Source organism: Phycisphaerae bacterium (assembly GCA_035384605.1).
Lineage (GTDB): Bacteria > Planctomycetota > Phycisphaerae > UBA1845 > PWPN01 > JAUCQB01.
In genome coordinates this window covers 57672-115342 of record DAOOIV010000005.1, presented here as the reverse complement: position 1 = coordinate 115342, position 57671 = coordinate 57672, and the positions used below count along the sequence as shown (strand labels likewise).

The window sequence follows — 57671 nt, the reverse complement described above, 5'->3', positions numbered from 1 at the left end:
CGGGCTTTTTCCAGCTCGGCCGGTTCAATACCCTGCTCAAGCAGACGCCGGATCTCTTCCAGCAGAGCCTGTTCGCCCTCCTCGATCGAGACCTCCGGCTTCAGTATCGCCGATAGAGCAAACAAGCCCGCCTGCTCTAGCGTGTACGCCGATCCAAACACGCTCACGGCGATCTGCCTCTCCTGGACGAGCTGCCGGAACAGGCGGCTGCTCTGACCGGAGGAGAGGATTTTCGACAGAACCTCAAGGGCCAAGCTGTCCGGGTCGCGGGCGCCCGGCGTATGATAAGCAATGACGACGCGCGGCGACGGTGCCCGATCCGCGATTTCCACCCGACGCGGTTCGGTGACCGGAGGCTCGACGACGCCGACCCGCACCGGGTCCGGCCGCCTTGAGATGGTTCCGAAGAACCGGGTCGCCTTGGCCATGACGTCGTCATGCTGAACGTCGCCGACCACGACCAGGGTCGCATTGTTAGGTACGTAGAACTTCTCGAAGAACGCCTGGAGCTCCTCCGCCGTCGCGGCGTTGAGATGCGGGATGTTGCCGATCGGCGTCCAGCGGTAGGGATGCACCTTGAAAGCCGCGTCGAACAGCGTCTCATACAATCGGCCATACGGCCGGTTGAGGTAACGCATCCGCCGCTCTTCCTTCACGACGTTTCGCTCGGCCGCGAAGTATTCTTCGTTGATCTTCAGCCGGCCCATGCGCTCGGCCTCCAGCCAGAGGGCAAGATCCAACTGCGACGCCGGCAGGACCTCCCAGTACACCGTCTCGTCGAAGCTGGTGTATCCGTTCACGCGGGCCCCGAAGCGATTTAGATACCGAAAATGGTCCTGCGGGCCGATGCGGTCCGTGCCCCGGAACATCATGTGCTCGAACATGTGGGCGAACCCCTGCCGCTGCGGGTCTTCATCCTTGCTGCCCACGTGAAACCAAACCTGGACGCAAACCAGCGGCGAACGATGGTCCTCGAGCGTCAGGACGCGCAAACCATTATCTAACCGGCCTTCTCGGTAGGCCCAGCGGCCCGGTGATGCTCCCATTGTCAGACTTCCTGCCAAGAGAAGAAACGTTGCCGTCGTACAAGGGATTCGGTTGTTGCTCATGTCGGGACTTTCCGGATCACGGCGTGTTCGCGTTGCGCCCCGCAATAGGGCCCCGTGTCCTAGATATCCAGGTTCTTCACGTGTGCGGCGTTTGCTTCGATGTACTGGCGTCGGAGCTCGACGTTGTCCCCCATCAGGATTGAAAACATGCGGTCGGCCTCACGGGCGTCCAGGGCCAACTGCTCCGGGTCGTCCGGCTCGTCGGAGATCACCACCTTGAGCATGCTTCGCCGCTCCGGGTCCATCGTCGTTTCCCAGAGTTCCTCACCGTTCATTTCGCCAAGACCCTTGAACCGTTTCACCTCCACTCCCGTGCTACCCACTTGGCGGATGGCTTCAACAAGGTGTCGCAGCCCGTCTACCTCCCGGACAACCTGGCCGCCGTGCTTGAGCACGAATCTCGCGGGATCCACCGTGCCGTCGACGTGCTCCACCCGCTCGGCGTAGTAATCATCCATGCTCAGGCCGAATGCCCCGAGCTTGCGCATCGCCTCCTCGAGAACCGCACACTCGCTCAGATCGGAGCGAATAATCCGGTGAGCCATGTTGCCGTTGTTCTTCGGCGGAATCATACCCGCGCCGGCCTCCACCACCTCAACCTCGCCGAGCCGCTGTCGCTCCTGTTCACAGAATGCCTGGAACTCCTCGTCGCTGTAACCGAAGTAAGTGGCGGGCTCCGGATCGCCCGGCCTGTAGACCACCGCTCGATAGGCCGGCAAGCGCCCCTGTTCATCGACGTGTCGCGTAAGCAACTCTCGCTGATCGATTCCCCGGCGCTCGAGGATGCGCCGTTGCGCATCGATTCGCTCAAGCAGCGTATAGAGCTCCGCCAGCTCCGGCCCGGCGATCTCCCGCTCCGTGCCGTCGGCGGCCCGCACCACCAGCGTTGTGTCCTCAGTCCCCCATTCCTTAAGCTTTCGGCTGAGCACGGCATCGTTCAGGACGTACTCGCTCTTCTTGCCCTTCTTCAGCAGGAACAACGGCGGTTGGGCGACGTAGACGTATCCACCTTCGATCAGCGGCCGCATGTGGCGAAACAGGAAGGTCAACAGCAGAGTACGAATATGGCTCCCGTCGACGTCGGCATCGCACATCAGGACAACCTTGCCGTATCGCCGTTTGCTGATATCGAACTCGTCTTCCCCGATGCCGCAACCCAGGGCGAGGATCAGCGTCTTGATCTCCTCGTGACTGAGCATCTTGTCAATTCGGGCTTTCTCCACGTTGAGTATTTTGCCTTTCAGCGGTAAAATCGCCTGGAACTCGCTGTCACGGCCGGTCTTGGCGCTGCCTCCGGCACTTTGGCCCTCAACGATGAACAACTCGGCCGTATCAGCGTCCTTCACCCGGCAGTCCCAGAGCTTGCTCGGCAGCCCGCCGCTGGAGAGGGCGCTCTTGCGAGTCAGCTCCCGGGCTTTCCGAGCCGCCTCCCGGGCTTGAGCAGCCTGGATGCCCTTCAGCACAATCCGCCTTGCGTCGGCAGGGTTCTCCTCCAGGAACGTCGAGAGTTGCGAGTTGACCACCTGGGTCACAAAGGTCTCGACCTCCGGATTCATCAGCCGGACCTTCGTCTGGGCCTCAAACTGCGGTTCGGGCACCTTCACCGCCACGATCGCGGTTAACCCTTCCCGAAAGTCCTCTCCGGTCGTTACGAGGTCGCCTTTCACGAGGTTCTCTTTTTTTGCGTAATAGTTCAAAGTTCGCGTCAGCGCCGCACGGAAGCCCGACAGGTGCGTTCCGCCGTCGATGTTGCGGATGTTATTCGCGAAACACGAGACGTTCTCGTTGTAGCCGTCGTTCCACTGCATGGCGATCTCGACGACGAGGCGCTGCTCTTGGTCCTGGGCGCGCATCAGGATGATGTCTTTGTGGATCGGCTCCTTTCCTTCGTTGAGGTGCGCCACAAACTCGCGCAGACCATCAGCAAAATGATACACTTCCGATTTCCCGGTCCGCTCGTCGGTAAGGGTGATCCTCACTCCCTCGTTAAGGTACGCGAGTTCTCGCAGTCGCGATCGAAGTGTTTCATAACGGAAATCGTGGTCAGGAAAGATCTGTGCATCAGGCTTGAACTTCACGACCGTGCCGGTGTCGACCGCATGGCCGATGATCTTGAGGGGCGACGTCGTTACTCCTCGCTCAAACCCCATCTCATAGACGTTCCCACCTTGCCGCACCTGGACGCGAAGCCACTCAGACAGCGCATTGACCACACTGATGCCTACGCCGTGGAGCCCTCCCGAGACCTTGTAGCTTCGCCGGTCGAACTTCCCGCCGGCATGGAGTACGGTCATGCACACCTCGACTGCGGGCTTGCCGTTGATCTTCGGGTCGGGGTGGGTCATCGGGCCGACCGGGATGCCGCGCCCGTTGTCGCGCACCGCGCAACTGCCGTCCGCTCCCAGCGTCACGGCGATCTCTGTGCAGTAGCCGGCCATCGCTTCGTCAATCGCGTTGTCTACTGCCTCATAGATCAGATGGTGCAAGCCCGTGATGCCCGTGTCGCCGATGTACATCGCCGGGCGCTTGCGCACCGCCTCAAGTCCCTCCATCACACGGATGCTTGACTCGTCGTATCTGCTCTCCGTCGGCGTTGCCGATTGCTCAGCCGGCTCCCCCGTTGGAACTCCCTGTGCCTCACTGGCGGCCTCGGTCATGGTTTCCGTCTATCCTATTCTTGCGAGTCGCTCTGACTACTGCGCCCTGCCAAACTGAACCGGACCGCACGAATGCCCGCCTCCGGTAAGCGGCTCTGGACTGCCTCTAACAAGCGCCTCTGCCAGCGCATGCGGAGATCGCAGAGTGTCACCGGATCGGCTGTCTCGATCCGCAGAATTCCCTGATAGAGTCCCAGGCCGGTAACCTGCGCCGCCAAGTCGATTCCACCCTCTTCGTCCAAGATAGCCAGCAACTTCTGCTGAAGTGCCGTCAGGCCGGACCTCTTCTCGACCATTGCCCGGACCAGCTTACCGATCTGGGTTACCGCCCCTCGTCGTGCTGCTTCCCGCTCCTCCCGCTGGCGCGTCCGCTCAGTCTCTACCGGCGGCCGCGCGCGCGCCCCGGTTTCCCCGTGATTGTACTGAACCCATCTCAACTGCTCGTCGTTCACGCTCGCTCCCCTGGCCCATCCCCAGCTACAAGCTGACGGGCATAATCACGTAGAGGAACTCGGCCCCTGCCCTCAAGATGCCCGGCCGATTTCCCTCCTTCAGCTCCATCTGTACTGTCGGCGAGGAGACCACGCGAAGTGCCTCCGCTAGATAGGCAGGATTGAAGCCAATCTGAAGCGGTTGACCCTGATAGTCGGTGCGCATCGACACGGTTGCTTCCCCTTGTTCCGGGGTCCGGCTTGACAGTACCAGCATCCCCGCGTCAAACGCCAAACGAATACCTTTCGACTCATCACTGGCCAAGAGAGCTGCCCGGCGGACCGCGCTGTGAAAGTCTGGCGTTGATAACGTAATCTTCTTGTCGCTGTCCTTCGGAATGACGTCTTCGTACTTTGGAAACTGCCCTTCCACCAGTGGCGAGCTGACCACAAACAATCCCGCTCGGACCACCACCTGATTACTCGAGAAGCGGACCCCAACCGGCGTGTCCTCCGGGACATGCGGCAGCACCCGCTGCAGGACCTGCATCGTCTTGGCAGGCACAATCATACGCTGGTCACCACCGGTGCTCCGCGCCACCGGCCCGTTTGCCTCTGCCAACCGACGACCATCCGTCGCCACGAGCGAGAGCCGTTTCCCCTTTGTCTCCCACAAGACACCGCTGATGGCGTACCGCGTGTTCTCCTTAGCAACCGCGAAGAGCGTTCGCTCAATCAGCGACGTCAACACCGAGCCCTCGACTTCAACATCAGGCGTACCCTCAAGATCAGGCACCGGCGGGAAATCCTTCGGATCCTGCCCGTAGATTTCAAAGTGACTGTCCGCACCGCGAATGCGACACACCAACTCCTCGCTCTCGATGTTCAACGTCTCGTCCGGACATTCGCGTGCAATCTGCATCAGCTTATCGGCCGGTACCAGCGCAGCCCCAGGTACCTTGACTTCAACCTGCCGCACCTCGCCGCGCAAGGCCACTTCCAGATCCGTCGCGCCTACCAGCAGCGAGCCGTCGACAGTCGTCAGTCTGACACACTTCAGCAATTCCCGCGGCGTGCGGCTTGCTGCAACCGGGGCAGCCATGTTTAACACTTCGACCAACGCGTTGCGGTTGACGGTCACTTGCATGGTCAACTCGCTCCTTCCGTACTAGGTTGATGGAGTCACAACTAACTGCTGACTAATAACTATTGTCTATCTAATCAGATCATCTTCGTGTGTCCTGTGAATTGCGCGTCCATCGCGAACGCCGGTCCGCGATGTGGAGCCTCCACAAGGGCTTACCGCTCCGGCCTGGGGTCTGCTGGTCGTGGATAAGCTGTCAGCGCAGCCTGTCCAAGTGCCAGGCCATGCCGGGGGCCTTGGCTCCCCAGACGCCGGGCAGGAGCAAGCCGTCGATAGGATACTGGAAACGGCACAGTTTATCCACAGGACTGGCGGCGGGATCACGATCCTGCTGATACCGGCGGTGACTAGAATCATCCGGCCAGGCGGGCTGGGGGCTTGCGTTATCGAGTGATGACGCGCTGGGGTTGTAGCTGGCAAAAAGCTGACTCGCCTACGGTTCGGCGACTCAGGAGGCGTGAATCGTGGTAGGATGGCTCGGTAGGGCATGGCCGCGCCGGCGCAGGTTAGGCTTTTTGCTTGCTTAGCAGGGCCGTTATCTGGCGGATGTTTGCTTCCAGCTCCTGATCAACGCTGCGCTGCTCGCTTATTGTCCGAATTGCGTGCAGGACGGTAGTATGGTCGCGCCCGCCAAAATGGCCGCCAATTTCTTCCAGGCTCAGAGGAGTCAGTTCGCGAGCCAAGTACATGCATATCTGTCGTGGAAAGGCTAGCGAACGATGGCGGCGCTTGCCCTGCAGGTCGCTGAGGCGGACGTTGTACCGTTCCGTTACCATCTGGAGGATGTCAGAGATCGTAATTCGTCGATTGCCGGCAGCCGGGCTCTGTGCCAGGGCCTCACGGGCTACTCCTAGGTCTACCGTCCCGCCATACTGCTGAGCCACGGCCAAGACGCGCGTCAGGGCCCCCTCTAGTTCACGAATACTTGAATCAACCGAGGCGGCAATGAAGTGAACAACATCTTCGGGGACATCGGCACAGCGAAGCTTCGCTTTGTGAGAGACGATAGCCATTCGAGTCTCCAGGCAGGGAGCCTCAAGTCGGGTTACCAGACCGGAGTTGAAGCGGCTCACGAGTCGATCTTCCAGGCTCGGAATGTCCCGCGGTGATTCGTCGGCGGATAAGATGATCTGCTTCTGCAACTGAAAGAGGGTGTTAAATGTGTGGAAGAACTCCTCTCGGCTTCGCTCTCGGGCAGCAAGGAATTGGACGTCGTCGATCACGAGAGCGTCAACGTGGCGGTAGCGATACCGGAACTGGTGCAGGGCACCCCGCTCGATCGCCTCGACGAAGTGGTTGGTAAATGTCTCGCAGGACAGGTAGAGAATCTTACTCTCCGGCTGCTGCGACCGGATGTGGTGGCAGACGGCCTGCAGCAGGTGGGTCTTGCCCAAGCCGACAGCGCCATGAAGAAACAGGGGGTTGTAAACACTGCCCGGGTTCTCCGCCACGGCAACACAGGCGGCGTGGGCCAAGCGGTTGCAGGGGCCGGTTACGAAGTTGTCGAACGTGTAGTTGCCGTTGAGGACAATGCTCTCGGTCTCGCGTTCGAAAGCCAGTGGCTCGATCCTCGGAGCCGGTGTCGGGGGTGACACGAAGTGTACCGTTACCAAGCGGCCGGTGATTGATTGGGCGGCGGAGTTGAAGGCCTGCTGACAGTCATGCGTGAGATAGTGGTGCTGCTCTGGCGTTGTGGTGTTCACCCGGATCACGCCGTGCCGCATGTCGAGCGGTTGCAGAGCGGCAAACCACGGGCGGGCCAACTCCGGGTTGGAGGCCTTCACAGAGGCAAGAATATCGTTCCAGGCACGTTCGCTGATGCTGGTCATCGGCGGTGAGATACTTGCGATGGTGTCGCCGGATCGGCTGCTGCGCCGCGCGCGACCCAGGATACGTTAGTTGTTACGTCACAAATACTTACGGGACGCAATCACATCGCCCAACGAGGCAGAGATTATACCGAGCCAAAGCCAAAAAACCAGCCACAAAATGTAGGGTCCACAGCCAGTCAGAGCGCCATATGCAGCCACTCGCGAGGCCCGGACCGAACCGTTATGATTCTCACCATCATGGCCAAGCAGAAAAGCGAGACCGATGAGACACAAAAGAACAAGAAGTCGCAAGCCGCGTTTACGGCGGCCCTCAGGGTTCTTGCCGGCGGGGTGAACTCACCAGTCAGAGCCTTTGGGGCGATCGGCGGTGTCCCCCGGTTCATTGCCAAGGCGAAGGGAGCGACACTGACGGATCTCGATGGCAACGACTACATAGATTACGTTTGCTCCTGGGGGCCCCTGATCCTCGGGCACACGGACGAGCGCGTCGCTGCCGCCGCCAGCAAGGCTTTGGACAAGGGCTGGTCATACGGCGCCCCCACGGAAGCCGAGACGCGCTTGGCTGAGCGAATCGTTGAGGATTTTCCGTCCATCGAACGGATACGTTTCGTCAATTCCGGTACCGAAGCCGTGATGAGTGCGGTGCGGTTGGCGCGAGGCTTCACGGGCCGCGACCTTGTGGTCAAATGCGAAGGCTGCTACCACGGGCATGTGGACTACCTCTTGGTCAAGGCGGGTTCGGGATTGGCGACATTTGGCACCCCATCCTCGGCGGGGGTGCCGACGGCAATGACGGCGAACACGCTTGTGGTGCCATACAACGACCTTGGGGCTGCCCGTGAGGTGTTTGAGCGACACGGGTCGCGTATCGCCGCTTTTCTGGTCGAGCCGGTGGCGGGAAACATGGGTTGCGTGCCGCCAGTGGACGGATACTTGGCGGGCCTTCGGCAACTGTGCGACGAGGCGGGAGCCCTCCTGATTTTCGATGAGATCGTCACCGGCTACCGCGTGTCCGTAGGCGGAGCCCAGGAGGCTTTCGGGGTTCGGCCGGATCTGACCTGCCTCGGCAAGATCATCGGCGGCGGGATGCCCGTAGGAGCGTATGGTGGCCGTGCGGACGTCATGGAGAAGCTGAGCCCTGTGGGGCCGGTGTACCAAGCCGGTACGCTTTCGGGGAACCCATTGGCCATGGCCGCAGGACTAGCCACCCTCGAGGCGCTTCACGAGCCCGGAACATATGAAAGGCTGGATACCTTGGCCACTCGCTTGGAGGACGGTTTGAAAGCTGCTGCGGCCACGGCCGGCGTTCCGGCTTTCGTCACACGCGTGGCCAGCATGTGTACGTTGTTCTTCCAGGTCGGACCGGTCACAGACTATGCCAGCGCCGCCCGTAGTGATACGCGGGCCTATGCCCAGTTTGTGCATGCCATGCTGGAACGCGGCGTTTACCTGCCGCCCTCGCAGTTCGAGACGTTCTTTGTCTCTGCGGCCCATACAGAGGAGCAGATTGACCAGACGCTGGCTGCGGCCGCCGAGGCATTTCAGGTGCTCAAACCAGAGTGACGCCTTTCCGCCCGCGCGGATGCCCGCCTTGGCCTGTGACCCGAGGCTCAACTGCTCTCGCGAGATCCCCGTCAAGCCGGAACCGCAGCTTGGTCGCGCTTCTCGCGGAAGCCGATCAGGAACGCGACGCAGCAGACCGCGCACAGGATCGCCGGCACCAGGAAGATCTTGCTCCACTGGTTGTCGCAGGCGGTCGAGATCGGCCCGGCCAGCAGCGAACCGATGAGCATGCCACACCCGATCGTCACCGAGGCCAGAAAGCCTTGGGCGCTGGATTTGATATCCTTGGGAGCGATCGCATCAGCGAACATGAAGATCGTCGTGAAGAAGAACGCGTAACCCACGCCGTGTAGGCCGACTGCTCCCACCACCAGAGAGGTTGGTTGGCCGACCGCAAAGACCAGATCTCGCAGACACCACGCGGCGATACCGATCGCCATGGTTGCGCGGAAGCCCCACTTCAGCAGAGCCAGCGGCAAGAGCACCATCATCACCATCTCGCACACCTGCCCTGCCGTCAGTACGGTACTCACCCAGCCCTCGGGAATCCCGACCCCCGATTTCAGAAAACTCTGTGCCCAGATGAAATAGAGTTGGAGTTCGATGGCCACGAAGAACGAGACCACAGCCATGACCGCAAACGCGGGGTTCCTCAGCATCTTCACGGCGTCGAGGAAAGCCAGCGGGTTGCCCGCCTGCTTGGAGGGAGGCGTGTGGGGAAGGAAAAGAGCGTACCCCGCGTAGGCGATAGACAGGATTGCAGCGCCGTAAAGGCAATCGCCCATCGCGGGCGTCCGGAAGGCATGGCCGAGCTTGGCCATCCAAACGGTGAAGATCCAGCCGATGACGATCCAGCCGATCGAGCCGGCGACGCGGATTTTGCTGAATTGCTGGTTCGGCCAGTGCTGGAAGGTGATAGAGTTGGTCAAGGCGATAGTTGGGGCATATAGAAGATTATATACCAGCATGCCGATGAAGACTCCGGCGAAGGTCGTGAGCTGACTGACGACCAGCAGGACAACTCCACCCAGTAGCTGGCTGAAGGCTAGAAACCGCTCCGCCGAGAAATAGCGATCCGCGATCTGGCCGCCAATAAACGGGGCGATGATGGAGGCGATTGGCATGGTCATATAGATCAGGCCAATGCGTCCGAAGTCCGCCGCTCCCTCAGGGGTCTGGAAGCCGGGCAAAGCCCCCAGGTGCAACCCGAGAATCGGGGCCCAGATTCCCCAGATCGCGTACTGGAGGAACATCATCGCGGAAAGGCGGACGCCCATACCCAGACCCGGTGGGGTCTTGGTCGAAACCGCTGCGTAATCAACGGGCTTGGTCTGGCTCATGCGTGAGCCTCCTGAAGAATGAACCACAAGGATGCCGGCTCGCCGACGACGAATTCGACAAGCAGCAAGAGTCTAAGCCGGGGTCTCGATCCGTGCAATCTTACCCGGCGCGGGCCGGCTGATGACCGCAGGAGAAGTTGCCAACCTTACTTGGCCTTCACGTTGGTGCTTTCACCGGTCTCTTGCGCCGGGGTTGTCTTTAGCCAGAGAGCATACACCCGCTCGATTTCGTCGGGCTGTACCTTGCCGTCCCACACGGCCACGCCGTAGGTGAGGCGGAAAGGCCCGGCACCGGCTTGTTGATCGGCCGGCTGCGAGGCCGCGCGGCCCAGGGCCAGTTTCTCGTGCTGCAGGCCGAGCGTCGCGCAGAGATACGAGAACGGCTCGAGCATCGTGAACCAGTTAGCCGGGTGGCGTGCGTTGGTTGGATGGTCGAACATCGCCACGGTGACGGGTTTGCCGTCGGCCTCGGCGGTGTAGGCACACCAGCGTGACCGCTTGTCGTTGGTCCCGTCGACGCCATTGGCACCGTCGGCGTTGAAGAACTGGCCGGTTCCGTCCATCGAGGTGATGAACCGCATGCCCAGGCCGTAGTATCGCTCGCCACCTAAGGTCACGGCCGGCTGGCCGGCCCCGGCCGTTCGCCCGTCAGGGTTCAGTTCGCGGAACTCGGCGGTCCATGACACCACCGAGGCCTTGCCCGCCGGATCGGCCAGCACGCGGACCGCCCGCGTCTCGTGCAGCAGTCCCTTGCCGCCCGCTCGCCAGGCCACTTCCTCTTTGAATGACGCGCAGGGTAACCCGCCGGCATGCCCCGCGAACACGTCGCGAATTGCCAGATGCTCCTGTTTCCCGAAACCGTCCTTTTCCTCCCAGAAGTTCACCCCCTCGACTGCCACGGCAAACATCAGGCTGTGATGGTGGAGGTGGTCGAAGGGTGCGTCGCGAAGGATGTTGATGCCCGATGGCGTGCGAAGCTCCTGCAGGTAGGGCTTGAACGGCACCTCCGCGTACCGGTAGCGCCCGACCGGGCGGCCGCCGAGGTGAAGCGTAACGGCCGTGCTATCTATCGTGACCTGGGGCAAGTCGGCCGCCATGGCGGCCCCCGCGAGGATGCAAGGCAGACATAGCATCGCTGCCCCGAGACCCGCCATCCGGCGGTTGCATGCAGCTCGAAAAATCGGTCTATACATGTTGAACCTCCTCAAACAGTATGGGACTCTGGAGTGCATATGGTACCCGCCAATAGGGCTGACGGGCACGGGCCAGGGCCGGTCGGCGGCTCGTCCCGATTGGTTCTGCGGGAGACATGTCCCCGTCCAGGACCGGTTCTCACGACCCTGCCGGGTTGCCGCGGGCACCTGGGGTCGTTAAAGTGATGGTGGGTTTGGACGCCCGGGTCGGTCGGCGGGGGCAGATCCCCGAGCTGCCGGGCGGCTTCCTGCCGAGGACAGCTGGAAACCTGCAACTGGAAAGGCGGTCTGACAACGTGTTTGCCCGCAAGTGTTTAGTCCCTTCCGTCGCAACTGGTGCGCATTTTGCGCGCATGTTTCTGGATCGCAGAGCACTTGGGTTGCGGCCCGCAAAAAGGCGGTCCGCCTTGGGTCTACTGGTGCCTTTGTTGGGCATGGGAATCGGCGCCGGTCTGCCCCTCCTGAGCAGCGGCTGCGCGGGTCGTTACGACGTGAATGAGGTTCTGCGGTACCTTGTGGAGCGACGCGGTCTCGATACCGGGGAAAACACGGTTACCGTCCGCCTCTCCAACCAGACTGCCGGCTATGACGAGCGGGTGACCCTGCGCATCGATGGGCTTACGTCGGTCTTCGAGTGCCCGGCCGACGAGATGGTCTGCGACTACATTCTCGTGGAGATCCCCGACCTGATCGAGGTGATCGAGGAGCAGCGATACGATGAAGATGGGGGCTTCGCCGGCGGACGGATTCTGGAAGGTCAACCGGGTTTCACCCTCGACAAAACTCAATACCGTCCCGGCTCCATCATCGTGCTGCAAATGGGAGTTGAGTCCGCCAGGGTTCGTGTTTTGTAGAACCGGCGGTGAGAGTCAGCGGCTTCCACGAGGGCCTGCCCTCGGGGGTGCCGCTTTTTTTCGGCTTTCAAGGATGATGGCCTCATCCTCGGCGGGCTCGGACTTGCCTTTCCTGTTTCCGGTCTCGACAATGCCCTGGCATGTGCGGCATCGCCGGGATCATCGACTTTGCCGGCCGGCTCATGGATCCGGATTTGCTTCGGAATCTCTGCGGTTGCCTCGCGCACCGCGGGCCCGATGACACCGGCATCTGGGCGGCCCAGACACCCGGCTTTTCAGTGGGGTTGGCCCACACCCGGCTGGCGGTGATCGATCCGACGCCCGATGGTCATCAGCCGATGACCGATCCCAGTCATCGCCGCGCGATCGTTTACAACGGCGAACTCTATAACTACCGCGAGCTTCGCGAGCAGCTTCCCGGGCCTTTTGAAACCGCTTGTGATACCGAGGTGGCGCTCGCCGCGTGCATGCATTGGGGCCCGGAGGCCCTGCGGCGTTTTGATGCTATGTGGGCAATGGCGTATGTCGACCTCGAGCGGCGGTCAGGTCATCTGTCGCGCGACCCGATGGGGATCAAGCCGCTCTACTGGACGTTCCACAACCACCGACTGGTCTTCGCCAGTGAATTGTCCACGCTTTGCCGCATACCGGAGGTGCGGCGGGAGATCGATCCGCAGGCCGTTGCGCTGTACCTCACGCTGGGCTGGATTCCGCATCCCCGCACGATCTTCGCCGGGGTGCAAAAGCTGTCGCCGGGGCATTGCTTGTTCTTCGATGCACGCGGGCCGATGAACCCGGAACCGTTCTTCCGCCTGAATCCTCTGCCCGCCCCACCCCCAGCCTATGCCGACGCGGTTTGTGAACTCCGGCGGCGTGTCGAAGAAGCCGTCCTCGCTCAGCGCATCGCCGATGTCCCGCTCGGCGCGTTCCTCTCGGGCGGCCTCGATTCCTCCATCGTGACCGCCTGTCTGGCCCGCGCCGGCCCGACGCCGGTCGAGACTTTCAGCATCGGCTATGCCGATCATCCACGATACGACGAGACCGAGTATGCGGAACTGGTCGCCCGTCACTTGGGCACGCGGCATCACACATTTCGCCTCGCCTTCAAGGACGTTCTCGACGCCGTCGAGCCCGTGCTGAACCATCTCGGTGAGCCCTTCGCCGACAGCTCGCTGCTGCCCGCTGCTCTGGTCAGCCGTTATACGCGGCGACACGTCACCGTGGCCCTCAGCGGCGATGGCGGCGATGAGCTATTCGCCGGGTACTGGCGCTATGCCGGCCATCACTACCTGGCCCGCTACCGCCGCCTGCCGCGCGTGCTTCGCAGGGGTGTCATCGAGCCGATGCTCAAGCTGGCGCCGCAGGCCCGCTCCAACCGCCTATTGGATCGCCTGCGGCAGGCGCGCAAGCTGCTCCGCGGCGATTTGGCCGATCCTCTTGGCACCCATCTGGCTTGGGCTCGGATCATCGATCAGCGGCAGGCGACCGAATTGCTGGGACCCGAGCGCGCTGCCGGCGCCGGCGAGTACCTCGTCAACCTCTATCGTGACGCTCCCGCGCGGCTGCGAGCGGACGCGGCTGAGCTGACTCCGCTGGACCGTATTCTCCTGGCCGACCTGGCCATCGGTCTCCCGGCCGACATGCTTCACAAGGTCGATACCGCCAGCATGCTGCACAGCTTGGAGGTTCGCGTGCCGCTGCTGTCCGTTGACGTCGTCAACTTCGCGGCATCGCTGCCGATCGAGTACAAGCTCCAGGGCTCGATCGGCAAGCGCATCCTCCGCGACGCATTCCGCGACGTACTGCCGGAGCCGATTCTGAATCGCAAGAAGATGGGATTCGAGGTACCCGTCGGCGAGTTCCTGCGCAACGAGCTTGCCCCAATGTACAAGGATCTGGTCACGAAAAAGGCCTTGCAGGATTTCGGCGTCCGCCACGAAGCCGCTCAGCGGCTATACGAAGCCCACTGCCGCCGCCGCGCCGACCACACCGAGATCCTCTGGGCACTCCTGGTGCTCTGTCACTGGAAGAGTCGGAAAAACCAAGACGGGCGATAAACAACCATCAGCGATCCAGAAGCATCGCACTTCACGGATGCCATCACTGCCGCGGGTTGGTCCTTGTGGTCGCTGGTCGCCGCGGCGAACCCTGAATCACACGCTTTCCCGCGTGCGTCTCAACCTGCCGGTAATGCTCCACCAGCTTGTCCCAGTCACCTTCGCAGTCCGCCTCCGTCTTGCGACGGGCTTCTCGGATATCTTCAACGATCGGGTCTCTAATCATCTCGAAACTCCAGCAACTCCTCCGGTGTGCAAATACCGGGGGATGCAATTCCCCAGAACGACCAAGAAAGAGGGCACCCGCTTTCGGTGAAGTCGGATGCCCTCGGGGTTTCACGATCCGACCGGCTTGCCGGTCAGGGACCGCAGTTGATCCAGCAGGTTGGTGTTGCCGAACACGAACGTGGGCTTCGAGTCGGCGAGGATCTCCTGAAGCAGCTCCAACTCCTTCAGCCGCGCCAGGATCGGGTTCTCGGCCAGCAACCGGGCGGTGTTCGCCTGGTTCCGAGCCGCGGCCGTCTCCTCACGCCGCTTGATCAGGTTGGCTTGAGCCCGCTTTTCTGCGGCCAGAACCTCGTTGAGCAACTGCTTCATGTCGCCGGGCAGGATGATGTCCCGGATACCGACGTTGCGGACGGCCAGACCCATCTCGGCCGCCCGCTTGCTCAACGCCTCGATGATTTCCTGGCCAACCGCCTGCTTGTCGGTCAGCAGGGCATCGAGCGTCCGAGCGCCCACCGCCGCCCGCAGGGCCAGTTGAGCCTCCCGGTAGAAGGCCTGAGCATAGTCGTCAACCGTGCTCACCGCCTTGACCGGGTCAACCACCTGGTAACCCACGCTCAGGTTCAGCCGCAGCGTCACCTTGTCCTGGGTCATGATCTCCTGACCCGCGATGTCGGCGACCAGCTCCTTGAGACTCACCTTCCTGCATGCGAAGCTCGTGCTCTTCCAGTACAGGTACGTTCCGGCACGCAGCCGGTCGATCAGCGTCCCGTTCTGGAAAACCAAAGCCTCTTCCTCCGGACCCACCTGGATCACGTTGACCCACAGGGCGATGTCCGGCCGGCCGGCCAAGGCCTCCAACTCGGGCTTGTGCAGCCGAACCTGGGCGATGTCGAAGATCTCGATCCGCAGCCGGTACGGTTCCTTCCAGAAGGCGTACCGCCCCGGCCCCAAAACGTAGGTCAGGCGCTCATCCAGCCAGACCAGCGCCCGCTGCGCGTCCGTCAGGTTGATCACCTCAACCGCTGCTCGCAGTCGCTCATCCGCCAGCAGGATCTCCAGTAGCGGGTGCGCCAGCCGCGTTTCCAGGATGCCGGCCACTTCGATCCGCGTCCGGCGCAGCGGCGAGTACCAGTAGACGCCCGGATTGAGCAGCCCGCGGAAGTCGCCGTCCTTGAACAGCAGACCCCGCTGGTACTTGGTGACTCGCACTCGCTTCAACATGATCGCATACCTCCCTTCACAATGCGCTCGGCTGCCACTGGCGGCCTTCATCCTGAGCTGCCGTCGAGGGGCTTGCCCGCCAGTGCATGGGCGGCACGGACACACGAGCCGCCCGTGGCACCCAACCGGCATAGGTTCCTAATCTCTCATCCTCACGACCGCGGCCATTGTCCGAGCCGGAGGTGGATTCGCGGTTTCGTCCCGTGGCTACGGCGGAACCCGGCTTGAGTCGGGCCTCCCGTCGCCTCGATGCGGTGTCTCGCTGCACACACAAGCTCGATGCCGCCTTCGACGACGATTGGCCCGGCGGTATCCGCCGGATTGCAGGGCTTTCGACACGGTGTCGACAGTGGGCGTTGGCTTTGGGATAACCCGCCGCGCAACCGCCGCGACCATCGACCGACGTCACCTCGAATCTCACCTCCAGACTCGACCTTCTGGTGGTCCAAGCAGGAATCGAACCTGCTACCTACGGGTTAAAGGCCCGTTGCTCTACCAAATGAGCTATTGGCAGCTTGCACCGCAGGTACCGCGGTCGACGCCGTTCACGGAACACACGCCTGCAACGCCTTCCTCGGTGGCCGCGTGCGCCGCCGGCCGACACCTCCAGCGCAACCATCGTTGACTCTGCCACGCGGGCGCACCCTTTCCCCGGCACGAAGCCCTCTCGTTCGTGCTGATACGGGGACCGGAGTTCGCCGGGCGCGCACCATCGCCGTGCCGCCCGAGGCGGATGTTGTCATCTCCTCTTCAGACTGTTCCCTTCAGGAATCTCGGCCTCATCGGCCGTCATCGAGCCAAGCGCCCACGGGACAGGAAAACAAAAACCCCGAGGCCGCAAAGCTTCGGGGTGAATCTGCACGATCGACCTGATCGAACAAACCTACCCGGAGCCCTCCTTTGAGGAACGGCCCTCTTTCACATTCATTGATATCGCGCAATACATCATCGCATTCTCCTGTGCGGACATATATATACACGCGCTTTTTCAAAATGCAAGCGAAAACTGCGGAAATGTGCAAGTTTTCTTGAGATCGCCCCAAGGACAGGCGGATCTCGTCCGTCAGTCCGCGCAGTCGGCGTCCGCTGCCGCGTCGCGCCCGCTGATGCAGCGGAGGAACAGGGCGGCATCATCCCGGTCCACGTCGCCATCCGCGTCGAGCCTGGCGGCGGCACACGCCGGGTCCTCCTGCGGAATCGTCACACCGCTCAGACATCGCTGGAACATACCGTAGTCTTCCTGATCCACGTCGCCGTCGCCATCAAAGTCACCCGGGATCTGAGCGGGGACAATCGACAGTTGAACCTGGCGGGAAACGGCGATGCCGTTGGAGGTGCTGACCACGCACCGGTAGCCGGCCGCATCGGCGTTGTCCACGTTCGAGATCGTCAGTGTTGTCGTGGTGCAGCCCGAATAGTGCCCGCCGTCGCCGAGGTCCGAGCCGTTCTTCTGCCATCGGTAGCTGAGTGTGCCCACGCCCGAGGCCGCCACGGTAAAAGAGACGGTCGAACCGGCCGTCGCGACTTGCCCTATCGGCTGCTGCGTGATGACCGGCAGACACGCGTCGGGCGCGAAGGCACAGAGCTTGGGGTGAACCTCCTGGGCGTAGCGTTGCTCAATGCTGTCTCGCAGCAGCGGGTTGGAGGTGACCACGATCATCCGCGTCACGTCCACCGTGCCGAGATTCACCTGCAACTGGTTGCCTGCGACCTGCGTTGTGGTATCCCGGATGCCGCTTGCCACGATCTCGAACGCCTCAGGAGACTGCAGCCACGCCGGCAGGCTCACTGTCAGACTCGCGCCGGCCACCGGGGTGTAGTGGCAGCCCTGTTCGTCGTTGTAGTACTGGTCGTTGACCACAAACAGCAGAAGGGCGTCGGTGCCGGCGACCAGCGACCTGACCCACAGTCCCGAACTGGTTTGCAGGCTCAGCTCGGCCGGGCAGCCCAGGACCAGCAGTGGCGCCGCGGTTCGGATTTCGGCGCCGAGAAGCCCGATTTCCCGCCAAAGTGCCAGCGCGGCCGGGGTGCCGGCCCCGAGGCCGTTCGACGGTTTGCCCGGGAGGTACCACCAGTAGGACAGCCCCGTGGCACCGGCAGCGAGGGCATAGTAGACCTCAATGCGCTTGCACGCGGGCGGCGCAAACGGGAAGCGTTGGCCTGTCGTGGTGTCCACGTACTCGCACGAGTACAGCACGACATGCAGCGGATTGGGCTCGCAGCTTGACCGGGCAACGCGCGAGACCGCATAGATGTAGGCGGCCTTGCTGTAAAGCGGGATTCTTGTTGGGTAGAACCACAGCGCTTCGCGCAGGCGGTTCTGGTAATACGGATCGGTCATCAGCACATCCGGTACCTGCCCGTAGTTGTACCAGTTGAAAGGGGTGTAGGTGCTGTCGATGTTGAGCGTGGTCGGCGCCGTTGGGTCGGCGGCCCGGAGTTCCTCGCCGCGCTCGACGGCCATATCGGCGAGGGAACCGACCATTCTGTCCCCAGGCAGGCCGGTGACCCGCGAATCGGCGGCGTCGGGCTCATCCCGTATGAACCACAACTGCGGATTCTGACAAGACCATTTGCCGATCTCATCAATGACAAATCCATAGCCGTGGTCGGCGGCGTATTGCCTGCCCTCGGCCGTTTTCAGATAGCTCTTCAGGGCCTCCGACCCGCCTTGTACCACGAGCGAGTTGACGCAGTGATTGGTCGCGTCGTCAATCCACGCACGAGCGGCGGCGTAGTCGCCATCGGGAGCGTCTTTGGCGCCCCAGGTCCCGTAAATGAAAGGATTGGCCCACGTGCGAACACCGGCGGAGGCAACGCGGCCGTCGGCGTAGATGCCCTGGTACACATGGAACGAGGCGGGCGAAAGCGGTTGGGCCGATCGCAGGACGGATGCGGCAGTCTCGACACTCGGATCATTGACCGTAGTCGTGCTCGCGGTGACGTCGCTGCCATCGAACAGAATGGTTGTGGGAGCAGTACCGTTACTGCGCCGCCAGTACAGATACACCTTGGTCAAGTCTGACGAGAAGCTCACCCCGGCCGCGTGGGGTTGGTCGGCATCGACCGGTACGGTTGCGACGGTCGAACCGCCGGTGTGGATGACCGCAATACCGACCGTCGGAGTGGTGGGTACCTGCCGCAGTCGCACCACGATCTGCGCCGTGCCTCCGGCCGGGATCGTCTTCGGATCGGCTTTGTACCAGACCGGTTCGCCCGCGCTGATCAGGGTGTTGAACTGCTGCTGGGTAATGGCCCCGTGGGCCAGCGCGAAATAGATGCTGACCGGGTGACGCTTGACCACCTGCTCCTCCTCGTACAAGGCCAGTTCGAGGCTGATGCCGGCCAGCGTGACGTCTTGGACCGTCACCGAGGAAGGGCCGCTGTTCAGCAGGAACACGTGGACGGACGCGCCCATCGGCGCGCTGGGACCGCACGGCTCGGGCAACTGGTCGGGATGCCAGAAGCATTCGTATTCGGGTAATGCCCGGTCCGGCTTGTACTGGACGCCGATCAGAGTGATTGCCGCGTTTGCCGCCGAGCCGGCAACGGCGATGGTTAGCATAAACAGCGGAACGCGCCAAGTGCGGCAATCACCGTTGGGCATCACCTTCCTCCTCTCTGCCGGGCCGGTCGCGGTCCTGAACCATCTTAGCAAATGCAACGCGTCCCGGCCACGACATGCGTGCCGCTGCGGCATTGGAAGGAGAGAAGGTGTTCTCGATCGTTGTTCTGCCCCTTTGTGTGGGCCGACGTTCTTCGAGAGATTTCTTCTCAGCCCGAACCAAGGGTTCCGCGGAGCACCGTTTCTTCTTCGGAGGCCATCGGGATTCCCAGCACGTCATGAGCCCAGCGGGCGGGCACGCGCATACGCAGTTCGTTGACCGCCCGGTCGAGGACTTCGCTGAGTTCACGCCGATCGCGGGGCAATTCCAGTTGCCGCCGGAAGTAGGGCACCGGAACCCGATCGCCGAATCGCAGCCGTGCGACCGGCCCGAGAACGTCGCGACGGATTGTGCGGCCTTCAGAGGCGATGTCATCCTGCCGCAGATCGAGCCGCACTTCGTTGTGAACGCTCGGTCCGCCCGAGGATCGCTCCAGCCCCGCACCGGTGGTCTCGACCGTCAGCGTGCCGCCCAGCCACGCTTTGCTCAGCTCGCGGTTGAAGAACTCGCAGATGTGCTCGTAGGGCGGCGGGGACTTGCCTTGGCCCGCCTCCAGCAGTTGCAGCTCCACCGCCTTGCTGAAGATGCCGGCCGCGTCGGCGCGCAGCGATTCGAGCATTTTCAGCAGCTCGCGCTTCTCTTCCGGCGTCGCCGACGGCTCATATCGCGCGACCCGCACCGGCATCCCGAACAGCTCCGCATAGACCAGCCAGTCCTTCATCGCCAGGTGTTTGCCCAGGTAGGCGAGGGCGCTGGCTCGCAGCAGGCCGCCGCGCATCGGGTGTCCACTGGCGGCGTGCGGCACGTGAACGATGAACTTGTTCGGCGGCAGTTCGATTCCCTCGTACGGTGCCTCCTCGGTGAGCACGCGAAGCTTCCCGGCTTCGTCGAAGGTCAGCCGCTCAAAGGCCACCGGCACGATGTCCACCAGGCGCAACTCGCCATCAGCAAAGTCCCAGACGTTCTCGGCCACCGCAATGTTGCGGCCCAGAGCCAGGGACAAGTGTTCGAGCGCGTCGTCGAACCGCTCGATTCCCGACAGCACCTCGCCGCAATAGTCGGCCGCCTCGTCGGCTGCCGCTCGATCCGGGACGTCATGCAGGTCGGCCGCCGAGATCACCTGCCATGACAGCCCGGTCAGCGCCTGCCGCCGTGTGCGGGCCACGGCGTAAAGATGAGCGTCTTTCTCCTCCATCTGCTGGTACAGAGCCATGGCCCGGTCGATAGCTCCGTCGTCGGCTTCGCGGAGAATCTGCACCAAGCGCGCCGGCGTCAGCCCGTCGGCCGGGTAATCGCGCCAACGGTCCGCCGCCATGGGTTGTACCATTTGCCCCACGGACGGCCGCATCGCCTTGGTCGCTCGTCCGAACGCGTGTGCAATCAAGCGCTTCAATCCCATCTGTTGGTCCTCCATTTGCGATTACGTGATCGATGGTCTTCGATTCCAACTGCCAATCCGCAATCTCTGATTTCACATTTGAAACCTCAGATCTCCAATCCGGGACCTCCGATCGCCGATCTGGAATCTCAAATCTCAAATGTGAGATCTCATTCCCGGTCCTCGTGCCGTTTTGCTCTCTGTCGTCCGCCGTCTGCAAGGAGCAAGCTGTTGCCGGACTACCAGGTGCCCTCTCTACCGAATCGCAGACCCGGTCCGTGCAGGTACTCGATCGGGCCGGCCGGCTGTCCGGCCGCGCGAATGGCCAGGCATGCTGCCCAGAAGCGGTCGGCATGACCGCCGCCGGAGCGGGCGGCGTCGTATCGCGCCGGCCCGGCCGTCGTCACGCTCCGTCGAACCGAGTGCCAGTCGTTGCGAATCGCCTCGTCGGCCGGAATCCGGATCTTCTGTTCTTCGACCCGCAACCGCAGGCGGTTGGCTAGTTCATCCTTGACCGCGGCGGTGAAGGTGACGGGCTCAACTCGCGATCCACCGAACTCGTCCACTGCCGCCTCCGCCAGTGCCATGCCGATGCCGCCCGCGTCGATGCAGCAACGGGTCACCTGTCGCAGCGACAGCAGTCTCCGCAATGCCTGATACTGCTCGCGGAATGGTTCGCCCATCGACTCCCGCACACCCCGCGTGACCAGGATGTCACCTTCCGCCTCCAGCACCCATATCACCGTCAGGTCCCTGCATCGGCCGATGTCCACGCCGACGTAGAGCGGTCTCTTGCAGCGTTGCAGCCGCGTCTCATCCAGCGCCTTGTCCAACGAGGCATCCTCGACGCCCGCGATCAGCTCATGGCTCAGAAGGACTGATGACTCGTCCAGAAACTCGCAGAGAAACTCCTGCCGAAAGAGCTCGTCGTCCGACATCGAGCAGCGGATCTCCTCCGGATCGACCTCCAGTCCCGCGGCCACGGCGTCGTGCAGGGTCACAACCGACCGAGCGAACCGCTCGTTGGTCCGCAGTTCGGCGAAGAGGTTGTCGCGACCCTTCGGCGTCGAGGCCACGTCCAACTCGCCCCCGCCTCGTAGAATGGTCGGAAAGATCGACGCCCAGATCGCCCGGTCGTCGCGGTGCATGGCAAACTCGTCCAGCAAGACGTCCCCGGTGAAACCTCGGGCGGTCATGGGATTGGCCGGAAGTCCGATAATCCGCACGCCGTTGGACAACTCGATCGTCAGTTGACGGAAACGGGTTCCCTCGAAGAAGCGGTCACCGTGGAAACTGCACGCGATGTTCAGGGCCCGGCAATGCTGCCGCACCTTGAGCATCAACTCGGCGCTTTGCCGCTCGCCGGCCGAGAGGAGAATCTGGTTTCGCCGGCGGGCCAGCCCTCGCAGAAGCCGCTTGAGCGACTTGGTGAAGCTCTTTCCTGTCTGGCGAGACCAGCAGCACCAACTGAACCGCGCCGGTGATTCGATGTCGGCCTGCTGATACCTGAGCAGAGGGATGATGGGCCGACACTCCACCCGGACGGATGCTCTGGCAGTATCCAAAGAGCGGCTGATACCCGAGGTATCGCTCCCGGTGTCCCGATGGTTTACCTCTTGACCCGCGTCGATCTGACCTGCCTTCATGCCCAGCCTTCACCTCCGGCGCGTGTTGTCCACACGTGGCCATAACGCGCTGGGCTGCTCCGGAACCGGCCTTCTGAGCGGAACGGGTTAAGCCGCGCTCGCTCTTGGCAGCCGGGTATGCCCGGCCGTTTTCGAGGTCGCCACTCAGCCCATGGATGCGCATAGGCCGTTTTCAGTAAAGGACTTATTGCATGAGCGAGATGTTCGACTCGCTGCGGCCGGCTCGATTCGTACCCCTCAGGCTGACGGATCCGCTTTGAACCGCTTGACGCGGTAAGGTCAGGGGGGTAGAAGCGCGCCGATTGGCGCGGGCGGGAAGAAGCGACCGCGAGCCGTAGCGATGCTGGAAGGCCCTCACCGAGGTTTCTTACGGCGGTGAACGGCGTGACCTGTCGGCCAGTCTCAGGAGCCCCGCCGGCGGAGGGCGGGAAACCCCTGCCGGTTTTGGCCCGGTCGGATCTTGTTCTCAGCGTATCCCTCTACGATCCGGATGGGAGTATAGGTCCGGATAGCAGTATAGGAGGTTCCCTGGGAGCCGCGCCGCTGGGTGCTTCTCGGGCAGTCCCCCATACCCGATCCTTGAAGTCCTCAGCGGCCCCAGCACCACGCGCGGAGTTGGGGCGAGTAGATCAGGAGGGCGACCACAAGACCGACGGCAGTGCCTCCCAGCAGTGTTCCCTTGATGAGCAAGACTTTCTTGTCCAGCCATGCCGCTGCTCCGGGCCGCACCGCGTAGTCGCGCAACTGCTCCATGCGGTTGGCGATGCTGGAATGTCGCCAGCTCTTGGCGTCGATCGGGATGCCGTTGAGTGCCGCAATGCGGTATAACGCATCGGCAAACAACTCTGCGGCGGACGCACAGATCGCCTGAGCAGATGCCGGGTTGCTGCGATCTGCCGATATCGGGGGTGGTCGGTGAACAAAACAGGGCAAGTGGCAACCCTCTCCGCCAGGGGTCACATTCCTGGCCCCGAACAGGTCTGCCTGAAGCTCAAATTGTCGCGACACCGCCCCAAACCCGAGCAGCCAGATCAGGAGGATCATCACGGTGGCCAGCAGCGGCAGGTAGGCCTCCAGGTCGGCGATCTGGTCGAAGAACGTCGGCCATTTCGAGGCCGCAAACGCGATCAGTTCCATGACGCCGCCGACGATCAACATGCTCAGCACGGCGAACAGCAGGTAGAACTCGATATGGCGGCATTTGACGTGACCGGCCTCGTGACCGAACACCGCCTCGATCTTAGCGTCGTCCATCATCTCCAACAGCCCGTCCGACAGCAGAATGTACCTGACCGGTTTGATCAGGCCCATCACCGCGGCGTTGACCACCATGCCGTCGCTTTCCCAGATCAGAATACGGCGGTATCTCAGCCCCACGCGCCGGCAGAGGCCTTCGAGGCGCCGTCGCAGCTCGCCGTCCGGCAGCACGCGCGTATGCCAGATGTACCGCAGCATCACCGGGGCCACGAGGAACACGAGTCCTGCGATCGCTACCAGCACTACTTGGTCGGCCCACACAATGCCGAACGCGGCCTTTCGGATCGGGGCGGCATAGCACTGCACGAAATCGTTGGCCACCATGATCGGTAACATGGGAACGGCAATGATGAGCACGTTCTGGCGGAACATGAATCTGACGAACGCCCGCAGGCTCCACGGCGGGCGGGTGGGGACCGATGCCCAGAGTCTCAGTTCCATCGCGACCTGCCGGATGGCGCGGTCGGCCGGATAGACGGCCACGTATGAAGCCAGAATCGCGGCGAAAAACGGAGCGATCGCGATGATTTCGTCGAGACCCCAGACGGCGGCGATTCCGTCCCAACTTCGAATGAGCCGAAGCCAGTCGGTCAGGAAGACCAGCGACCCAAAACTGAGCAGGAGAACAGCTCGGATGACCGTGTGGCCGTGGCCCAGGCGTCGCTGGGCTGCCGGCAACCAGGAAGGTTCACGTTCGAGCTTCGCCCTGACGCGACGCGTGGTGATCGCCCCGGCGAGCCCGGCGGCGAGAATGTGGCCCGCGACTGCGGCGAATATCCAAGCGGGGCTGCTTACCAGTACCCATGCCCGAGCCGGTCCCTCGAAGGGGATGCTCAAGACGATCGCGAAAGCCGAAAAGACGATAAACTGCATGACTTACCGAGTCCCGTGCGACATAGCTTGCTTCCCTTTGCCGCAGTGGGCAAGCAGAGGTCATGCATCAAGCGTGCCGCGATTCCTTACGGGCCGACGGCCTCCAGCCGGTCGCCCGGCTTGACATGCCGGCCGTTCACGAAATCCTGCCAGCTCATGACGCGTTTGCCGGCCGGCTTGAGGCCGTGAATCTCCAGCGTTCCCTGCCGCGTCGCGACCGTCAGCAGAGAAGTGATCGTCCCCGGCGGCTCGCTCGCTTGAGCGGGAATGGCCGAAGCCGTGGCTATGATGATTTCCTCCGTTCGTCCGTCGGCATTGCGGTACAGGCACCGGGCCCCCGGCCAGGACCACATCGCCCGACACCGCAGAGCGATTTGCTCGGCCGGCTCATCAAACCGCAGCATGCCGTCCGCCTTGGTGAGCTTGGGTGCCTGCGTGGCCAGCGACTCGTCCTGCGGCTCGCCGGGATGGTGCAGATCCTGTTCCAGCAGCTTCAGCGTTGCCCCCAGGGCGTCGCAGGCTATACCTGCCAGACGGTCGTGCAGCTCCGCGGCCGTCTCCGTGGACCCGATCATGGTCTCGCGTCGGATCAGCACCGGACCGGCATCCAAGCGGTCGACGAGGCGAAAGACGCTCACCCCCGTTTTCGGCTCGCCTTTCAGAATTGCCCAGTTGATCGGCGCCGCCCCGCGGTACTTCGGCAACAGCGAACTGTGGATGTTGATACACTCGCCGGCGAACGCCGAGCGAAGTGGGGCATGGAGCTTCTGGCCGAAAGCCGCGACGATGCCGAGGTCCGCGCCCAGGCTCCTGATCTGTTCAACGAACCCGGCCTCGTTCGTGTCTTCGGTCTTGTATACGGGTAGTCCGAGCGACTCCGCCATGCCGCCGACGGGCGTGGCGGTTTGTTTCTTGCCGCGGCCTGCGGGCCGGTCGGGTTGAGTGACCACCGCGGCGATCTCGTGAGGGCTGTGGGCCAGCCATCGCAGGGCGGGCACAGCGAACTCGCCGGAACCGAAATAGACCACGCGCATCAAGCCGCTCCGGTGCGGGTCACAGGCCGCCCCAATAGCGCGGCCTCTGCCCATATGTCCGGATCATAAGGGTAGAACCGGGTACGGCCAAGTGATGCGGCTCGGCCGCTGAAGCGGTGCGAATCTGCCGGCCGAGCGCCAACCGACTTGCGGCGGTTTTGACCAGTGGACCGCAGTCGGTCGGCGGTGGCGGGGCTTTCTGTATTGCTCCCAGCTCGTCAAGGGTCGTCGGCAGGCATTCCGTTCGAAGACTCTCGTCGATGTCAACGTTCGTCACTCTATTTGCGACAACCCGCGGCCGGTCGCCTGTGGATGCAACCGGCCTGCCGCGAATGGCATCATCGCGGCATTCTGACGAACTCCACGTCGAATTGTTGCCCCATGGTCAGTTGATGGTAGACGCCCGTGAGGCGGTCTGTTATGGGATCGTATGCAAGCGTATAGTAGTTGCCGTCGTATCCACGGTCCTTCAGTTCAACCACGAGCTGAGTCTCACCTTTATCAGAAGCGACCTCGGCCTTGGAGACGTTGACCGGACCCGGGTTGAAATATGCGGCGTTCACCTTCCCTGCGGTGTCTACGCTTCGGATCTCCAGCACGTAGTTGCCGTCCGTGCGCAGCCACCGGCCGACCAGCTTGCCGGTGTCAACGGTTTTCGCGGGTGCCGGCCTCGCGGGCGCCTTGGTTTCCTGCGCAGCGGGGGGTGTGTACTGCGGGGCGGAACCGTCTTTGTTCAAAACATACGCCGCCATCGCGATCACGATCCCGATTGCGAGCAGCCCACCCACGAGGGGCAACCATACGGGCAGGCCGCTCTGCGTTCTGCCCGCGGGCTTGTCGGCTTTCTGATGTTGCCTGATCTGGCGGCCCATATATGCCTCAAGCGGAGCAATGTGGCTGTTCACATCATCGTTCTCATGATCGCCGCGTTCAGCGCGCCGGTCAACGAAGAGCGAGCCGCCCGGCGAGCGTCACAGAATCGCCGCGCCTGGCTCGAGAAGATGCTTTCGTGTTCGACCTCGTGGTCCGGAGTCATACACAGCCCTCCAACAAGCGGGTGGAAGGGCTGTTCGGGCATGGTCCGGGTCGTGGTAGGAAACCGCCCCCCTTGATTCGCCAAGCTAAATCCAATCTAATGGACTATCGGGACCGATTGCCGCGATCCACCCCCGCTGACAGTGACTCCCCGCAGAGAGGATGAGCTTCATGGGCCACGATACCGAGCATCGCGCCGACCAGTTGAGCCCCATCAGTCGCCGGGCGTTCTTCCAGAGCTTGGGCAACAAGGCCTTGAAACTGGGCATCTTCGGAACCGCCGCCGTATCGCTCGGCTCGGACGACGGCGGTTGCCGCATCAAGATCGGCTATGTCGACGCGAATTGCGGATACTGCGACGGCGCCGGGCAGGACTACGAACACTGCGACGGCGATTACTGCGATTACGCCAACTACGGCGACTACTCGGACGAAGGCTGCGGCTACTGCGATGGTACCGGCCAGGACTACGAGCATTGCGACGGCGACTACTGCGACTACGCCAACTACGCCGACGCGTGACCGCCAAGCCGGGTGTCTTGTCAGTCATGGAAATCATCATCAAGCCGACCGAAGCCTGCAACGGCACCTGCGTCTACTGCTCGGCCGACGGGACGTTGGGCAAGCGCAAGATCCTCCCGTGCGAGAAGCTCGGCCCGCTGTTTGACATCTTTGCTAAATGGGTTCGCAGGGACGACCGCAGAAACCTGCGTTTCCTCTGGCACGGCGGCGAGCCGATGTTGTGCGGGCCGGAATACTACGCCGAGATCATGCAACAGCAGCAACGCGCGTTCGGCGACGACCTTGACCGCGTCCGCAACGCCATGCAATCGAACCTCTCGCTGGTCGATGAGCACTGGGTTCCCGTGCTGCGGGACCTACTTAAGGACCAGGCGATCGGCACTTCGTTCGACATCGTCGACGGCGTCCGCGGCCTGGCCGGCGGCAAGAACCTGCGCGAGATCTGGGTGCGGGCAGTGCGCCTGCTTCGAAGCGCGGGCATCCGCGTCGGGGCCGTATACGTGGCCCACCGCCAATCGCTCGACAGGGTCGGCAACATCTACAACTTCTTCCGCAACGCCGGGTTGCACGTCCGCGTGAACCCTCTCTACAAGGAGGGCCGAGCGGACAGACGCCAATCGCAGCCGTTGTGGATCACCGCCGACGAGTACGGCCAGTTCCTCGTGGACTTGTGCGATCTTTGGCGTGCCGACCGGATGCGCTGGTCCATCATGCCGCTGATGGAATGGTACCGGGCGTGGAAAGGGCATTCGCGTCTCTGCTGCGACAGCCGGGGGATGTGCCACACCAGCCACCTGGGTATCAACCCCGACGGAGCAGTCTTCGGCTGCGGGCGTCAGTCGGACCATGGGGCCAACAGGCTGGGCAACATCTTCGAAGACGATCTCGACGAGATGCTGCGACAGCGCGAGCAAGGGCCGCTGGCCGGGCGATCCTCCAGTTTGCGTGACGGCTTCTGCCGCGATTGCCGGTTTTGGAAGTTCTGCCACGGCGGTTGCCCGATGATGGGCCTGCTCTACCACGGCGACATGATGCGGGAGACGTATTTCTGCGCCGCCCGCAAGCGGGTGTTTGAGCACTTCGAGAAGCTTTTCGGGCCTCCAACTGTAAGCGATCAGCCATCAGCTCTCAGCGGTCAACCATTAGCCCCTCGACGCGGCTCGGGACCAGCGTTCAGCGGTCAGCAATCAGCCATCAGCACTCAGCAAGAGGGCACGCAGCAAGAGGGCGCTCAGCAAGAGGGCGCTCACCAAAAGGGGCCGGATCCCCCCCCCTTAGCAGGGGGGGGGGGGGGGGGGTGGGAGTGCCCTACCTCCTCCGGAGGTGACGGAGCGTCTTCACTGAACCCTGCTTGCCACGCCGAAGCGAAGCGAAGGCGGGAACCCCGCTTGCCCGGCGAAGCCGTGGCGAAGCCGGGAACCCTGAACCCTCTATCCCGCTTCGTCGTGACCATCGAACGGCCTGATGGCTGGCCGATGCTCGACTTCGTGCGGATCGTCACACCGCAGCTGGATCTCGAACGCCTGGCCCTGGGACGGCTCGATCCGCAGGAACGCGCCCGCGGGCTTGTCAACCTGGAGCATTTCCTCGCCTCCCCGAGCGGCTACAAACCGTTTGCCCGACAGTTGACGATCATGGCCGGGCCTGAATTCGCTTATTCGCAAAACAAAGCAGACGCTATGCAAGACGGGCTTCTCGGCACGCTTCGCCGCCTGCGTGCCGAGTTGATGTTTTCGTCGGCGACGATCGGTGACGGCACGTTTGCCCGGCGGGCGGCCGATGCGAGCGTGCCGGTGCGGCTGGAGTTCGGCACTGACTACGACGAGGCCGTGCTGTCCGGCCTGCTGGACCATTTCCTGCACACTCCAACCTTGCAGGTGCCGATCGAGCCGTTCTTCACCCTGGCCGGGGCAATCGGTGGGCAGCGAAGACTGACGCTCTGGCAGATATTCGACAATCTGACCGGGCGATGCCTGTTCGTGGATGCCCAGCAACGCGTGTCCGTATCCCGGTGGTACGCACATCGAGGCGCGTTCCTCGGCAAGGTCGGCGACAGCATCAAGGTTATGCGGGAATCGGCTGCATGGAAGCAGATCGAGGCTTACGCGGAGCGAGTCTTCATCGAGCAGACGCCCTGTGCGTTCTGCGAGCACTATCCGTACTGCGGCGGCATCTGGCGGGCAACGAGTGAGGCAGACACGGCCTGCCTCGTCTGGCGGCGGCTGATGGACCGTATGGTCAAAGCCTATCGCGGTTGCTTGCCGGCCACATGATCCGCGGATACTACCGTTGCACGCGGGCCGAGCCGCCCTTGGCGAAAGCTTCGACTTCTTCCAGCCGTGCCATGGTGACGTCGCCCGGGAAGGTGGTCAGCAGGGCGCCGTGGGCCCAGCCGAGGCGGAGTGCCTGCTCGGGTTCGCGCCCGGCGAGCAGACCGTAGATCAGCCCGGCTGCAAAGCCGTCGCCGCCGCCGATACGGTCGAGGACGTCGAGCTGGCACGTGGGGCTCACGAACCGCTTGCCGTCGAGCCACAGCACGGCCGCCCAGTCGTGCCGGTTGGTCGAATGCACCTCGCGCAGCGTCGTGGCGACCATCTTGACGTTCGGGAACTGCTCGACCACCCGCTCGATCATCTGGAAGAACGTCTCGGGGTCGAGCTTCGACGCGGCCTTGTGGGCGACCTCCGGGCCGGCGATGCCCAGGCCCTTCTGCAGGTCCTCTTCGTTGCCGATCAGGGCGTCCACGTTGCCGACGATCTTGCGCAGCGTCTTCTGGGCTTTTTCCAGCCCTCCAATCGGAGCCCACAGCTTGGCCCGGTAGTTCAGATCGAAGGAGTTGACCGCCCCGGACTTTCGCGCGGCCTCCATGCCCTCGATGATCAGCTCGGAAGTGGTCTCGGAGAGTGCCGCGAAAATGCCGCCCGAGTGGAACCAGCGCACCCCGCGGGCGAAGATGTCGGCCCAGTCGAAATCGCCGGGCTTGAGCAGCGAGCCGGCCTCATTGGACCGGTTGTAGAACACCACCGGCGGCCGGACGCCGTAGCCGCGGTCGCTGTACACCGTGGCGATGTTCGGGCCGCGCACGCCGTCATGCTCGAACCATTTGTAGAACGGTGTCACGCCCATTTCCCGAATGCGGCCTTGGACCAGCTCGCCAATGCCATAGTTAACCATGGCGGTGGCGATGCCCGTCCGGAGTTTGAAGCAGTCCGCAAGGTTGGCGGCCACGTTGTATTCGCCGCCCGAGACGTGGATGTCCACCGAACGGGCCTTGCGAAACGGAACCACCCCCGGGTCCAGCCGGTGAACCACCGCCCCAAGCGCCAGGAAGTCCAGCTCGCACGGGTCTTTACGCACATTCAAACCGCTCATCAGTACCCCCAGAATCATTCGAGAAAAGCATGCAGATATCCGCCGCAAAGCGCGATGTCAACCGCACCGGTCTTTCAGGACGGCGACCGTGAGGAGTTGAGGCGATATCGCCCGGGGAGTGTGTTGATTGGCCCCCGCGCCAAACGGCGGCGCGTAATCCACGTATTGCGGGCCGGCGGGATCAGGCTCGCCCCGTTCCTGGTAGGACGATGTGTACCAGTATCTTCCAGAGCAGCCTCCGACGTGTGCTCTGGCCACATTTGGTCCGTTGGAAGTACGGATTATCTCCGTTCAGACCGTTGTTCAGATCAGTCTTGGGCTCGGTTGTGGCTTCATCGCCGGTGGCACCGTCCGGGTTCAGTTGGTAGACATCGAATATGCTGAGTTGTCTGGGGGTGCTGTACTCGGCGGCCTCTGCCGCCGGCAGGCAACAGGCGGACAGCATCAGAATGATCAATGCGCTGCCCACACCGAATTGTGGGCCCATCGATGACATGTGGTCTTTCCCCTGCACGTGATCCGCCGGGCGCGAAGCGGCCAGGCGGTATGACACACTACTCGCCGCGGCACTCGGCCGTCGCCGGCACATCCGGGCCGCTGACGCATCCGACGAACACGGCGAAGTCGTTCTGGTCGATGTCTTCGTCACCATCGAGAACCGCGTTGAAGCAGGCGGGGTTCGTGACCGCCTGACCGGAGCCCGTGGCACACGCCTGAAGGTGGGCGAAATCAACCTGATCGACGTCGGTGTCTCCGTCGAAATCGCACCCCCCTCCGCCGTTGACGGTGATCACGGTTTCATCGCTCGCGGAGAGCTCCCCATCGTTGGCCGTCAGTCGCAGCGTATAGACGCCCGCCTGCGAGAAACCGGCCGTCGTGTCCACCGACGCAGCGTCGGCAAACGTGACGACGCCTGGACCGTCAACCTGGGTCCAGATGGTGGTCACGACTCCAGGCGGATCGGGCTGGCCGTCATCCGACACCGTGCCGTCAAGGACAGCACCCTGAGACAGGTGGACTACCTGGTCGTCGCCCGCCGAAACAACCGGCGGCTGGTTGGGTCCAGGTGTCTTCACCACTCGAATCGCCACGTCGCTGGTGGTGCCCGAGTTGATTGTTCGCTGACCGTCTCCGGTGATCAAACCGAGGTCGGCCGTGACGCCGGTGTTGATGTCCAGCCGGGTCACGTCGAACACACCGGAGACGCCGGTCAGGTTCAGCGTGACGCTGCCACCCCCTTGCAGAAAGATCGCATAGTCGTTGCCGAACCGCCCGCACTGCCCCCGACTCACGAGCCCGGAGGCAGGAGAAAATGACAGAAAAGCAAGATCCTTGTAGAAGCTCCAGAAGTAGCTCATGCGGACGGCACCCGGGTCGGTCGAGACATCGTTGATGTTGAAATCAGGGTAGTGAGCCCGCATCAGACTGCCCATAGTCGGATACGCCATGGCCGCCACAAAGTTGCGATGGGTGTTGCGGATCCCGAGGACCACGTCGTTGTCGTAGGTCGCCGGTTCGTACCAGTACTCCTCGAACCACACCGGCTTGCCGTACTGGCGGTAGTTCAGGGCGCTCTGGTACTGCGTTTCGGTTCGCGCGATCTGCACCTCGATATAGTCGATGTTGGGGCTGTTGGCGCTGCTGGTGTCCACGCTGGTGTGGTGACTCCCGATCGGATGATCGTAGGGGTCCTCGTCCCTGACCAGTTGCGCATCGTACGCCACCTGCTGCTGCCACGTGGAACCCCAGGGCGTGTTGCGCTCGTTCACCTCGCCGTACAGGCACCACCGGACGTTATATGCGGTGTAGCGGGCCACGCAGTATCTGAACCACCGGCTGTTGCGCTCCAGCGTGCCGAATTTGACCCACCAGTTGCTGTTGTCGGGGAATCCGCCGATGGTCAGTCCCATCATGATCCCGCGGTCGTTGGCGTACTGCACCATCTGGTCCAGTCGCTGGAAATAGGCCATATTGGGTGTATCAGTCTGCGGATTCTTGCTTGGGAATGCATCGGGCACGCCTGATCGGGTGTAGATGGCCAGCCAGATGCAGCCGAGGAAGGTGTTGAAATTCTGGGCCTGCCGGGCGTTCATCCATTGTTGCCATTCGGCGGTGGTGTTTTCCTCGGCGAAGGACCACTGCGTGTCGCCGACGGCAAGGAAGGGCGTGCCGTCGCTCAGTTTCCAGGCGTGGCCGTCGCGATGAAGGAAGCCGCGGTACAGAACGTTGGCGGCCAACTCCTCGGGGGTCGGCCCGATCGCAGTCAGAGTTCCGCTGAAACCGTTCATGCCCGCGTCGGTCGATGAGGTGGTCCAGGACCAGTCGCCTTGGGCCGTTGGGGCGAACCGCACCCTCCAGACGTTGCCCCCATCCCAGAAGCCTTTCATGGTCAACACTTTGCCGCTGGCGGGGCCGGAAGTGCCGGTGAAGGTGGCGGTCACCGAAGGTCCGTTGAGGTACGGATTACTGCCCGGCGCGTCTGCCGAAAACGCCAATTCGCAGACGCGAAAGGTGGTGGCCGTTGAAGGAGGCGTTCCGATCAGGCCGGCCCGGGCTCCTGAACCGGCCAACAACCAGAGAGCCACACCGAGTGTTACCCGACCCGAGTATCGTCTGCGTCCCGATGAAACACAGCCATTCATCTCATGCTCCCTGTTAAGCGATAGTCGAGAGCCCCGACAAGCGTCATGGTTGGAAAGGTGATAAGGCTCTTTCTCCTCCGGAGAATGCTCACCCGTTGAACTGCTGAAAACCATCGGGTGCCGGTTTCAATGTAGCGAAAGCCCGAGGTGCGATCAAGAAAAAACGCCGTCACTGAAGGAGGAACATCCACAAACCGCGAGAACGATCGACTGTCAGACGCGCCCCGCCGACGCAATGAGTGCTGTGAATTGGAAAGACACCATCTGATTTTGGGGATACCAGGGATTCTTGGGACACCATACCTATCATCCTTGTCTCATCTTTCGGCTTGGTTTTTGGGATCTGAGTATGCCGTCGAGGGTGGCCTCAAGTCGGGCGAGAAAGGCCTGCTTGCCAATCGGGCGTCCGGTTCGTTCATGGCGTTGATGCGACTACAGCTCGACCTTGATGCCGGAACAAGAAGTAGGCATATGGGGTATCCCGATCGATTCAGGGCAAGAAAAAGGAATGGCGTCCCCCGATTTGAGGATTGGGGGGTGGCGAGCAAGCAAATGGGTCCGCGAGCGCGGATCCTACGTCCTCAGGATAACAGGGCGGATCGCCGACGAGGGCGTCGGCGCTACGGAGAAGGACCATGCTGGACGAATGCGCTACCCTCGGCATCCCTGATGTTCCGCTTTGCGACGGGGCATTCGGCGGGCCGGTGCGATCGGCAGATTCTGCCGGGTAACAAGGAGGAAGTTGCGCATTTTGCGGGGTTCTTTGACCGATTGTCGGCAGCCGTAAAGTGCCTACCCGCCTCATCCGATAAGTCCAATGGGAGCCGTGCGCTTGCAGTGCGCGAGGGGAGCCCCGATGGGGGTGCCAACATGGGTCAGACCCAACAAGATGATATTGATGCCCTGCTGGCCGGCGTAAGCCAACTGGCTGCGGATGCGGCAGCGGACATCGTGGGCGACGACGGCACCGGTCCGATTTCTTCGGGCCCGGCCACGGCCGTGGCAAATGCGCCCGCGGCGGAAGACGGCGGCAAACGGGTCCCCAAGCGAACGCAGATGCCCTCAGGTATGCCGACCGTGGCACCCGCGTCCTCGGAGCGGTCGGAAGATCCCCAACGCATACTGCCACTCGAGGTGCCGGTGATTGTCACCCTTGCCGAGCGTACGATGCCGCTCTCGAAGATACTGGCGCTCACTCCCGGTTCGATCATCGAATTCGACAAGCCTTCGGACGAACTGCTCGACCTGATGATTAACAACCGGCGCATCGGCCGCGGACAGGCGGTCAAGGTGGGCGAAAACTTCGGACTCCGTGTCACGATGATCGGCTCTATTGGCAATCGAGTCGAGGCGATGAACGCGGTCTGACCTGGCCGTCACGCTCGGCGCCCGCCGGTCCGCGGAAATCGGCCCGTTCTCATTCAACTATTGACGCAACCGGTGCCGGCTTGGATATTGAGGTCATGTCGGGGACCTATTCCGAGTTTTCCGTATTCCGCGGGCACATCGGCCAGCGCATTCGCTATTACCGGCAGCGTCTCGGCCTGAACCAGACGCAGCTTGCCCGGCGTGCCAATGTCAACCAGGGCTTTCTCAGTGAGATCGAGCGGGGCAAGCGCAAGCCGTCGCCCTCGTCGCTGCGCGCGATCGCGGAGGCGCTGGACGTGGCTCCGGCGGTGCTGATTGGAGACGGGCTCGAACACGATACGCCTCAGCCGCTGGAAACCCGAGACCTGCCTTTGTTTGGCGCGATACCGGCCGGCTCCCCCGCCGAAACTCAGGAACAGATCGAGATGTTCCCGGTCCTGCGACACCTGTGGGGACACGATCGGTACATTCTTCGTTTGACGTTCGATTCCATGGAACCGACACTCAAACCCGGCGACCTCGTGCTCGTGGAATACCGGCAGGACGTCAATCCCGAGCACGTGCAAGGTCGAATCTGTGCCTGCCTTGTGGATGGCACGCCGACCCTTAAACGCGTCTCCGTTGAGCTGCAAAGGAGCAGTCGAATCGTGATTCTGCGCGGGGACAATCCCACAGTTCCTCCCATGCTGATCGACGAGTCTCGGGATTTCCTCATTCAGGGGATTGTCACCCATCTGGTCAGCCGCGACCTATGAGACCTTGCGCGATTCATTGCACGCGCGCGAGTTTGGTTGCACATCCGCCACGGCCTCAGGCTACCGCCGCCCATTAGGGCCTCGAAGCACGGTAATGCTTTTTAATCGTTGAAAGACCGTGCGGCAGCGTGCAAATCGTGGCGCATTCTATTCCCGCTCGGGCTCGAATACTCGCGACGGCCACGAGAACACCGGAATCCCCAAATCCATTGCCCGCAACGATTTGCGGAACACAGGCGGCTTTGCACTGATCGGCTGCCGAGTTTGGCACGGCACGTGCTACTGTTCACGCGGAGGATTGTGGAAAAGCATGATGACCGGTTCTGGAACGAAGACGCGAAGACTGTGCAGCTTCAGGCTGGCCGATGTGTTGTGTCCTGAACCGCGACAAGTACTCGTGCACTTGACTCCGGAGCTCGAGGTCAGCGGTGAAGTGGTGTTCATGAGCGATCAAGGTCAGCAACCGGATCGCTTCGCGATAGTGAATGTAGAGGGGATTCTTTCCCCGTTGATCGTGCCGACGGAAAGGCTGCGGGGCGAAGAACACCCTGAGGCGCGAGGATATTGAGACTCTGTCGGCCGCGAGGCCCGACAGGAGGAGGAGGAAAAGCCTGTCGCCTTGATTCAAGGCGACGTCCGTCCGAGGCCTTATCGGGAAAAGCAGGCCGGAGACGGGCTTGATTCTCTCTCCCAGGCGAGTGGTTATCCTCGGATTTCTCTCGCCTGGCGATAGGAACTATCTGCGAGCCGGTTGGGATCAGGAAACCATACCGGGTTCGCGGTCGATTGGTCGCCGGACTCCTCCGCAGTAGCGGAAGAGGCAAAGAATTGGTTAGCCCCCCACCTGGGTTTGGGTGGCTCCGGTATAGGGTTATGATTCTCCCGAAGAATTGAAAGCGTGGCTGGCCACGCCGTCTTCGGAAGGGATGCTCAGCCCGGCGGCAGGCGTCGGAGCGGGCAACAACGAATCTCTCTCTCCCTACCAGGCTTGGGTTTCGTCTCGAAGCCCTTGCCTGGGTTTTTTTGGGCGGGCAGGCAAAGCCGAGCTGAGCTTTGAGCCGGCGCACGACCTGTTTTCGTTCGCTGATCCCCAGGCCACCGATCCAGTCTCATCAAGTTAGCAATCCATAAGTCTTTTACCCAAATGAACTTATGGATCAGATGGTCCGAAGACCTGTCGCCTGAGCCCTGCATGAGTGCTAACATACGTATTGGCAGTATGTTGCAGTTTTTGGGGGATTCGGATTCGGAGGCATGTTTGTCGCTAGTAGGCCTGTGAAAGCTGCCGATATAAAAGCGCTTGATTGCCGAAACTCGTTGCTGTAGACTAACTTGCGTGCCTTGGCCGGTGGAAGAGCGATGGACCGGCCAGCACTTCGGAGCGGGATTCCCGTGATTGCGTAATCTTCATTGCTGAAGGCGAGCACCGGGCGCTTCCAGAGGCGGGCAGCCGGGGCCGTGGAGAGCCGAGGCGGATTTAAAGGACTTGCGTCGAGGTCAGCCATGCAGACCATCACCAAGAAAGAGTTGATCGACCGGATAGCCGAGAGCTGCAACCACAAGCGCGTCGTGGTCAAGCGGATCATCCAGACATTCCTTGACCAGATCATCGACGAATTGGGTCGCGGTAACCGGCTGGAATTTCGGGACTTCGGCGTCTTCGAAAGCAAGGTGCGCGCCGCCAGAACGGCCCAGAATCCCAAGACCCTCGAGCGGGTCGCGGTTCCGTCGAAGCGTACGGTGAAGTTCAAGGTAGGGCGGCTCATGAAAGACCGGCTGGTGGCGGCCAGCGGCGATTCGCCTTCGCCTCTCAGCGGCGTGGCTGGTCGGAAGCCCGCCTCGGGGAACGACGGCTCCAAGACTTGAGCCGGCCTCGCGCACCTGCGGCCCATGACAACACCAAGGACCCCTGAGGAATAACGTTCAGGGGTCGTTTTTTGCGCGGCGTTCCTGCCGGATTGCCTGGCGTGCCGAGGAGATCGTGCGGCAGGTCTTGATCCCTGTGGCATCCTCGACGCTCAACCGTGTGTGCGCATCGAAACAGAGCATGTCCACACGGAGTCGTGGACATGATGCCCGCGCGGCAGGTCGGCGTTGTACCGCCCTGAAAGCGGGGGTATCTTGCCTTTGTCATGCCGGATGAAAGACTGCGACACGGCTGGCTGCGAGCGTTAGGGCGGGCGGAGATGCCGGCGCGGATCGCGCTGCACGATGGTTACTATACTCACCTGCGCACCTGGAAGCACGATTTCTTCGCCGCAACCGGCCTCTATGAGGGGCCGTCGGGCCGGGTGGTGTTGAAGCTTGGTCGTACGGCAAGTCTGCTGGTAATTCCTGGATCATGGATCGGCCGCCTTCTATGTGATCGCGAGCTGGACTTGTATCGCGCCGTCGACGACCTGCCGGGCGTGCCCAAGTGCCTGGGCAAATGGGGCCGGACCGGCTTGGTTCATGCCTTTGTCGAAGGTCACCCGCTCCAGAAGCAGGAACGGGTTGACGACGAGTTCTTTCCTCGTCTGGAACGGCTCATCAACGAGCTGCATCGACGCAATATCGCTTACGTGGACCTCGAAAAACGAGAAAACATCCTGGTTGGCGCCGAGGGACGTCCGTGGCTGATCGACTTTCAGATTTCCTGGCGCTGGCCTTCGGATGCCGCCGAACGGCGAGGGGGACTCAAACGTTTGATTCCGGACCGGCTGGGTCTATACCTTCTGAAGCGGTTGCAGGAAGGCGATCGCTATCACCTGCTCAAGCATCGTCGACGCCACCGGCCTGACACATTGACGCCCGAGCAGATCGAGGCGTCTTATCGGCTCGGCTTCTGGCACCGGATGCACCGGCGGGTCTCCCGGCCGCTGACGCTGTTACGCAGGTCGGTTCTGAAGATGCTCACCGGCCGATGGCAATCGCTGAAGCAGGATGGGCCCGAGTTCATGGAACAGCCGGCAGCCGGAGCGGCCGGCCGGATGTCTGCCGAAACGAGGAACAGTGGGACGGCGTGACATCCGCATGCGCCGGCTGACAGGCCGCCAATGGCACCCGGCGGGTGTTGCATGAGATCATCGCTGACGCGACAGGAGCTCGATCTTATCGAGGCGTTTCGCTCCCGTGTCGAGACGCTTGCGGGCACGCGGCTTGGCTTGCCCCAGCTTGAGCGGCATGACCGTCCGGATCACTGGGTCATGGCCAGTCGTTGGCCGATGGACCGCCACTGGTGGCTCGAACTGGCCGTCCGCCCGACGGTCCCGCAGATCCGCGTGACCGTGGTGACCGACGACCCGATGCGCAGCCTCGACGCGGAGGTCATGATCTCGGAATCCAGCCTCACGCTTCGAGAGTTCATCAGTCTGGGTTTCCACGATGCCGGCCTGGCCTGGCCCGAGCCGCCCGTGGAACACTATCGAGAAAACGCTGAGCGGTTCTGCTTTGCCACGCCTTTGGACCTCGCGTCGTTGGACGAGCTTTGCGGCGAGGCCATGCGTGAAAAGGTGCTGAAGATGCTGGACGGATATCATCGGTGCTTTACCGGCCGTGTCGTGGGATCACGTTGAGATTGCCGATAGATGGACCGGGCAGTCCCCGCTGCGGGGTTAGTGCAATGGCTGATGACGCGGAACAGATCATTTCTCCAGTCAGCACGCTGTTGGTCATCGACGACGACGTCCTCGACCGTCTCGGCAGCACGGTCCGTCAACTGTGCGTGGGAATGATTGATGAGGTCGTGCGGGTGATGGTACTGGCCCGCTCGACCTGCCGGATCGAAGAGGCGATAGGCCCGTCGCAGTTGTTCTATCTGCCCAGGCGTTGCTGGCCATGGCACTGGCGGCGGTTGAACCCCGATCAAGCCCTGGCCCTGATCGGCGACGAGAAACCCGATGTGATTCACTGCATGTCGGCGGACCTGTTGCACATGGCGCAGGATTGGGTGATGGAGTGGGGGAGCCGAGTCGTGGTGCACCTGACCGACCTTTCCGACGTCCGCCGCTTTCTCAGATTGCGGCTTCCGCCGGAACTGGTCGTCATTTGCACGACGCCGACCCTTCAACAGTCGTTGGTTCGAAAGCGGCCGGACCTGGTCAGCCGCATCCGGGTGATTCCTCTGGGCATCCCCGCCAGCCCGGAGCCGGCGTGTTTTGCGGATCCGGAGCGGGTCCCCACTGTCCTGGTAACGGCCCCGTTGACGCACGACTGCGGTCTGCACCTGATTCTCAAGGCGATGGATGCCGTAATCGCAGCCGGGCAAGACATGCATCTTTTTGTGTTGTCCTCGGGTCCCGGCGAGTACGTGTTTCGCAAGGTGGTTCGGCAACTCGGGTTGCGTTCGCGGGTAACGTTTGCAGGCGAGCTGCACGACTGGACGGCCATGCAGGCGGCCATGCGCGACGCGGACTTCTACATTCTGCCGGGCGAGCGGCGGCGTTTCACCATTAGCACGCTGATGGCCATGGCTACAGGCCTGGCGATTATCGCTCCGACGGGGACGATCGGCGACTACTTGATCGACGGCGTGACTGCCTCCCTCTTCGACCCTCAGAAACCCCGTCAGATCAGCGAGAAGCTGTCGGCCCTGCTGGCGGACAAGGCCGTTGCCCGGAGGCTTGCCCAGGGGGGGTTGGAGTACATTCGGGCCCACCATCAGGCCAGTGCCATGGTTTCCAGCATCGCGGGTGTTTATCGAGAGCTTTGCAGCCCGGGCGAATAGCCGGCCGAACCCGCGCCGCCCCCGGTTATAAACATCGTCTTTGATTCAACTTGCGGCTACCGTCGGGGGGGCGTAACATATGGCGCAAGCATGTGACTATACCTCCGGAGCCTTTTGGGCAGGCACGCACGGACCGGGATCTGCGCCGGTGGACGGCCAACTCGGAGGTTGACCGTCAGGGACAAACGCAAAATGCCGCGGAGGCAAACCGGCGTGGGACGCGTCCAAAGGTCTGGTGCAGCTTCTGCGGGCGGTGCGACGATGTCCGCGACATTACCCTTTATTCCAGACTTGCGAATACTTCGCCCTGGCGTACGTTCGCTCCTGCTCGTGGCAATGACAGCGCTGGCGGCGGTGCCGTTCCGAGACTCTTCGGCCCAGGAGACCAACGCCACACAGCCGTCTGCCTCTTCGCTGACTTCCCAACAGGCAGGCCAGATCTACGTTCTGCCGATACGGGGCGAGATCACGAACGTCACTCATGATAGTCTCAAGCGACGACTGGGCATGACTGAGGGGACGAACCTCCAGATTGTCGTTATCGAGCTCGATACCCCAGGCGGTGCCCTGAAAGCCACGCTTGAGATATGCCACGAGCTCAAGGCGTTGCGAGACGACGGTGTGCGTGTGGTCGCTTGGGTTAACCACGAGGCTTACAGCGCCGGGACGATCATCGCCCTCGCGGCTGACGAGATCGTTATGGCCCGGAACGCGACCATCGGCGACTGCCAGCCGATCCAGATCACCCAGGAAGGAGCCTCGGCGATTCCCGACGACATCAAAGCCAAGGCCGTAAGCCCCTTGCTGGCGGAGCTGGAGGACTCGGCAAGGCGAAACAACTACGAATACGAAACCCTCCTGGCACTCATCGATCCTGCGGTCAGTTTGTACTGGTTGAGGAACACCGAGACCGGCGAGAGACGGCTGGTGGACACTAAGGGGCGGGACAGGCTGTTCGGCCTGGAGCGAAAAGAGAGCGCTGGCGGCGGCGTCAGCGGCCTGCTGAAGATCCTGGGCACGAACACGGAGAAAGACACGAAGGACTCAAGCGGTGACGTGTCGGATTCCAGGAGCCGCACGGCCTGGAAGTACGTCGAAAACGACCCGAGCCTGGGGCGAATCTCGCAGCCGGTCGATGGGCCGGATCAATTGTTGACCATGCGAACGGACAAGGCCAAGGCCTTTGGTTTCTGCCGGGCGACGGTCAGCAACGACGCGGAGCTTCGCGAATACCTGAAAGTAAACTGGCCGGTCACCCGTCTGGAGAGTAACTGGATCGAGTCCATCATTAAGTGGCTGGCTTCGCCGCTGGTGCGGGGCATCCTGTTCCTCTTCATGCTCTTGGCGATCTACACGGAACTCAACACTCCGGGTGTGGGCATCGCGGGTGCCGTCGCCCTGATTTGCCTGATCCTGTTTCTTGGGGCGCCCTACCTGACCGGCTACACGGTGACCTGGGAAATTGTGGCAATCGTCCTGGGCGCGATCCTGCTGCTGATCGAGATATTCGTCATTCCCGGTTTCGGAGTGGCCGGTGTACTGGGCGTGATTCTGATGGCCGTCGGTCTGCTATTCTCCTTCGCCCCATCCGAGCCGGGCTTCGAACGCGAGCTGTGGCCGAGGATACCCACCTTCGGAATGATTTATGTCTACCTCAAGCACGGGTTGTACGCCCTGACAGGCGGTCTGGTGGGCTCGCTGGTCGGCATGTACTTCATCGCCCGTTACCTGCCGCGTGTGCCCGTGGCCGGCAGCTTGATCGCTCCGAACCCCGACCACGAGGCCGTCCAGCTCGATGATCCTTATCATGGGGTCGCCCTGGTTGGTGACACGGGAACCGCCGAGACCCTGCTGCGGCCGGCGGGGAAGGCCCGATTCGGCCGGATGCTGGTTGACGTTGTCTCCGAAGGTGAGTACATCGAGAGCGGCGCGGCCGTCGTAGTTGTGGAGCGGAGGGGCAATCGCGTGGTAGTGCGACGGGCCGGATGAACGATATCCTGAGGCGACTGCCTGTTTGTGGACCGCTGCCAAAGCGCCTTGCGGGCCGGAAATACATACGCAGGCTGAACTGATCTCTGGCCCCGAGGTCGCAGCGTCGAGGGTCTGATGTATGCCCGATTGGCTGGGTATTGTTCTGCTGTATCTGATCGGTACGGCCGTCCTGGTGGCGGAGATTTTTATCCCTTCACACGGGGTACTGAGCCTGGTTGCGTTCGCCATGCTCGGCTTCGCCGTCTACGAGACGTTTCAGATGAGCGGTTTGTGGGGCCTGGTCGGGCTGTCCTCGCTGGCAGTCCTGATCCCCGCGTCGGTGTTGATGGTGGTCCGGACGTGGCACCGGACTCCGATCGGCAAGCGCATCTGCCCCCCGAACCCGCAACTGAGCGAGGAAGACCGAATGCCGCTGGAGCCGCTGCGGGCCGTTATCGGGCGGAGAGGTCGAACCGTGACCTTGCTGCGGCCGGTGGGAACTTGCGACTTTCAGGGCCGGCGATATGAATGCAAAGCCGAGCAGGGCGTCATTCAGAAGGATGTAGAGGTGGAAGCCATTGGACTGGTCGATCGGACGCTCGTTGTCCGGCCGGTGTCGAGTTGAGCTTTCGGAAGGCATGCGATATCGATCTGGACGGTCCAGCCGTGGTCAAGGCGGTGCAACAGATGACATCCGGCGTCGGCACACTATAATGAGTTGGCCAAAGGGCGTTGCCGCGGTTCTCGAAAGCGGGCCCCGACGATGAATAATCTCAGTTCCTCAAAAACAAGAAAGGGCTTCACATGATAGAGCACATTCTCGCACTGAGCCTGCTGGCCCAGAGGACGCCGCAGCACGACGGGATCCCGTGGGGCATCATTGTCATTGTCGCGATCGGGCTCCTCTGCCTCTTCGTGCTAGCCCTCGTGGGACAGGTGTTCAATCTCTGGCTCCAGGCGTTCATGAGCGGTGCCGGCGTGAGAATTACCGACCTGATCGGCATGCGGTTTCGTAAAGTCGACGCCCGGACGATCGTGATGAGCAAGATCCGGGCGGTGAAGGCCGGTTTGTTGGAGATCACGACCAACGACCTGGAGACGCACTATCTGGCCGGCGGACGGGTACAGAACGTCATTTCGTCGCTGATCGCCGCGGATCGTGCCCGCATCGATATGACTTTCAAGACGGCCTGTGCGATTGACCTCGCCGGTCGTGATGTCTTGGAGGCGGTGCACACCTCGGTTAATCCGAAGGTGATTGATTGCCCGAACCCGGCCAGCGGCAAGCAAAGCATCGAGGCGGTCGCCAAGGACGGCATTCAGCTCAAGGCTCGGGCGCGGGTGACGGTGCGAACGAACATCGCGCGCTTGGTCGGCGGTGCCACGGAAGAAACGATCATTGCCCGTGTCGGCGAAGGCATCGTGACCAGTATCGGCTCGGCCGAGAACTACAAAGTGGTGCTCGAAAACCCGGACGTAATCTCCAAACGCGTACTGGAAAAGGGTCTGGACGCAGGTACGGCGTTCGAGATTCTCTCGATCGACATCGCCGATGTGGACGTCGGGGTCAACGTGGGTGCCCAGCTTCAGGCCGATCAGGCTGAAGCCGACAAGCGGCGGTTCCAGGCCGAGGCCGAGAAGCGGGCGGCGATGGCTCGCGCCCGCGAGGCGGAGATGCGCGCATTGGTCGAAGAGAACCGCGCCAAGGTGGTCGAGGCCGAGGCGACCGTACCGCTGGCCATCGCCGAGGCCTTCCGCAGCGGCAACCTGGGCATCATGGATTACTACCGGATCAGGAACATCCAGGCCGACACCGCGATGCGCAGCGCGATCGGCGGCGAAACCAAGCCGCCGGAGCAGAAGAAGTCGTAAGTGTGCTGAGCAAGAGGATCTGAGTGATGTGGCAGCACGTGACGATCGCAGAGGCAGGCAGTAGCTGCTTCTTCTATGTCCTTCTGGTGGTGGTGCTGATCGTCATGGGCTACCTGCGGATGAAGATCGAGCAGGTTGGAGGCGAGCAGCGCAAGGCAGGTCCGAAGCGGCCGGTGCAACGCGGCGTCCCGCAGAGCCGCGTCGAGGAACCCGGCCGTCGGTTGCCGCCCAGGCCACCGGCTCCCGGACGCCCGCTACAGCCGCAACGTCAGGCGCCCCGCCCACCGGCCGTCTGGGAGGCGCCGGCACCTCGCCGCCCTGATCAACCTCAGCCGGTTGCCAGACCGCAACCGTCCCCTCAACGACCGTCGTCACCTACCCCGCGCCCCCCGCAAGAACGACGCGTTGTCGCCGCTGCGATACCGGACCAAGGCGAACCGGCAGCCAAAGAGTTTACCCGGATCGCTTCGAAACCGTTGCCCGTCGTGGCACCCCCGGAGGCGAAGACGTTGGCCGTTCCGGCGGTCGGGGAGTCAGAGCTCCAACCATCGACCAGCGTCGAAGCCAGGCGGCCCTTCGTGCGACTTGTGGGCTTGCCTCTGATAGAGCTTCAGAGGGCGTTTGTCTTCGGCGAGATACTCGCCCCGCCGCTGGCGCTGCGCGAGGAGCAGAAGCTCTTCTGACCTGTTGGATCAGTCTCCGAGCGGCAGGTCTTGGTCGCCGGGGCGACCTCGACACCGCCCTGCCTACCGGGCGATCAGTTCCAGGCCGATGGGCCCGCTGTGGAGACCTGGAAGCGTGAGCTTTATTCTGCCGTCGCCCAGCGGTCCGAGTGCACCCTGGCGTCCCAGCACGTAGCGTACGTGCCACTGGCCGTTGATCTTGGGTAGATGATCCACTTTGATCTGCACGTCGAACGGACCCGGCGTCTCCGATTTGTTCGCCAGGAATACCAACGCGCGATTGGGCATTGTGTAGTTACCGGCGTAGAAGCCTTCGCCGCTGACCAGTTCCTGGGCATACCACGGCCGTGCCTCGATCAGTCGGTCGAAATCGATCGATTCCAGGAGTCGCCAGAGCGGGCGAATGCGTTTCCAGGTCTCGGCGGTGTCGGCCACGTCGCCCCATGCGCCGTTGCCGCTACAGACCTGAATGTCGCTCATGCAGACCGCGGCCATCGCGATGTTGTAGGGATTCTGCGAGGTCTCGCGCATGCCGTACATCTTGAAGGGGGTACCGGTCAGCAGGGCGTTGTAGCTGTTGCGGTAGTCCTCGGGCGGAGCCTCCTGGAATGACTCGCCGATCATGCGGCAGTCGTAAAAGCCCGTGATCAGCATGTCGTGGCTGCCGCCCCATTGCTCCAGACCAAAGCGGGCCTTGTGCCGCTGGAGGACTTTTTTGATCCGGTAGTAGAACCGGTGCTGGATCTCATCGAGCGACAGATCCGCATCCTCCGGGGGAAAAGGGAACAGGCCCGATTTCTGCGAAGCACCCTCCGGGCCGTCCCGGCAAATCGGACCTGTCCCCTTTTCCGGCCTCAGCCGCCCCCACGTCGCGCCACCCAGGCCGCCGTCGGCATAGAAGCCGTCGAGGCCGTATTCGCGGCACCAGTAGTCGGTCATCCAGGGCAGGAACTCCTGCCAGCGGCCGGGAGTGGCGTAAAAGGTGAAGTCCTGCAGGTCCCAGTTCTTCTGATAGTCGTCGAGCGCATCATCAAACCGCAGCAGCGAGCTGCGCCCCGGCACGATCCCGATGTAACCGATCGCGGCCATGCCGAGACGATGCGTTTCTCTCATCGCCCGTTTCATTTCGCGATGGTTGACCAGAAAGCCCTCTCGGTCGCGGAAATCGTTGCTGATCCAGGTGTGGTGCCAGACCATCGCCTCCGTGCCGTTGGCCTTGAATCGTGCCAAGTCGACATTGTCGGGATACTCCTGGAAGCTGGGCATGCGACGCCAGTGCTGGATGGGGCCTTCGGGGTACTTGATGTAGTGAACCATCCGGGTCGTGAAGCCGATGCGATTGAGCGGTTGGGCGGGTAGCCAAAGGGTGGCAAATCGCAGCTTACTACCCTTGATCACCAGGGCCACTTCGCCTTTCCCGCCGGCACGGCTGCCAAGATCGATGTCGGGGGCCAGCGACTTGATCAGCACGCCGGCCTTGGCGTTGTGCTCATAGTACGCACCGCCCTTCATGCCGGAGGCGATGGCCACTGCCATTCCGGCCTCGGACGAGGCCGCTTGCTTGGTCCGAGCGGCAAACTGCGGCGCCAAGCCGACGAATGCCTGGATCTGCTTCGGCTCGACGCCCTCGACCGTCACCGTCCACCACCACACCGTCAAAACCGTGAATCGCGCCGTGACGTGTGCCGTCGCCTTTCGTCCGCTGCCGCTGACCAGGGGCAGGGCCATCCGCAAAGCGAGCGGATCGGCTTGAAAGGCAACTTGCCCATCAGGATCGGCACGGAATGCTTCGCCGTCTTCGGAGGTGACGATCACCTCGGGAAAAGCGCCCTCGATGAGTGTATCGTTGCCGTAAAGCCCGGCCTTGACCACTCCGTGCGGCACACCCCTGTCAGCGGACACCACGGCCGTGGCGCCTGTCGGCGGCCAAGTCCACTTTACACCGTCAGGCGTCACCTCGACCTGGTTGGCCTTGCGGACGTCGCCCTCGTACTCCGCGTCCAGACCCTTGCAGAACTCATGCATGTCGCGCAGGCACGCCTCGCGGCGAGCTTTCTCGGCGCTGGAGATCAACTCATACTGGCTGATGTTGCGGACTGCCACGGTACCGGTCGATCCGAACCCGTATTTGCCGCCGGCAGGGTCGGGGTCTTCGAACTCCAGAAGATTGCTCCAACTCGACAACGGCACCGCGACCCGAAAGCCGAGCCAGATGTCCGGCGCCGCCCGCAACGTGACTCTTGCACCTCGAGCTTCCAGCGACAGCAGATGCCAGCCGCGCGCCAGACGTCTGAACTGAAACTCGCCGATCAGGCAGGCGTTCGATTCCTCCGGCATGGGCGACGAGTGCGACTGCCCGCCGATCATGGACCGGCTGACGGTGATCGACAGGGCCCGGGCGGTCCCCTTGAGCAGGTCCAACTCGATCATCACTTCGCCAAAGGCGTCAGTCGAACGCAGCACGATGATGATCGGCTTGTCTCGTTGCTCGATCTCGAAATAGACAATCTGGTTGCGAAGAGGAACCCCCCCACAGGCTACCGTGTTCGTGATCTCCGTCCAGCTATCGTTCACACGAACCTTCTGCTCAGGCGGACCCTTGAAATCCGCCCGTTCGAATGGCAGACCGAGGTTGTACCAGGCCCGCTTGGCCACCCATTCCATCACGTGCAGTTGCCGGGCCCCGTCCTCCTGGCCGGCGGCGAATCCAAGAACCGGCTCGGGGATCGTTGAAACGCCATCCTCTGCCGGAGCGGGCTTGCGGAACCGTTGCGGGCCGGCGCAGCCGGTCACCAGAACCGGACCGAGGCAAAACAACAGCACCGATGCTAGAATGCTCTTTGAGTTCTTCATGGGCGGTAGAATAATGGCTGCGTCGCGATGTCGCAACTGACCTTGACGAGCCGGCGCGTTTATCCCGCCGGTGGGACACGTGCGCGGAAGACCGCGGGGATAAACCCCGCGGCTCTTCAAGGATCACCGTGCCGAGAATCCTCTTCGGCACTCGCCACAAGGATGCCGAGAAATGCCCGCAAAGTCGGACTCTCAAAACCTGCCCCCCGACCAGAAGCATCAGTTGACCGAGTGGGACCGCCGCTGCGTCTGGCATCCGTTTACGCAGCACTCGCTGTGGAACGTCGCCGAGCCGCTGATCATCGTCGGCGGTGAGGGCGAATATCTGCTCGACGCCGACGGCAATCGTTACATCGACGGTCATTCCAGCCTGTGGTGCAACGTCCACGGACACCGCCGTCCCGAGATCAACGGCGCCATCATCAAGCAGTTGGATCGCATCGCTCATTCGACGCAGCTTGGCTTGGCCTCACCGCCGGCCATCCGTCTGGCAAAGCGCCTGATCGACATCGCTCCGCCGGGCTTGACCAAGGTCTTCTATTCCGACGACGGCTCCACCAGCGTCGAAGTCGCCGCGAAAATGGCCTACGGCTACTGGCACCACAACGGCCGGCCGCAGCGCAGCCGCTTCATCGCCCTGCGAAACGCCTACCACGGCGACACCATCGGAGCGGTCAGCCTCGGCGGCATCGACCTGTTCCATCGTGTTTATTCACCGATGCTGTTCAAGACCGAGTTTGCCCCCTCGCCCTATTGCTACCGCTGCCCTCTGGGCAAGTGCCGGGATACCTGCAATCTGGCCTGCGCCGACGAGATCGGTCGCTTGCTGAGCGAGTATCGGGGGCAGGTTGCGGCGGTGGTGGTTGAGCCGCTCATTCAGTGCGCAGCGGGGATGATCACTGCTCCCCAGGGTCACCTGCGGCGGGTTCGCGAGCTGTGCGACCGGCATGACGTGCTTCTGATCGCCGATGAGGTGGCGACCGGCATGGGCCGCACCGGGCGGATGTTCGCTTGTGAGCACGAGAACGTGGCGCCCGACCTGATGTGCGTTTCCAAGGGGCTTACGGGCGGCTACCTGCCGCTGGCAGCGACGCTGGCGAGCGAACGGATCTACGAGGCGTTCCTTGGGCCGATCGACAGCGGCCGGACCTTCTACCACGGCCATACCTTCACCGGCAACCCGCTCGGTTGCGTGGCCGCTTTGGCGAACCTCGATATCTTCGAGTCCGACCGGACGCTGGAACAACTGCCCCCCAAGATCGAGCGACTCGCCGAGCATCTCCGGCGGCTGGCCGACAACCCCCATGTCGGCGATGTGCGCCAATGTGGCATGATCGCGGGCATTGAGCTGGTCAAGGACAAGTCCACCCGCGAGCAGTATCCCTATGGCATGCAAGTCGGCGCTCAGGTGTGCGCCCACGCCCGCCAATACGGAGTCATCATCCGTCCGCTGGCTGATGTGATTGTCATCATGCCCCCGCTGGTCATCTCCGCCGAGAACATCGACCACCTGATGAATACCGTTGAGAGGTGCATCACGGAGGTCGTGCCTCGTGTTCAAACGGGCGTTGGCGACGGGTTGGAGTGAGGGCGATTGGAGTTCTCCCTGGTCAGGTCGCAGTGGTCGGTTCAACCCCCGTCCACTGACAACTGACTACTGAAAACTGGCCACTTGCCCATTATAATGCCGCCCATGGCTCTGAACTTGACGCCGGACTACTTCGAGGCGGATCGCAAGTACCGCCAGGCGCGGACGCCGGCCGAGAAGCTGGCCGCCCTGGAGGAGATGCTCCGCACCATCCCCAAGCACAAGGCCAGCGAAAAGAAGCAGGCAGATCTCAAACGTCGCATCAGCGAGCTGCGTCAGGGTGAGCTGCAGAGAGCCAGAAAAAGCACGGGGGTCGATCCTTACCACATCGAGCGGCAGGGTGCCGGCCAGGCGATTCTCATCGGTCCTCCCAACAGCGGCAAATCCTCGATTGTTGGGACCCTGACGAAGGCGCCGGTTAAGATTACCGACTTTCCTTACGGCACGCCGATCCCGGTCCCGGGTATGGCCCACTTTGAAGATGTGCCGATCGAACTGGTGGACATGCCGCCGGTGACGCCCGATCACCTTCCGGGCGGCCTCGTCAATGCCATTCGCAACGCTGATGCGGCGCTGATGGTGGTTGATCTGACGGCCGAAAGCGTTCTGGAAGATATCGACGGCCTGCTGGCCGCGCTGGCCGCTAAGGAAATCGAGTTCGGCCGGTCGGAGGCCGATGGCGAGGAGGAGATGCGCGTCGGTCCGCACGGTATCATCCTGTGCAACAAGATGGACATGCCCGGGGCGGTCGATACGTTTCAGATGCTCAAGGAACTCCGTCCGGCCGAGCCGGAGATGATGATGGTTTCAGGCCGCACGGGCGAAAACCTTGATGTCCTGATGCGGAAGCTCTTCGGTCTGCTGGACGTCATTCGGATCTACTCCAAGGAGCCCGGTCGACCCGTGGACCGCGACAGGCCTTTCATTCTGCCGGCCGGCAGCACCGTGGAAGAGCTCGCCAGGCACATTCACAAGGATCTGGCCGCCAACCTGAAATATGCCCGCGTCTGGGGCGAGCATACCTACGACGGCCAGCAGGTCCACGGGCGATACACCCTCCACGACCGGGATATTGTCGAAATTCACGCGTGAGAGAACGGAGAGCACCCGGATTCCGCGGCAACGCCGCTTGTTTGCGCGTCAATGGGAATCCGGTCGATACGAACCGGGCTGGTGTTCCAGATCCGCTGTGCGTACTCATTGACCGAGCGGTCGCTGGAGAACTTGCCCATGTTCGCTACGTTAAGAATGGCCTTGCGGGTCCATGCTGCCGGATCCCGCCAGAGGGCATCCACCCGCCGCTGGGCTTCCGCATAGGACTCGATGTCGGCGAGCAACATGTAGCGATCGCCTTCGGACGTGAGCCAATCGCGGACCTGCTTGAAAAGATGCGGCTGTTCAGGATTGAACTCGCCGTCGGCGACGCCGTCCAGGGCCTGTCGGACCGCGGGGTTGGAGTGGTAGACCTCCCAAGGGTTATACCGGGGTCGAAGCTCGGCCACCTCTTCGGCCGTCAGCCCGAAGAGGAAGAAGTTCTCGGCCCCGACGGCCTCGCGAATCTCAATGTTGGCTCCATCCAGCGTACCGATGGTCAGTGCGCCGTTGAGGGCGAACTTCATGTTACCCGTGCCCGAGGCCTCCATACCCGCCGTCGAGATCTGCTCGGACAGGTCGGCTGCCGGAACCATGATCTCCGCCACGGACACACAGTAATCGGGCACGAAGACCACGCGAAGCCGGCCGTCGAGCCGCTTGTCTGCGTTGATCGTCCGGGCCACGTCGTGGATCAGCTTAATGATCAGTTTGGCACGGTGGTAAGAAGGCGCCGCCTTGGCCGCGAAGATGAAAGCCCGAGGAACCCGCGCTTGCGGTCTGGACAGCATCTCGTGATAAAGCATGACCACGTGCAGGATGTTGAGCAGTTGACGCTTGTACTCGTGCAACCGTTTGGACTGGACGTCGAAGAGCGAATCGACCAGCAAGTTCACGCCCGCCGTCCGCAAGACGTGCTCGCAGAGCCTGCGTTTGTTTGCCTGTTTGACTTGCCGGAACTCGTCCTGGAATTCGGGATCGTCGGCATACCGTGTGAGTCCCTTGAGCTGATTGAGATCACAGACCCAGTCCTCGCCCAGACGCCGGGTGATGGCCGCGGCGAGACCGGGATTGGCCGCTTTCAGCCACCGGCGCGGGGTGATTCCATTGGTCACGTTCGTGAAACGGTCAGGCCACAGCTCGGCGAAATCCGGCACGAGCGTCTGGCGGATAAGACGGCTGTGCAGCTCGGCCACGCCATTGACGGTATGGCTGCCGACGATAGCCAAATGTGCCATGCGGATGGAACGCGGGTTATCCTCCTGGATCAGCGACATGCGTCGCTTGCGGCCGTCGTCACCCGGCCAGCGCCGATCAACCTGCTCCAGAAACCGTTTGTTGATCTCGTAGATGATCTGGAGGTGGCGGGGCAGCCACTGTTCGAACATCCACACCGGCCAGGTTTCGAGGGCCTCGGGTAGGAGCGTATGGTTGGTATAGGCGAAGATGGCCTGGGTCATCTCCCACGCCCGGTCCCAATCGAGGCCCCGATCATCGACCAGAATGCGCATCATCTCCGCAATCGCGATCGACGGGTGAGTATCATTCAGGTGGATCGCCACCTTGTTGGGTAGATCATCGATGGTATCGTGGTCGCGGTCGTATCGCCGCAGAATGTCGGCCAGCGTACAGGCCACGAAGAAGTACTGCTGGACCAGTCGCAGGTGCCGGCCTCTCTGTGTCTGGTCGGCCGGGTAGAGTACCTTCGAGATCGTTTCGTTCATGACTTTTTCGCGAACCGCCTCGAGATACCCGCCTTGATTGAAGGCTTCGAGGTTGAGCATTTCGGACGCGCTTGAGGCCCACAGTCGCAGGATGTTCACGGCTCGCCCGCCATAGCCGACCATGGGAATGTCGTACGGTATGCCGACGACGGTGTGGTATCCCACCCACGCCGGCCGATATCGCCCCTGCGAATCCGTGCGGTGCTCGACGTGCCCCCGGAGTCGCACGATGGTCGCGAACTCGGGCCGCATCAGTTCCCACGGCGTGCCGAAGCGCAACCAGTACTCCGGTCTTTCAACTTGCCAGCCGTTCTCGATCTCCTGGTGGAACATCCCGTGTTCGTAGCGAATGCTGTAGCCATACACCGGATAACCCTGAGACGCGGCCGAATCCATGTAGCAGGCGGCCAGGCGCCCCAGACCACCGTTGCCCAGGCCGGCGTCCGGCTCAACGTCGAAGATGTGATCGAAATCGCTGTCTTCGGAAACGACGCTGCAGCACTCACCATACAGGCCCAGATTGACCAGATTGTTGCGCAGGAGCCGACCGAGCAGGAACTCGAGCGACAGGTAGTACACTCGTTTCACGTCCTGCTTGGCGTATGCGGCCTGCGTCTGGATCATCCGCTCGACGGCCAAGTCCCGGACCGCCAGCGCGAGACTGACGTACTTGTCGTGGGGTGTCGCCCCTTCCCAGTGCTTGCCTTGGCTCAGTCTGAGGTGCTGCAAGGCCCGGTCGATCAGCTTGCTACGACCGGCGATTCGCTCTTGACCCTGTTGAATGGCCGCTGCGACTTTGATTTGGAGTTTCCGCGTGGACACCTGCTGCCCCATAATGAGCTCCTGATCCGACGTTCCGGGTTCTCAAGACAGAGGCCTGCCTCGGCTCCTGAGGCTGCCGCCAGGGTAGGCTTGACTGAGTTGTCTGAAACCTAAGTCTACATGATGTCGTCATCCCTGGAAAGATGCCGGAAACCGCGCGCTCCGGCGTGACGGATCATCGCCAGGACAGAAAACGACCGAAACGCATCCGTATTGCCCGACAAGACAATTGTAACGGCTATGCCCGCGGCGTATATTGAGCGGCTGACTGAACCGGCGCGGATCAGTGAGTGGAGGAACTGGCAGGGATGCCAAAAAACTGGACAATCATCCCGGCATGGCCAGAGTGTGCCGCGGCTGCGAGGCGACTGGGCATTCATCCCCTGCTGGCCCAGGTGCTGCACAACCGCGGCGTGGCCGATCCCGATGCGGCACGACTTTTTCTCAACCCGGAATTGAAGTGCCTGCTGGCGCCGGAGACTCTTCCCGGGGCAGTCGAAGCTGCCACTATCATCGCCCGCAAGATTCGCGAGCGGCGACCCATCGTCATTTACGGCGACTATGACGTCGACGGCATCACGGCAACGGCCATTCTCTGGCACCTGCTGACGCTGGCCGGGGCTCGGGTCTGTTTCTACGTGCCCAATCGGCTGGAGGAAGGATATGGGGTCAACGCCGAGGCGCTGCGACAGATCCGACAAGACGGGGCCGATACGGTGATCACCGTGGACTGTGGTATCACTGCGGTGAAAGAAGCAGAGATTGCCCGTGAGATCGGCCTGACGCTGATCATTACCGACCATCATTCGCCCGGCGCGACGCTGCCCGAGGCCGACGCCATCGTCCACCCAACCGCCGCCGGGGCTTACGCGAACCCGGACATCTGCGGGGCCGGAGTGGCGTTCAAGCTGGCCTGGGCGGTGGCACGCATGCTTTCCCAATCGGAGCGGGTTAAGCCCGAGTTCCGCAAGTTTCTCATCGACGCGACCAGTCTTGCGGCGCTGGGAACTATCGCCGACGTCGTGCCGCTGAGCGGCGAGAACCGCATTCTGGCCCGATTCGGTCTGCTGGGTGTGAACGATACGCGGCTCATCGGCCTGCGGGCCCTGATTGAATCAGCCCGGCTCTCGGACCAGAAGATCGACAGCGAACACGTGGGCTTCTGGCTGGCACCGCGACTCAATGCCGCGGGGCGCATGGGCCACGCTCGAATGGCCGTCGAGCTGCTGACCCTGGCTGACGCCCCGCGTGCCCGAGAGATTGCCGCCTACCTGGAAAGCCAGAACCGCGGGCGGCAGGCAGTCGAACGACAGATCCTCAAGGAAGCGTGCGGGATGATTGACGCCGGCAACCTGGCCGGAGACGCCCGCCGGGCGATCGTCCTGGCCTGCGAAAAGTGGCACGCGGGCGTGATCGGCATCGTCGCCTCGCGCATCGTGGATCGATATTGCCGCCCGACGGTGTTGATCTCGCTGGAAAACGGTCAGGGACAGGGCTCGGCCCGCAGCATCCGAAACTTCAAGATGCACCAGGCGTTGGCCGAGTGCTCGGATCACCTGGAGGCGTTCGGCGGACACGCCATGGCCGCCGGCCTGCGCATTCGGCATGAAAACATCGAATCATTCACCGAAAGATTTGTTGAGCTGGCCAACCGGACATTGACGTGCAAGGATCTCGAACCCTCGCTGAGGCTGGATGCCGAGATCGGGCTGAACGACCTGCCGGATGCTCTGGTCCACGAGTTGCAGAGGCTCCAGCCTTTTGGCGTGGGCAACCCCAAACCGAAGTTCGCATCGGGCATCCTGCAACTCGCGGGCGAGCCGCGGCTGGTGGGCAAGAACGGTCAGCACTTGCAGTTCGCACTGACGGATGGTCGGATCACGCGCAAGGCCATTGCGTTCAACCAGAAGGATGCGCTCCGGCCTTTGCTCGACCACCGTCGTTGCAGGGTGGCCTTCGAACCTATTCTCGACACGTACAACGGGCGAACGTCGGTCAAGCTGCAAGTCATTGACATGGCATTTCCGGAATGACGCGGCGAAGGCAGGTCTCCGCGTGAGCACGCTGCTGATCTTGAGTCGCAGACCGGAGAGTCCGATTTGAAATCTCAAATCTCACATCTCAGATTGCGCAGTCCTGGGCCTGGGCAAGACGAAGGATGAAAGCGGGGCAGACAACCCCCACATGACGGTCTCTTGTTTCGTTTCATCCCTATCCCTCATTCTTCATCCTTTTCTGAACCCTCAACTCATGCCTTGAAGTATCGCGCCTCGGGGTGATGGGCGATGATCGCCGAAACGGACTGTTCAGGAACCATCTGCAATTGTTCGGTCAGCCGGACGCCGATGCGCTCCGGGTGGAGAATCCGCCAGAGTTTGACTTGGTCCTCGAGGTTCGGGCACGCGGGGTATCCGAAGCTGTAGCGACTCCCCTGGTAGCCTTGTTGAAGGAGCTTGCGCAACTCAGGGGCATCCCGACCGGCGATGCCCAGTTCAACCCGGACTCGCTTGTGGGTCCATTCGGCCAGTGATTCGGCCCCTTCGACGCTCAGGCCGTGCAAGTAGAGATAGTCGGTGTATCGCCCCGCTTCGAACCATTCGCGAGCGACCTCGCTGGCGTGCGGGCCCATGGTCACGACCGACATGCCGATCACGTCGTATTGCCCCGTTGACTTCGGCCGCCAGAAATCGGAGAGACACCACCAGGGGGGCTTCTGCTGGCGCGGGAAATCGAACCGGACCAACTCGCGATCTCGATCTTGCGGGTCGTAGATGATCAACGAGTTGCCCTCGCTCTGGCAGGGCCAGTAGCCGTAGATCACCTTGGGTTGAAGGATGTTCTCGGCGTTGCAGCGAGCCACCAGGTCGCGATAGATCGGCCGCACGGTTTCGTCGAGAAAGCGGTCGAATTCCTCCTGCGGACGGCCGCGCTTCTTGAATTGCCACTGGCTCTGGAAAAGCATGAATTCGTTGATGAACGACAAGGCCTCGGTCAGCGGGATGTTCTCGATGACCTGCGCCCCCCAGAACGGCGGGGTGGGGATGGAAACATCGGTCGCAATGCCGCTCCGCTCGATGCGATCGTCTCGGAGGACCGCCGGGCGCGGAGTCGATGAGCGGGCACAGCCCGACCCCATTTCGTACTCGCCGGGATCGGAACCTCCCGCCGTCTGTACGGGAATCGATTGCACCCCCTGCTCGCAGATTCGCCGCATCAGGCCCAACCCCTCGAACGCGTCCTTGGCATAGAACAACGAGCCTCGATAAAGGGGACGCAGCTCTCTTTCGACGTAGGACCGGGTCAGCGCCGCCCCGCCGAGAATCACCGTCGGCGTCAGCCCGCGTTCGTTAAGCACCAGCAGGTTGTCGCGCATCACAAGAGTGCTCTTGACCAGCAGGCCGGACATGCCGATGACCTGGGCCTTGTGCTCCTGCCAGGCGTCGATCATCGCTTTGATCGGCACCTTGATGCCCAGATTGTGAACCTTGAAGCCGTTGTTGGTCAGCAGAATGTCCACCAGATTCTTGCCGATGTCGTGGACGTCGCCTTTAACCGTCGCCAACACGATCGAGCCCCTGCCGGTCGCATCGGTACGTTCCATGAACGGCTCGAGATGAGCAACGGCGGTCTTCATCGTCTCGGCCGACTGAAGCACGAACGGAAGCTGCATCTGCCCCTCGCCGAACAGCTCGCCGACAGCCTTCATGCCCGGTAGTAGCAGCTCATTGATGATCTGCAGAGGTTTGTAGGTTTTCATCGCCTCATCGAGATCATCCGTCAGACCGGTGCGGTCGCCGTCGATGATCCGCTGTTTAAGCCGCTCCTCGATGGTGGCTGGCGGGCGTGCGGCGGCTTCGGGCCGACTGACGGCATCGTCGCCGAACTGAGCCAGAAGATCGGCCAGAGGGTCATACCCCTCCTGGCGATCGTCGAAGATCAGTCTGCGGGCGATCTCGCGAAGCTTCGGGTCGATCTTGTAGAGCGGCTGGAAGCCGCCGGCGTGGACGATGGCCGCGTCGAGCCCCCGCTCACGAGCATAGTGCAGGAAAACACTGTTCAGCACCTGCCGAGCCGCCGGCTTGATGCCGAAGCTGATATTGCTGACGCCCAGAACCGTGTGACAATCGGGCAGTTCCTGCTTGATGCGGCGAAGGGCTTCAAGCGTTTCGAGGCCGAGTCGGCGGTCCTCGGCGTTGCCGGTACAAATAGTGAAGGTCAGCGGATCGAACAGGAGGTCGCTGGACCGCAGCCCGTACTTACCGGTCGCCAGATCGTGCAGGCGGCGCGCAATCCCGACCTTGCGGTCCGCCGTCTTGGCCATGCCTTCCTCGTCGATGGCCAACGCGACCACCGCCGCCCCATACTTCCGGCAAATGGGCAGAATCTCGGCGCAGCGCTTCTCGCCGTCTTCAAGGTTGACGCTATTGACGATACATCGGCCGCCAACCAGTCTCAGGGCCGCCTCGATGACCGAAGCCTCGGTCGAGTCGATCATTAGTGGCACGGGCACCTCGGTGGCCAAGCGGGCAATCAACCGGGTCATATCCGCCATCTCGTCGCGGCCGACGTAGGCGGTGCACACATCGATCATATGACTGCCGGCCCGAACCTGGTCCTTGGCCATCTCTACCATGCCGTCGAAGTCCTCGGCGGCCAGCATTTCACGGAACTTCTTCGAGCCGTTGGCGTTGGTTCGCTCGCCGATGATCAGAAAACTGTTGTCTTGGCGAATGGTGATGCTCTGGTAGAGACTGGAGACGCTGGGCTCAAATCGGGGACTCCGCGGCGCAGGCCTGCGCCCTTTCATAGCCTTGACCACCTGAGCCATGTGCTCGGGCGTCGTCCCGCAGCAGCCGCCGACCATGTTGACCCCATCCTGCTCGACGAATTCAACCAGCCGGCGGGTGAGGTCCTCGGGCGACAGGGGGTATCTCGGCTTCCCATCCACCAACTCGGGCAGGCCGGCGTTGGGCACGACGCTGATCCGGCGCGTGCAGTGTTCGCTGAGATAGCGGATATGTTCGCTCATCTGTTCGGGGCCGGTTGCGCAGTTGAGGCCGATGACTTCGATCTGCGGATAGGCATCGAGCACCGTCAGGGCGGCGCCGATGTCACAGCCGACCAGCATGGTGCCGGTGGTTTCCATGGTGACCTGGACCATGACCGGCACGCGACGGCCGCATTC

Annotated in this window: 41 protein-coding genes (2 of these 41 cut by a window edge); 19 read left to right on the top strand and 22 right to left on the bottom strand. The window is 62.4% G+C overall.

Going from position 1 to position 57671, the window contains the following annotated elements:
* From PLL20_02735 to dnaA, 5 genes are all read right to left on the bottom strand, one after another.
* Positions 1-1046 carry the 5' portion of a pitrilysin family protein gene (locus PLL20_02735; protein HPD28884.1) on the bottom strand. It extends 1624 nt beyond the left edge of the window, so 1046 of the gene's 2670 nt are visible here — the first part of the coding sequence; its start codon is at positions 1044-1046; its stop codon lies off the left edge, out of view.
* A gap of 122 nt (positions 1047-1168) precedes the next feature.
* Positions 1169-3766 (bottom strand): DNA topoisomerase (ATP-hydrolyzing) subunit B, encoded by a 2598-nt coding sequence (gyrB, locus tag PLL20_02730; GenBank protein ID HPD28883.1) that lies wholly within the window; start codon positions 3764-3766, stop codon positions 1169-1171.
* A 14-nt stretch (positions 3767-3780) separates the two neighbouring features.
* Positions 3781-4218: a hypothetical protein gene (locus PLL20_02725; GenBank protein HPD28882.1), complete on the bottom strand. Its 438-nt coding sequence runs from the start codon at positions 4216-4218 to the stop codon at positions 3781-3783.
* Between the two features lie 25 nt (positions 4219-4243).
* Complete coding sequence (gene dnaN / locus PLL20_02720; protein ID HPD28881.1) at positions 4244-5344, bottom strand: DNA polymerase III subunit beta; 1101 nt, start codon at positions 5342-5344, stop codon at positions 4244-4246.
* 503 nt (positions 5345-5847) lie between these two features.
* On the bottom strand, positions 5848-7170 hold the full coding sequence (dnaA, locus tag PLL20_02715) for a chromosomal replication initiator protein DnaA (protein HPD28880.1): 1323 nt from the start codon (positions 7168-7170) through the stop codon (positions 5848-5850).
* A 240-nt stretch (positions 7171-7410) separates the two neighbouring features.
* Between dnaA and hemL the strand changes: the two genes are divergently transcribed.
* Positions 7411-8736 carry a glutamate-1-semialdehyde 2,1-aminomutase gene (gene hemL, locus PLL20_02710; GenBank protein HPD28879.1) on the top strand — a complete coding sequence of 442 codons (1326 nt, stop codon included), beginning with the start codon at positions 7411-7413 and terminating at the stop codon, positions 8734-8736.
* A 71-nt stretch (positions 8737-8807) separates the two neighbouring features.
* Here the strand turns inward: hemL and PLL20_02705 are convergent, their stop codons facing one another.
* Entirely contained in the window at positions 8808-10076 is a 1269-nt protein-coding gene (locus PLL20_02705) for an MFS transporter (GenBank protein HPD28878.1), read from the bottom strand.
* 146 nt (positions 10077-10222) lie between these two features.
* Positions 10223-11269 (bottom strand): PmoA family protein, encoded by a 1047-nt coding sequence (locus tag PLL20_02700; GenBank protein ID HPD28877.1) that lies wholly within the window; start codon positions 11267-11269, stop codon positions 10223-10225.
* Positions 11270-11676: 407 nt separating this feature from the next.
* Between PLL20_02700 and PLL20_02695 the strand changes: the two genes are divergently transcribed.
* Together PLL20_02695 and asnB are read left to right on the top strand one after the other, a co-directional pair.
* A complete protein-coding gene (locus PLL20_02695; protein HPD28876.1) occupies positions 11677-12123 on the top strand; it encodes a hypothetical protein in 447 nt (148 codons plus the stop codon).
* A gap of 140 nt (positions 12124-12263) precedes the next feature.
* Positions 12264-14180 (top strand): asparagine synthase (glutamine-hydrolyzing), encoded by a 1917-nt coding sequence (asnB, locus tag PLL20_02690; GenBank protein HPD28875.1) that lies wholly within the window; start codon positions 12264-12266, stop codon positions 14178-14180.
* 43 nt (positions 14181-14223) lie between these two features.
* Here the strand turns inward: asnB and PLL20_02685 are convergent, their stop codons facing one another.
* From PLL20_02685 to PLL20_02645, 9 genes are all read right to left on the bottom strand, one after another.
* Positions 14224-14406 carry a hypothetical protein gene (locus tag PLL20_02685; GenBank protein HPD28874.1) on the bottom strand — a complete coding sequence of 61 codons (183 nt, stop codon included), beginning with the start codon at positions 14404-14406 and terminating at the stop codon, positions 14224-14226.
* 110 nt (positions 14407-14516) lie between these two features.
* The gene (locus PLL20_02680; protein HPD28873.1) at positions 14517-15629 is read right to left on the bottom strand and encodes a slipin family protein; all 1113 of its coding nucleotides are present in this window, start codon (positions 15627-15629) and stop codon (positions 14517-14519) included.
* A gap of 1063 nt (positions 15630-16692) precedes the next feature.
* Positions 16693-19236 carry an immunoglobulin domain-containing protein gene (locus PLL20_02675; protein HPD28872.1) on the bottom strand — a complete coding sequence of 848 codons (2544 nt, stop codon included), beginning with the start codon at positions 19234-19236 and terminating at the stop codon, positions 16693-16695.
* Positions 19237-19403: 167 nt separating this feature from the next.
* Positions 19404-20693, bottom strand: coding sequence for a DUF935 family protein (locus PLL20_02670; protein HPD28871.1), 1290 nt, complete (start codon positions 20691-20693; stop codon positions 19404-19406).
* A 218-nt stretch (positions 20694-20911) separates the two neighbouring features.
* Positions 20912-22318 (bottom strand): terminase family protein, encoded by a 1407-nt coding sequence (locus PLL20_02665; protein HPD28870.1) that lies wholly within the window; start codon positions 22316-22318, stop codon positions 20912-20914.
* 588 nt (positions 22319-22906) lie between these two features.
* Positions 22907-24448 (bottom strand): M48 family metallopeptidase, encoded by a 1542-nt coding sequence (locus tag PLL20_02660; protein ID HPD28869.1) that lies wholly within the window; start codon positions 24446-24448, stop codon positions 22907-22909.
* An 86-nt stretch (positions 24449-24534) separates the two neighbouring features.
* The gene (gene fmt, locus PLL20_02655) at positions 24535-25536 is read right to left on the bottom strand and encodes a methionyl-tRNA formyltransferase (GenBank protein ID HPD28868.1); all 1002 of its coding nucleotides are present in this window, start codon (positions 25534-25536) and stop codon (positions 24535-24537) included.
* Positions 25537-25820: 284 nt separating this feature from the next.
* Entirely contained in the window at positions 25821-26387 is a 567-nt protein-coding gene (locus tag PLL20_02650; protein HPD28867.1) for a hypothetical protein, read from the bottom strand.
* The gene (locus PLL20_02645) at positions 26384-26518 is read right to left on the bottom strand and encodes a hypothetical protein (GenBank protein ID HPD28866.1); all 135 of its coding nucleotides are present in this window, start codon (positions 26516-26518) and stop codon (positions 26384-26386) included. Before PLL20_02645 ends, PLL20_02650 begins: the two co-directional genes overlap by 4 nt.
* 170 nt (positions 26519-26688) lie before the next feature.
* Here PLL20_02645 and PLL20_02640 point away from each other — a divergent pair, with 170 nt between their 5' ends.
* Positions 26689-27039 carry a hypothetical protein gene (locus PLL20_02640; GenBank protein ID HPD28865.1) on the top strand — a complete coding sequence of 117 codons (351 nt, stop codon included), beginning with the start codon at positions 26689-26691 and terminating at the stop codon, positions 27037-27039.
* Complete coding sequence (locus PLL20_02635; protein HPD28864.1) at positions 26994-29312, top strand: radical SAM protein; 2319 nt, start codon at positions 26994-26996, stop codon at positions 29310-29312. The genes PLL20_02640 and PLL20_02635 overlap by 46 nt, the downstream gene beginning before the upstream one ends.
* A gap of 10 nt (positions 29313-29322) precedes the next feature.
* Here the strand turns inward: PLL20_02635 and PLL20_02630 are convergent, their stop codons facing one another.
* The 3 genes from PLL20_02630 to PLL20_02620 all read right to left on the bottom strand — a co-directional run bounded on the left by PLL20_02630 (position 29323) and on the right by PLL20_02620 (position 33053).
* Positions 29323-30411 carry a sugar kinase gene (locus PLL20_02630; GenBank protein HPD28863.1) on the bottom strand — a complete coding sequence of 363 codons (1089 nt, stop codon included), beginning with the start codon at positions 30409-30411 and terminating at the stop codon, positions 29323-29325.
* Between the two features lie 181 nt (positions 30412-30592).
* Positions 30593-30907, bottom strand: coding sequence for a hypothetical protein (locus tag PLL20_02625; GenBank protein HPD28862.1), 315 nt, complete (start codon positions 30905-30907; stop codon positions 30593-30595).
* 58 nt (positions 30908-30965) lie between these two features.
* The gene (locus tag PLL20_02620) at positions 30966-33053 is read right to left on the bottom strand and encodes a DUF4038 domain-containing protein (protein ID HPD28861.1); all 2088 of its coding nucleotides are present in this window, start codon (positions 33051-33053) and stop codon (positions 30966-30968) included.
* A gap of 870 nt (positions 33054-33923) precedes the next feature.
* On the opposite strand from PLL20_02620, the gene PLL20_02615 reads away from it, so the two are divergent.
* The 11 genes from PLL20_02615 to PLL20_02565 all read left to right on the top strand — a co-directional run bounded on the left by PLL20_02615 (position 33924) and on the right by PLL20_02565 (position 44407).
* Complete coding sequence (locus PLL20_02615) at positions 33924-34421, top strand: FliM/FliN family flagellar motor switch protein (GenBank protein ID HPD28860.1); 498 nt, start codon at positions 33924-33926, stop codon at positions 34419-34421.
* A 95-nt stretch (positions 34422-34516) separates the two neighbouring features.
* A complete protein-coding gene (locus tag PLL20_02610; protein ID HPD28859.1) occupies positions 34517-35176 on the top strand; it encodes an XRE family transcriptional regulator in 660 nt (219 codons plus the stop codon).
* A 310-nt stretch (positions 35177-35486) separates the two neighbouring features.
* Entirely contained in the window at positions 35487-35744 is a 258-nt protein-coding gene (locus PLL20_02605) for a hypothetical protein (GenBank protein HPD28858.1), read from the top strand.
* Positions 35745-36679: 935 nt separating this feature from the next.
* A complete protein-coding gene (locus PLL20_02600) occupies positions 36680-37042 on the top strand; it encodes an HU family DNA-binding protein (GenBank protein HPD28857.1) in 363 nt (120 codons plus the stop codon).
* Positions 37043-37308: 266 nt separating this feature from the next.
* Complete coding sequence (locus PLL20_02595) at positions 37309-38181, top strand: hypothetical protein (GenBank protein HPD28856.1); 873 nt, start codon at positions 37309-37311, stop codon at positions 38179-38181.
* Positions 38182-38232: 51 nt separating this feature from the next.
* Positions 38233-38730, top strand: coding sequence for a hypothetical protein (locus PLL20_02590; protein ID HPD28855.1), 498 nt, complete (start codon positions 38233-38235; stop codon positions 38728-38730).
* Positions 38731-38777: 47 nt separating this feature from the next.
* Positions 38778-39881 carry a glycosyltransferase family 4 protein gene (locus PLL20_02585; protein ID HPD28854.1) on the top strand — a complete coding sequence of 368 codons (1104 nt, stop codon included), beginning with the start codon at positions 38778-38780 and terminating at the stop codon, positions 39879-39881.
* 261 nt (positions 39882-40142) lie between these two features.
* The gene (locus tag PLL20_02580) at positions 40143-41870 is read left to right on the top strand and encodes an NfeD family protein (protein ID HPD28853.1); all 1728 of its coding nucleotides are present in this window, start codon (positions 40143-40145) and stop codon (positions 41868-41870) included.
* A 121-nt stretch (positions 41871-41991) separates the two neighbouring features.
* Positions 41992-42477, top strand: coding sequence for a hypothetical protein (locus tag PLL20_02575; GenBank protein ID HPD28852.1), 486 nt, complete (start codon positions 41992-41994; stop codon positions 42475-42477).
* Between the two features lie 179 nt (positions 42478-42656).
* A complete protein-coding gene (gene floA, locus PLL20_02570) occupies positions 42657-43724 on the top strand; it encodes a flotillin-like protein FloA (GenBank protein HPD28851.1) in 1068 nt (355 codons plus the stop codon).
* A gap of 23 nt (positions 43725-43747) precedes the next feature.
* On the top strand, positions 43748-44407 hold the full coding sequence (locus tag PLL20_02565; GenBank protein ID HPD28850.1) for a hypothetical protein: 660 nt from the start codon (positions 43748-43750) through the stop codon (positions 44405-44407).
* A 63-nt stretch (positions 44408-44470) separates the two neighbouring features.
* Here PLL20_02565 and PLL20_02560 read toward each other — a convergent pair whose 3' ends face one another.
* Entirely contained in the window at positions 44471-47260 is a 2790-nt protein-coding gene (locus tag PLL20_02560) for a hypothetical protein (GenBank protein HPD28849.1), read from the bottom strand.
* 172 nt (positions 47261-47432) lie between these two features.
* On the opposite strand from PLL20_02560, the gene bioA reads away from it, so the two are divergent.
* Positions 47433-48848 carry an adenosylmethionine--8-amino-7-oxononanoate transaminase gene (bioA, locus tag PLL20_02555; protein ID HPD28848.1) on the top strand — a complete coding sequence of 472 codons (1416 nt, stop codon included), beginning with the start codon at positions 47433-47435 and terminating at the stop codon, positions 48846-48848.
* Between the two features lie 105 nt (positions 48849-48953).
* Positions 48954-49940: a TGS domain-containing protein gene (locus PLL20_02550; protein ID HPD28847.1), complete on the top strand. Its 987-nt coding sequence runs from the start codon at positions 48954-48956 to the stop codon at positions 49938-49940.
* Here PLL20_02550 and PLL20_02545 read toward each other — a convergent pair.
* A complete protein-coding gene (locus tag PLL20_02545) occupies positions 49931-52498 on the bottom strand; it encodes a glycogen/starch/alpha-glucan phosphorylase (GenBank protein HPD28846.1) in 2568 nt (855 codons plus the stop codon). The two genes, PLL20_02550 and PLL20_02545, sit on opposite strands and share 10 nt — an antisense overlap.
* Before the next feature lie 296 nt (positions 52499-52794).
* Between PLL20_02545 and recJ the strand changes: the two genes are divergently transcribed.
* Entirely contained in the window at positions 52795-54519 is a 1725-nt protein-coding gene (gene recJ / locus PLL20_02540) for a single-stranded-DNA-specific exonuclease RecJ (protein ID HPD28845.1), read from the top strand.
* Between the two features lie 215 nt (positions 54520-54734).
* On the opposite strand, the gene metH is transcribed toward recJ, so the two are convergent.
* Positions 54735-57671 carry the 3' portion of a methionine synthase gene (gene metH, locus PLL20_02535; GenBank protein ID HPD28844.1) on the bottom strand. The gene runs 534 nt beyond the window's last position, so 2937 of the gene's 3471 nt are visible here — the last part of the coding sequence; its start codon lies beyond the right edge, outside the window — the gene reads right to left on this strand; its stop codon occupies positions 54735-54737.

Coding starts and splice junctions, on each gene's coding strand:
- PLL20_02630 (HPD28863.1), bottom strand. CDS start 30,411: ATGAGCGGTTTGAATGTGCGTAAAGACCCGTGCGAGCTGGACTTCCTG.
- PLL20_02645 (HPD28866.1), bottom strand. CDS start 26,518: ATGACTCCGGACCACGAGGTCGAACACGAAAGCATCTTCTCGAGCCAG.
- floA (HPD28851.1), top strand. CDS start 42,657: ATGATAGAGCACATTCTCGCACTGAGCCTGCTGGCCCAGAGGACGCCG.
- hemL (HPD28879.1), top strand. CDS start 7,411: ATGGCCAAGCAGAAAAGCGAGACCGATGAGACACAAAAGAACAAGAAG.
- PLL20_02585 (HPD28854.1), top strand. CDS start 38,778: ATGGCTGATGACGCGGAACAGATCATTTCTCCAGTCAGCACGCTGTTG.
- PLL20_02595 (HPD28856.1), top strand. CDS start 37,309: ATGCCGGATGAAAGACTGCGACACGGCTGGCTGCGAGCGTTAGGGCGG.
- dnaA (HPD28880.1), bottom strand. CDS start 7,170: ATGACCAGCATCAGCGAACGTGCCTGGAACGATATTCTTGCCTCTGTG.
- PLL20_02615 (HPD28860.1), top strand. CDS start 33,924: ATGGGTCAGACCCAACAAGATGATATTGATGCCCTGCTGGCCGGCGTA.
- PLL20_02550 (HPD28847.1), top strand. CDS start 48,954: ATGGCTCTGAACTTGACGCCGGACTACTTCGAGGCGGATCGCAAGTAC.
- fmt (HPD28868.1), bottom strand. CDS start 25,536: ATGGGCAGAGGCCGCGCTATTGGGGCGGCCTGTGACCCGCACCGGAGC.
- recJ (HPD28845.1), top strand. CDS start 52,795: ATGCCAAAAAACTGGACAATCATCCCGGCATGGCCAGAGTGTGCCGCG.
- PLL20_02620 (HPD28861.1), bottom strand. CDS start 33,053: ATGAATGGCTGTGTTTCATCGGGACGCAGACGATACTCGGGTCGGGTA.
- PLL20_02600 (HPD28857.1), top strand. CDS start 36,680: ATGCAGACCATCACCAAGAAAGAGTTGATCGACCGGATAGCCGAGAGC.
- PLL20_02665 (HPD28870.1), bottom strand. CDS start 22,318: ATGAAGGCAGGTCAGATCGACGCGGGTCAAGAGGTAAACCATCGGGAC.
- dnaN (HPD28881.1), bottom strand. CDS start 5,344: ATGCAAGTGACCGTCAACCGCAACGCGTTGGTCGAAGTGTTAAACATG.
- PLL20_02640 (HPD28865.1), top strand. CDS start 26,689: ATGGGCCACGATACCGAGCATCGCGCCGACCAGTTGAGCCCCATCAGT.
- PLL20_02675 (HPD28872.1), bottom strand. CDS start 19,236: ATGCCCAACGGTGATTGCCGCACTTGGCGCGTTCCGCTGTTTATGCTA.
- PLL20_02685 (HPD28874.1), bottom strand. CDS start 14,406: ATGATTAGAGACCCGATCGTTGAAGATATCCGAGAAGCCCGTCGCAAG.
- PLL20_02610 (HPD28859.1), top strand. CDS start 34,517: ATGTCGGGGACCTATTCCGAGTTTTCCGTATTCCGCGGGCACATCGGC.
- PLL20_02680 (HPD28873.1), bottom strand. CDS start 15,629: ATGTTGAAGCGAGTGCGAGTCACCAAGTACCAGCGGGGTCTGCTGTTC.
- PLL20_02545 (HPD28846.1), bottom strand. CDS start 52,498: ATGGGGCAGCAGGTGTCCACGCGGAAACTCCAAATCAAAGTCGCAGCG.
- gyrB (HPD28883.1), bottom strand. CDS start 3,766: ATGACCGAGGCCGCCAGTGAGGCACAGGGAGTTCCAACGGGGGAGCCG.
- PLL20_02625 (HPD28862.1), bottom strand. CDS start 30,907: ATGTCATCGATGGGCCCACAATTCGGTGTGGGCAGCGCATTGATCATT.
- bioA (HPD28848.1), top strand. CDS start 47,433: ATGCCCGCAAAGTCGGACTCTCAAAACCTGCCCCCCGACCAGAAGCAT.
- PLL20_02700 (HPD28877.1), bottom strand. CDS start 11,269: ATGTATAGACCGATTTTTCGAGCTGCATGCAACCGCCGGATGGCGGGT.
- PLL20_02580 (HPD28853.1), top strand. CDS start 40,143: ATGTCCGCGACATTACCCTTTATTCCAGACTTGCGAATACTTCGCCCT.
- PLL20_02705 (HPD28878.1), bottom strand. CDS start 10,076: ATGAGCCAGACCAAGCCCGTTGATTACGCAGCGGTTTCGACCAAGACC.
- PLL20_02670 (HPD28871.1), bottom strand. CDS start 20,693: ATGGGATTGAAGCGCTTGATTGCACACGCGTTCGGACGAGCGACCAAG.
- PLL20_02660 (HPD28869.1), bottom strand. CDS start 24,448: ATGCAGTTTATCGTCTTTTCGGCTTTCGCGATCGTCTTGAGCATCCCC.
- PLL20_02575 (HPD28852.1), top strand. CDS start 41,992: ATGCCCGATTGGCTGGGTATTGTTCTGCTGTATCTGATCGGTACGGCC.
- PLL20_02590 (HPD28855.1), top strand. CDS start 38,233: ATGAGATCATCGCTGACGCGACAGGAGCTCGATCTTATCGAGGCGTTT.
- PLL20_02605 (HPD28858.1), top strand. CDS start 35,487: ATGATGACCGGTTCTGGAACGAAGACGCGAAGACTGTGCAGCTTCAGG.
- PLL20_02560 (HPD28849.1), bottom strand. CDS start 47,260: ATGAAGAACTCAAAGAGCATTCTAGCATCGGTGCTGTTGTTTTGCCTC.
- asnB (HPD28875.1), top strand. CDS start 12,264: ATGTGCGGCATCGCCGGGATCATCGACTTTGCCGGCCGGCTCATGGAT.